The 49,164-nt window shown below is 43.8% G+C and carries 20 protein-coding genes (1 of these 20 cut by a window edge); 8 read left to right on the top strand and 12 right to left on the bottom strand.

What is annotated here, in order from left to right; all coding sequences use genetic code 11:
• Positions 1-293 precede the first annotated feature (293 nt).
• Positions 294-722 carry an FKBP-type peptidyl-prolyl cis-trans isomerase gene (locus CJD36_RS21635; RefSeq protein ID WP_105041299.1) on the bottom strand — a complete coding sequence of 143 codons (429 nt, stop codon included), beginning with the start codon at positions 720-722 and terminating at the stop codon, positions 294-296.
• Between the two features lie 83 nt (positions 723-805).
• Between CJD36_RS21635 and CJD36_RS21630 the strand changes: the two genes are divergently transcribed.
• Positions 806-1,999 carry an exo-beta-N-acetylmuramidase NamZ family protein gene (locus CJD36_RS21630; protein ID WP_205685679.1) on the top strand — a complete coding sequence of 398 codons (1,194 nt, stop codon included), beginning with the start codon at positions 806-808 and terminating at the stop codon, positions 1,997-1,999.
• A gap of 82 nt (positions 2,000-2,081) precedes the next feature.
• On the opposite strand, the gene CJD36_RS21625 is transcribed toward CJD36_RS21630, so the two are convergent.
• The 5 genes from CJD36_RS21625 to CJD36_RS21605 all read right to left on the bottom strand — a co-directional run bounded on the left by CJD36_RS21625 (position 2,082) and on the right by CJD36_RS21605 (position 11,511).
• Positions 2,082-5,306: an amidohydrolase family protein gene (locus CJD36_RS21625; protein ID WP_105041297.1), complete on the bottom strand. Its 3,225-nt coding sequence runs from the start codon at positions 5,304-5,306 to the stop codon at positions 2,082-2,084.
• A 185-nt stretch (positions 5,307-5,491) separates the two neighbouring features.
• On the bottom strand, positions 5,492-6,187 hold the full coding sequence (locus tag CJD36_RS21620) for a response regulator transcription factor (protein WP_105041296.1): 696 nt from the start codon (positions 6,185-6,187) through the stop codon (positions 5,492-5,494).
• Between the two features lie 69 nt (positions 6,188-6,256).
• The gene (locus tag CJD36_RS21615) at positions 6,257-7,291 is read right to left on the bottom strand and encodes a PorP/SprF family type IX secretion system membrane protein (protein WP_105041295.1); all 1,035 of its coding nucleotides are present in this window, start codon (positions 7,289-7,291) and stop codon (positions 6,257-6,259) included.
• Positions 7,288-10,866, bottom strand: a complete 3,579-nt coding sequence (locus tag CJD36_RS21610) for a DUF7948 domain-containing protein (RefSeq protein ID WP_105041294.1) — start codon at positions 10,864-10,866, stop codon at positions 7,288-7,290. Before CJD36_RS21610 ends, CJD36_RS21615 begins: the two co-directional genes overlap by 4 nt.
• 171 nt (positions 10,867-11,037) lie before the next feature.
• Positions 11,038-11,511 (bottom strand): ribonuclease H-like YkuK family protein, encoded by a 474-nt coding sequence (locus CJD36_RS21605; protein ID WP_105041293.1) that lies wholly within the window; start codon positions 11,509-11,511, stop codon positions 11,038-11,040.
• Between the two features lie 367 nt (positions 11,512-11,878).
• On the opposite strand from CJD36_RS21605, the gene CJD36_RS21600 reads away from it, so the two are divergent.
• Together CJD36_RS21600 and CJD36_RS21595 are read left to right on the top strand one after the other, a co-directional pair.
• Positions 11,879-16,504: a T9SS type A sorting domain-containing protein gene (locus tag CJD36_RS21600; RefSeq protein ID WP_105041292.1), complete on the top strand. Its 4,626-nt coding sequence runs from the start codon at positions 11,879-11,881 to the stop codon at positions 16,502-16,504.
• Positions 16,505-16,697: 193 nt separating this feature from the next.
• On the top strand, positions 16,698-18,140 hold the full coding sequence (locus CJD36_RS21595) for a T9SS type A sorting domain-containing protein (protein WP_105041291.1): 1,443 nt from the start codon (positions 16,698-16,700) through the stop codon (positions 18,138-18,140).
• A 76-nt stretch (positions 18,141-18,216) separates the two neighbouring features.
• Here the strand turns inward: CJD36_RS21595 and accC are convergent, their stop codons facing one another.
• The 4 genes from accC to efp all read right to left on the bottom strand — a co-directional run bounded on the left by accC (position 18,217) and on the right by efp (position 21,444).
• Positions 18,217-19,554, bottom strand: a complete 1,338-nt coding sequence (gene accC / locus CJD36_RS21590; RefSeq protein WP_105041290.1) for an acetyl-CoA carboxylase biotin carboxylase subunit — start codon at positions 19,552-19,554, stop codon at positions 18,217-18,219.
• Between the two features lie 106 nt (positions 19,555-19,660).
• Positions 19,661-20,029, bottom strand: coding sequence for a four helix bundle protein (locus tag CJD36_RS21585; protein ID WP_105041289.1), 369 nt, complete (start codon positions 20,027-20,029; stop codon positions 19,661-19,663).
• A gap of 87 nt (positions 20,030-20,116) precedes the next feature.
• Positions 20,117-20,611, bottom strand: a complete 495-nt coding sequence (gene accB / locus CJD36_RS21580; protein ID WP_105041288.1) for an acetyl-CoA carboxylase biotin carboxyl carrier protein — start codon at positions 20,609-20,611, stop codon at positions 20,117-20,119.
• Positions 20,612-20,877: 266 nt separating this feature from the next.
• The gene (gene efp, locus CJD36_RS21575; RefSeq protein ID WP_105041287.1) at positions 20,878-21,444 is read right to left on the bottom strand and encodes an elongation factor P; all 567 of its coding nucleotides are present in this window, start codon (positions 21,442-21,444) and stop codon (positions 20,878-20,880) included.
• A 281-nt stretch (positions 21,445-21,725) separates the two neighbouring features.
• Between efp and CJD36_RS21570 the strand changes: the two genes are divergently transcribed.
• The 3 genes from CJD36_RS21570 (at position 21,726) to CJD36_RS21560 (ending at position 25,056) form a co-directional block, all read left to right on the top strand.
• Entirely contained in the window at positions 21,726-21,881 is a 156-nt protein-coding gene (locus tag CJD36_RS21570) for a His/Gly/Thr/Pro-type tRNA ligase C-terminal domain-containing protein (protein ID WP_161499415.1), read from the top strand.
• Positions 21,882-22,008: 127 nt separating this feature from the next.
• Positions 22,009-23,463 (top strand): tetratricopeptide repeat protein, encoded by a 1,455-nt coding sequence (locus CJD36_RS21565; protein WP_105041285.1) that lies wholly within the window; start codon positions 22,009-22,011, stop codon positions 23,461-23,463.
• A gap of 135 nt (positions 23,464-23,598) precedes the next feature.
• Positions 23,599-25,056 (top strand): tetratricopeptide repeat protein, encoded by a 1,458-nt coding sequence (locus CJD36_RS21560; RefSeq protein ID WP_105041284.1) that lies wholly within the window; start codon positions 23,599-23,601, stop codon positions 25,054-25,056.
• A 29-nt stretch (positions 25,057-25,085) separates the two neighbouring features.
• On the opposite strand, the gene CJD36_RS21555 is transcribed toward CJD36_RS21560, so the two are convergent.
• The gene (locus CJD36_RS21555; RefSeq protein ID WP_105041283.1) at positions 25,086-28,085 is read right to left on the bottom strand and encodes a sensor histidine kinase; all 3,000 of its coding nucleotides are present in this window, start codon (positions 28,083-28,085) and stop codon (positions 25,086-25,088) included.
• Positions 28,086-28,118: 33 nt separating this feature from the next.
• Positions 28,119-28,727, bottom strand: coding sequence for a response regulator transcription factor (locus CJD36_RS21550; RefSeq protein ID WP_105041282.1), 609 nt, complete (start codon positions 28,725-28,727; stop codon positions 28,119-28,121).
• Between the two features lie 250 nt (positions 28,728-28,977).
• Between CJD36_RS21550 and CJD36_RS21545 the strand changes: the two genes are divergently transcribed.
• Both CJD36_RS21545 and CJD36_RS21540 read left to right on the top strand, forming a co-directional pair.
• Positions 28,978-42,285: a fibronectin type III domain-containing protein gene (locus CJD36_RS21545; RefSeq protein WP_105041281.1), complete on the top strand. Its 13,308-nt coding sequence runs from the start codon at positions 28,978-28,980 to the stop codon at positions 42,283-42,285.
• A 433-nt stretch (positions 42,286-42,718) separates the two neighbouring features.
• Positions 42,719-49,164, top strand: partial view of a CUB domain-containing protein gene (locus CJD36_RS21540; RefSeq protein WP_105041280.1) — the 5' portion only. 1,963 nt of this gene lie beyond the right edge of the window; 6,446 of the gene's 8,409 nt are visible here — the first part of the coding sequence; the start codon lies at positions 42,719-42,721; its stop codon lies off the right edge, out of view.

Raw genomic sequence — 49,164 nt, 5'->3', positions numbered from 1 at the left:
CCTACCTGTTGAAACATGGGGTAAAGGCTAAGCAGATAAAGACCCATGCCAATGGCAGCAAGTCACCTGCGGCACCAAACACCACCAAAGAAGGCAGAGCCCAGAACAGAAGGGTAGAGATAAAAGTGAAGTAAGATCAGTACTCCATAATATTAAAAAGCAGCGGTGTCATTTAGTTGGCGCCGCTGCTTGTTGTTTAGGGAGTGTTGCAGGGTGTGTGATCTTCAACACATCCCCAAAACTTACAAAGGCCCCCATCAGGGAGCCTTTGTAATAACTATTAAGAGGATCAATTATCCTATTGATACCAGTTCAACATCAAAGATCAGATCCTGGCCAGCAAGCGGATGGTTAGCATCCAGCATAACTGTATCAGCATTAACCTCTACGATAACTACAGGGAATACATTACCTGAATCATCGCCCATCTGCAGTTCCATACCGACTTCTGGCTTCATATCAGCAGGGAAATCTGTAGTTGGATACTCCATGATCATATCTTCGTTACGTGGGCCATAAGCCTCTGTAACAGGTATATTCACAGTCTTCTTGTCGCCTGCTGTCATGCCCATTACTGCTTCGTCAAAACCCTTGATCACCTGTTCGCTGCCGGCAGTAAATTGCAAAGGTTCGCGGCCTTCAGAGCTGTCGAATGTAGTGCCATCAGTCAGCTTGCCATGATAATGAACGTTAACCACGTCACCCTTTTGTACTTGTTGCATAAATAAGTTTTTGAATTAATTTAGGGCGCAATTTACATTATAAACCTTAAAGGAAGGTTACCTTTAGGAAAAATATAAGATTTATGCGATGTCTGCCATTTATTGGTATGTGTGCTCTTTTGCTACTCACTTCATTTACAGGTACTTCTAAGTCTTTGTTCGATACCACTATCAAACCCGCTGCGGCTGCCCCTGCAAACTATATCCTACTGTTAAAAGGCAAAAATGTAGGACTTATCATCAACCAGACCTCTTGTGTAGGCGACTCATCACTCTTAGATATATTGCTGGTGCGTGGCATAAAAGTGGTAAAGATCTTCACCCCCGAACACGGTTTTCGCGGCAAGGCTGATGCCGGTGCGCATGTAGATAATACAATAGATGAGGCCACACACCTGCCCGTAGTATCGCTCTACGGCAGCCACAAAAAGCCTACGCCGGATGACCTTAAAGACATAGACATACTCGTTTACGACCTGCAGGATGTAGGTGTGCGCTTCTATACTTACATATCTACCCTGGAATACGCCATGGAGGCCTGCGCTGAACAACAAAAACAATTGGTAGTATTGGACAGGCCCAACCCCAACGGTTTTTACATAGACGGCCCTGTACTGAAAAAAGAGAACCGCTCATTTGTAGGCATGCAGGCTATACCTATTGTTTATGCTATGACAGCCGGTGAATACGCCAAAATGCTGGTAGGGGAGCACCTCTTTCCCGGGGCAGCCACGCTTGACCTGCAAGTAGTAAAATGCCTAAACTACGACCATAGCAAGAAGTACGAACTACCCATAGCCCCATCTCCCAACCTCAGAAACATGGCGGCCATATATGCCTACCCATCTCTGTGCCTGTTTGAAGGCACTAAGATAAGCGTGGGCAGGGGTACCGCTTTTCCTTTCCAGCAGTTTGGCAGCCCCGAGCTGGCCGACAAATACCCCTACACCTTTACTCCGCAAAGTGGCGAAGGCGCTAAAAGCCCAACTTATGAAGGCAAAAAATGCTTCGGCGTATTGGTCGGTGAAACACCCGGCGAGATACTGAAACAGGTAAACGGCCGGTTGCAACTGAAATGGCTCATAGATGCCTATACCGCATACCCCGCCAAAGACCAGTTCTTCACCGACTTCTTTAAAAAACTCACCGGCTCCGACGACCTGAAAACCCAAATACAAAAAGGCGAAACCGAAGCCACCATCCGCAAGTGTTGGCAAAAGGACCTGAAAATCTTTAAAACCACCCGAAAAAAATACCTGCTCTACAAAGATTTTTAATAATTGAGCTCAAATAGAAAAGCGATCTGCATCCCTTGGGGCAGATCGCTTTTCCTATTTTCAATTAATATCCTTTTACGTTTTACTCCCCAATCTCCCTTTCCTCCGCATACCATGGCATACTGCTGGCGTTGCGGCTATTCTCCCAATAGAATGAGGTGCGGGGCTTGTTGTAGTTACCTATCTCATTCATGGTCTCACAATCATACAGGCGGCCATTGATCATGGTGTAGTGTACACTCTCGGTGTTGTAGATATTCTCTAGCGGATTCTTATCCATGATGATCAGGTCGGCAAACTTACCTACTTGCAGCGAGCCTATCCAATTGTCCAAACCAAGGCTGGTGGCGGAGTTGATGGTAGCGCAATGCAATGCCTGCATAGGTGTCATGCCGCCCTGTGCCAGCATCCATATCTCCCAGTGCGCACCAATGCCCTGTATCTGCCCATGTGCACCCATATTTATGGTCACGCCTGCATCAGCCAGCTTCTTCAGGCTGCGCGATACCTGCATATGGCCATTCTCATATTCCTCTTCGGGTGCCATAGTCCTGTGTCGGCTACGGGTATCCAGCACGGCACGCGGCGTAAAGCGCAGCAGCCTTTCCTTAGCCCACACATCAGTATGCTGATACCAGTAGTACTCACCACTCAGCGCACCATAAGATACAATCAGCGTAGGCGTATTAGCCGTCTGTGCCCGCTTCCAGAACTGTACCACATCATCATACAGCGTAGCTACAGGTATGTTGTGCTCTACGGTGGTGTGCCCATCCATTATCATGCTCAGGTTATGGTTGTAAAACGATCCGCCTTCAGGCACCACTTCCATACCCAGTTCGCGTGCGGCCTCTATCACCATCTGGCGCTGCTCACGGCGTGGCTGGTTGTAGCTCTTCACGCTGAATGCGCCAAAAGCTTTGGTGCGTCTCAGTGCACTCTTGGCATCTTCATAATTGTTGATCACTGCCTTAAAGTCTCCATCAGCACCATACAATATAGTACCGGTAGAGAATTGGCGCGGACCCACCATGAGCCCTGCTTTCACTAGTTCGCTTTGTGCAAATACCAGTTCACTATTCGCCGACGGATCGTGCATGGTAGTCACACCATAAGCCAGGTTGGTATAGTATGGCCAGTGCTTGCCCGGTGTCAGTCCGTCGCGGAAGTGTGCACCATGAGCATGTGCATCTATAAAGCCCGGCATTATGGTCTTGCCCTTGCAATCTATTTCCTTAGTTCTTGCCGGTATGGTTACACTGCCTGCGCTACCCACAGCTATTATCTTATTGCCATCGGTCACAACGGTGCCATCCTCTATTACCTCATCGCCCTTCATGGTAATGATGCGGGCATGGGTGAATGCCAGCTTACCGGTTGGTAAGTCGGTCTTTACAGTCAATCCTACACTGATGCCTTTCTCGGGTATTACAAAGGCACTATCCGGTTGTTCAAATCTATCCTTCAGGCTTATGGTGTAGTACTGGTCGCCCAACATATAATGTAGCTGCTTGCCATCACCGCTCCAGTGCAGGTTTATGCCCGCATCGCGAGACACCTTGCGTACCGGAAAATCAGATGAATCATTACTTAGGTTAATAGGCTTACCCGTGTGCGGGAAGGGCGCAATATAAACCTGGTGCAGGTTCACATAAGCCACCCACTCATTGTCGGGCGATACGGTAAACTGTCCAGCATAGGTACTCTTGAATATTGTACGCTCGTCATTGCCCTGCAGGTCGCAACTCCCAAACTGCTTGTCGGGCCAGCCCCCTGTCTGGTAGTAGATACGTTTGCCATCCTTACCCATTTTCGGATTGTCGCCTTTGTCGGTGATGAATGTTTCCTTGCTACCTGCCACAGGCATGGTGTATATGCCGGGCTTAATTGTGTACGTATTGCCCATTATATTGTCGCTGCCGTCCTTGCTATAAACGATTGTATTGCCATCGGCCGAGAACGTGGGTGTGCGATACATACCTCTCACAGTGGTCAGTGTCTTTGGCGATGGCTTGCTCATCCACTCCATCAATTTCATTGTTCCGGTCATTGAATCGTCCCATGTCACATATACCAATCGCTTACCGTCGTTAGAAAATGCCGGTTCAAATTCCTGTACACTATCACTGGTGAGTCTTGCTGGCTTGCCATCGGGTAGGCCCTTCTTCCAAAGGCGCCCCACTGCATTAAACACCAGCCACTTTCCGTCTGGCGATGTTACAGCGCTGCGGATCACATTGGCAGTAAATTCGGTCTGGTCAAGGTTTTGCTTAAAGCGGACCGCATCGGTAATGTGTTGTTTTACATTGCAGGTAAAAGGTATGTCGGTGGTATCATTCATGCCGTTCACATTTATCTTCTTTATCTTGCCCTCGCTCCATATCACTATGTTCTTATCATCGGGCATCCATGCATAACCGGTATAGATGCCGAATACGGTCCATGCTTCCTGTTGGTCTTTACTCAGGTGGTCGTATATAGGCCACTCTTCTCCCGTTTCCAGGTTTCGGAGAAACAATACGGTCTTGGTTCTTACACGCTTTACAAACGCCATGGTCTTGCCATCATGGCTTATCTGGGGGCGCAGGGCACCACCGGGGCCGCCGGTTACGGTTTCGCTGATACCTTTCTCTCTGTCAAACCTTTTGATAACAAAGATCTGATTGTTCGGGTCTTTATTATACTGGAAAAATCCACCCGGATACATATCCTCGCTATAATACACATACCTGCCATCGGGGCTTACCGAAGGCTCGTTCAGGTCCTGCTGATCGTTCTTGCGACTTGTCAGTTGCAAGCCATTGCCACCGTTTATATAATACATCCACAGTTCACCTGCACCCAATGAGCGTCCCGATGTAAAGTGTTTGCGGGCTATGATATACTTCCCATCGGGCGTCCATGTACCATTATTCAGTAGTCTGAAGTTCTCTTTAGTTATTTGATGGGCATTGCTGCCATCGCGGTTCATCACCCATATATTATCACCACCACCCGCATCACTGGTAAAGAGCATCTGCTTGCCATCCGGCGAATAACGAGGTTGCACCTCCATTGCCATACCTTCGCGCAATACCTTTGCCTGTCCACCGGCTATGGGCAAGGTATAAATATCACCCAATAAATCAAAAGCTATCTCCTTCCCATCCGGACTAACATCCAGATCCATCCACGTACCTTCCGTCACCGTGAAGGCCACATCCTTACCCGGTCCTCCCGGGTTATTCACATCCCACTTTTTCTTGTCCTGCGCCTGCACCGCTAACGGCAATGCCAACATTAATGCTATAGATAACTGTTTCCGCATAAGTCTTTGTTGTAGAAAGGATAAAGATAATATCCTAATAGAATTATTGCGGGTGAAATTATAGGGGTATGTTATAGAGATAGATTTGACAACTTTCTAAAAAGTTGTCAAATCTGATTTTAGGGGAAAACAAAACCCCTCACGAATATCGCAAGGGGTTCAAAAACTATCGTTAAAAACTACTATTATTCACCGGCTACCAACCTGAAACCATTACCGTGGATATTTACAATTTCCACAGCACTGTCTTCCTTCAGATACTTACGCAGCTTAGCGATATACACGTCCATGCTACGACCATTGAAATAAGTGTCGCTGCCCCATATGCGCTTCAGCGCTAGTTCGCGTGGCAACAGATCGTTCTTATATTCACAGAGCATCAGCAGCAATTCATTCTCTTTTGGAGAAAGCGTATGCGACTCAGCACCATGCTTCAATGTGCGCAGTTTGCTATTAAAGTGGTAGCTGCCTATGTTGAATTCAACCATTGCATGTTGCTTGTCCTGCAACTCCTGGTTACGCTTCAGTACTGCTTTGATCTTGTGCAACAATACATCGCTGTCAAATGGCTTGGTGATATAATCATCCGCACCCAGCTTGTAGCCCGAAAGAATATCTTCTTTCATGCTCTTTGCCGACAGGAAGAACAATGGCACATCCGGGTCATTATTCCTTATTTCTTCAGCCAGTGTAAAGCCATCCATGTTAGGCATCATCACGTCAAGAAGGCATATGTCATATTTCTCCCTGCGGAAAGCTGCCAGGCCAAGGATACCATCGCGGGCCAGTTCAACAACAAAATCATGAAGTTCAAGGTAGTTCTTCAAAACCTGCCCGAAGTTCGTGTCATCTTCTACTAAGAGGATTTTATTCTTTTCCATACTTGTATGTTCGTGATGTTAGTAACTCAAATATAGTGCCACTATGTCACATTATTATAGAATAGTTTGTTAATTGAAGCGAGGACAGCTATACATTTTTTTGCCACCCTTATTCTTGTAGTACACCCCGCCATATATAAGCGATACCTCAAATGCGCCATAGGCCGCATTATAAGGAGAAAGGGTAGAGAGTGTAAAGTCATAATTGGCCATGAATTGCAGACCTCCTATCTGGTAACCTATCACACCAATTATCGCATCATTCCACCTGTCATAAAGTCCCAGTATTAGTTGCGATGCTTTCGGGTCGCGTGGACTTGTCATATTTATGCGGGTCAATGAGCCAAATACCAGTTCAGACGCGCCATTTTGTGCAGTAAAATAGGCTGATGGATTCAGTATCAGTTTGTCACTGGTCCTGAACAACATATCCAGGTTAAAGTTCGGCCGCATGCTTATCTGGTTACTGCCATTGTAAAACGACTCGATAGGTTGATTGATGTTAGCCACCCCAATGCCTACATTTATATACGCCTCTTCGTTAGGTATGTAAGCATAATTCAATCCCGCGCCTATAGTAGTAAAATTGGTTTTCAGAACACCAACTCTCTCTCCATTTGGCATGTGCGTATTAAAGCTCAGGCCATCCCATTGGTTGTCAAACGTAAGTGCATCATAGTTGACACTGCGCTGCACATACCCGCCTGAGAGGCCGAAGGACAGCATTGATTTTTCATTAAAGTTGAGGTGGTACGCAGCAGAAAACTGGAACTGTAAAAGTGCCAGGCTGCCAGATCCTGCTTTGTCGCTGAATATTGCTCCGCCAAGTCCCAGCCAGTTATTATGTACTGTTTCTCCGTTGCCACCTATTTTAAAATCTCCAAATGCATCAACGGTATTATAAGGCACCGGCAATGCCGCCCACTGGTTCCTGAAGTTCGCTCCCAGCCTATAGTCATACTCCGGCATCAGTGCTGTATTGGCAGGGTTCAGTAATAAAGGTGAATTATAGTACTGGGAAAAATGCATGCTTTGAGCAGTGGCCTTATTCATGCCACAGAGCGCTAACAAAACAGTTATATAAAGCAGTTTCTTTGTGATCATCGGAGTAAGGTTATATTGCCTTTAAGTGTTTTGCTGCTGCCATCTATGAATGATACCAGTAGTACAAATCCATAAGCTTCTATTGGTTGTGGCTGACCATTGTAAGTGCCATCCCAGCCCACAGACATGTTGGTGCTCTGGAATATCAGCTGTCCCCACCTGTTATATATTCTCAGGTCAATTGTCTTAATAGCTGCACCTCTTACATAGAGTACATCATTTTCTCCATCTCCATTAGGACTGAACCCGCTCGGCACGCCCACCAGTGGTACTACCTCTGCTGATACTTTTTTACAAACTTTAGCCGGGCAGTTGCTGGAATTATAGGCAGTGAGGCATGTATTGTAAGTGCCTGTGTTGTTATATTGGTGTATCGGATTTTCATCCGCAGTTGATGTGCCATCGCTGAAATCCCATACATACCTTGTCGCATTCACAGAAAGATTGGTAAACGTTGTAGGTACATTGGCCACCGGTAATATAGGTGAAAACGAGAAGTCTGCGATAGGTGCATCTATTACTTTAATGCTGTAATTGAATGTGTCAGCCCCATTACACGATGCCGGATTGGCCACAATAAAGGTGACCATATAAACGCCTACCGAAGTGTATGTGTATGACGGTATTGCCGATGTAGATGTTGATCCGTCACCAAATGTCCATGAGTAGGTCGTGCCGTTAGCAGATGTGGTTAGCGGAACCATTGGAGTACCAAGGCATATGGTGTCGGGTATAGTAAAGTTGGCTGAAACATTGAACCCGGTAATCGTAACCACGTGGGTTACTGTTCCCGGCGAATTACATGCCGCAGTATCTGTCATGGTAAGGGTTACAGTGTACGTGCCTGGTCCGGGGTAAGAATGTGATGGTGGAGTAGTGCCATTAAAGGTGCCGCCATCACCAAAGTCCCAATGGAATGTTGTCCAGGCCATAGCAGCAGAAGAGCTATAGGTAGAGCTGTTGGCAAAAGTAGCCGTGTACGGCCCACAGTTATTGGTCACCAGCGATGTGAATGCAGGGTCAATATTGTCTGTACCCACCACTATTACCAGGTATGCTGTGTCATTGGTTACAAAGCAAGCATTAGAATTACCTGCTGCTAATGTTACTGTGTAAGAACCACCCGCTGTAAAGGTATGCACCGGTGAAAACGATGTGTCAACCGCCGATCCGTCACCAAAATTCCATACGAATGAAAGCCCGTTATTAGATGTATTGACAAATGTTACCGTAAGAGGCGCACAGCCTGTTGTGCTCGGACTAGCCGTAACATGCGCAGCTACAGGGCCTATTTCAAATGCTATCTTTAATGCAGCTTCATTACAGTTATTCACAGATCCTGATATTTCACTCCATGATCCCGTTGTTGTGGGGAAACCACTAAAACAACCACCAGCGGAGTAGGATGCCGCGGTATTACCACCACAATTAGCACATATCGCCTGGTAGATGATGCCATTCTTATCAAACCTGCTGGTACCGCCATCCACATGCTCGCCAAATCCCGCAGCTGTGCAGCTACGGCCATAATAGGTAGCATATCTCAGCGTGGTCATGTTGGCACCCAATACTATGAAGTAGAAGTCCATACCATCTGTTGCAACTCCTGTAGTTGTGGGCATACCCGTGCACAAGCCCGAGGTTCCTCCTGCAAGTCCCAGATTTCCTCCCCAGCCGGATATATATACGTTAGAACAAGTATCCACCAGGAATGCTACCGGCGAGATATTGGTCACACTTGAGTTGCCATTACCATATACCGTCGATATCAGATCCGTAGTAAGGTTGCGGTCCATCTTCATAATGAACTGCGGTGAATTTGGATTGGTATACACTCCCGGTGTTACGGGGAATAAGCCACCCATTGATTGCCCCATTACATACACCTCATTGGTAGGATATATCTGAATGCCATAGACCTGGTCGTAGCCACTTGTACCAACATACGTACTCTTCTGTATGGAATAAGCTCCGCTGTTCAGAAATTTAGTTACAAACCCGTCTGCACCACCGCCCTGATAGGTAGTTTGCCAGCAGCCTGCTGTAGTAGGGTAATTGCTGCTGTTTGTTCCGCCTGCTACATATACATATTGTTGCAGCGAATCGAACGCGAGTACATATCCAGCATCAGATGCATTGCCACTCAGGTAAGTGCTCCATATCAGGTTAGTGCAGCCTCCATTCAGTTTAAACACAACACCATCCTGTAGTCCCGAAAGGGTAGAGGATACTGCTGTAGGTGTGGTTGGGAAGTTGGTAGAATTGGTACAGCCGGTCACATATATATTGCCGCCATTGTCTACCTGGACTTCGCTTCTCGACTCGTCGCCATAGTTATGTTTCAACTCTCCGTAGGCAAATTCAGTTGAGTCAAAGTTCACGCAATCATCACTTGTGCCACCTATGTAGGTAGACCCTATCAAGGCGGTTCCTGCACTATTCAAAGAAGTTACAATCATATCCCATCCACCCTGATTGGTGTTTTGAAATGCACCGGGAGTGATCGGGTAATTTTGAGAAAGTGTACGTCCGGCCATTACCAGGTTGCCACTGTTATCCACTATCATACTGTGTACATGCTCATTGCCTGCACCACCAATATAGGTGGCATATAGTCGGGAGCTACCTGTACTGTTGTACTTGATAATAGATATATCTGCCGCGTAAGCGGTAAATGTAGAATTGGAAAAACCACCACCCCATGTAGCCTGGAATGCACCGGTAGATACCGGGAAGGTACCTCCGTACTGCAATATGTTCACCAGGCCACCTGCATAAAAATTACCTGCGTTGTCATAGGTTGCCGTAAATCCCCAGTTGTCGGCAGTAGATCCTGTAAAGGTGCTGAATACCAATGTGGGGTCTATTACCAGCAATTGGCTATGGTCATAATCATTAGGGAAATCAAAACTTAAGTGATTGTTTCTCAGTATGTAATTGCAGGCTACCTGTGTTCTTTCGTTATTAATGTACTGATAGGCGTACGGCTTCATTTCCACTACTTCACCTACGCTGGTCTTTACTACAAGATCACCTTTTCTTATTTGTAATCCGTCCTGTCCGTCAAATTGTAGCTTTACATTGTTGGCGTCGGCATGTGGTTTTACCATAAACTCATAGACAACGTGGCCCTTTTCAGAGGTTACGTGCATGTCTATGTTGTCGTAAAGATTATCATAGTCAACCGCAAAATTGGGGTGTATCTCACTCTTCCATTTTGCTGGGTCATTGCCCAGGAAGTAGTTATAATAGGTCTTCTGTGGTTTCAATCCTTTAATATGAGCTGTATTCGCCCCTTCAAATGTTACCTTATAGCAATGGAATTTTAAGTTAGGATTGATTCTGGATTGGCCATGGTGAAAGGAATCGAGTAGCCCGTTATTACGGCTATCCGCCAATATGAAACGAAATCCATCCTTTTCCATTAACACATCGGCGCCGGGAGCTTCTGCCTTGTATGCAAACCAATTGCCCCACTGGCCCTTATTCTCAATAAATTCAACAGGAGATTGCGCACGACAGGTAAATGCAGCAAATAAAAGAATACAAATTCCTAATGTATAGTGTGACTTCATCTAGAGTAAGGTGCTGGTAATAAAAGTAAATTTAAGAATTTTCTTTATTATAGACAGGAAAAAATATAGAAAGGAAAGGAGATGTGATTACTTATATCGAAAAAAGTCACCTGAAGTATAAACATCTGGTGACTTTTTTAATTTATTGAACATTTTGTGCTGATCTCCCGGTCAGTTGACCATCTTATCTGCGCAACAGCTACTTGCAAAGGCGTCAGGTTTAGCTTTGAATGCATAGCCCATTCCTAATATATAGCCCATTGCTTCTCTTAGTGCCTCATTACTCTTGAATTGAGGATTGGTATTAATGTCGGCATGGACTTCCATGTCTACATCGTATCGGTTAAACAGGTCGCACAACTCAAAAGCAATTTCTATACTGTGTGCTACTTCCACCAGCATGCGCTCTTTAATAGAGTAGGGTTGCGATGTTTTCTCATTACTGATGAACATAAATCCACCTCTCTTTTCTCTGAGGAAAACGATAACGGTTGCAAATTCGGTTTCCCCAAATCTCACTTGTGAATCTGTTCCTATGCACACCTTTAGCTTGTAACCCGCTTCCCGCTCCCTGATGATGGCAGCCTCAACTTCCTCCACCACCGATTTCTTTAATAATTCGCCACTAAATTTTCTCCAGATCATGCGATTATATTTTAGTTTATCTAAGTTACATATAAACAAGTAACTATAATTTTATTGCAATATTAATTAAATGTGAAATGCACACGTTATGAACATGTGCATTAAATTTATATTTCGTGCGGGCATATTATGCTAGATTATTCCGAAAATTGTCTGGCTGGTTTATGTTTGTGTATTATTTAATGTATATTTTATGTAAAAATATTTAGTTGTGTTATCATTCGCCGTCAACCCAACTTTACACAACATATCGTAAGTCTGTAGTAACGATCGTTATGGTTCTATAAACGAACATATTTTTTGTAATTAATAATTATTATAATAATTTCACTTTTTTTTGCTGATACCCACATCTTAATTGAATCTCATGAAGAAGAAATTTATCTTATTACCCCTCTGTTTAGCAGTTATTTACGTTATTGGTAGCAGTTATAGCGGAGGTGCAGCTGCTATTGGTGGTGTAGATGGCTCCGGCGCAACAAGTGCCGGAGGTTGCAGTTGCCACACATCTGCGGCTAGTACCACAGTTACTATTGAGTTGGATACAGCTGGTGGAACTGCTGTTACGCATTATGTGGCCGGAGGTAACTATACCATTAAGATTACGGGTACAAATACATCGTCAACATCTTTACCCAAATTTGGTTTTCAGGTAGCAGCTGTAAAACTTGCTGGTGCAGGAACTGGTACTGCAACAAATGCCGGTACATTGGCGTCGACAGGCTTGCCAGCGTTCTGCCAGAATAGCGCCGTAGGATCTATCAATGTAGTGGAGCATACAACTGCTATTACCTCAACAACGGGTACAGGTGGCTCAGGAACAACTTATGTAATTTCTTCTATACCGTGGACTGCACCTACAGCAGGTACGGGTTCGGTGAAATTATATGGCGTCATTAATGCAGTGGATGGAACAGGCGGAACGGGTGGCGATAAATGGAGAAATACAAACGTAACTATTACTGAGTTAACAGCTCCGGTTGCGCCAATAACAGGTACACTTACCGTTTGTGTAGGAGCCAATACTACGCTTGCCGACGCAACAACAGGTGGCACATGGAGCAGTGGCACTCCATCGGTGGCCACAGTAACAACTGGTGGTGTAGTTCATGGTGTATCTCCGGGTACAACCGTCATATCTTACAATGCAGGTACCGCAGGCACAGCTACTGCTACAGTCACTGTATCTGGCCCGGCATCAGCAGGAACCATAACCGGAATATCCTCTGTATGTATCGGTTCTACAATAACATTGAGCAACGCTACCGCTACAGGTACCGGCTCGTGGAGCACAACAACACCTCTCATTGCAATAGTTAATGCTTCAACGGGTGCTGTAACCGGCATCGCTACCGGCACAGCTAATATAGTTTACACCGCCACTGCTACATGTGGTTCATCAACTACATCGGCATCAGTGCCAGTCATTACTACCCCTGTGGTAGCTGCAATTACCGGAGGGTCATCAGTATGTGTTGGTAGTTCATTCACTCTTTCAGATGTCACCGCATCGGGTGTGTGGTCAAGTGGTTCGCCGTTAATTGCTACTGTAACTACTTCTGGTATGGTTACCGGCCTCTCTGCGGGAAGTGCAATTATCTCTTACACTGTAAGTAATACATGTGGTGCTACCAACGCATTACAGACTGTTGCTGTCACAGCTCTTCCAAATGCAGGCTCAATTTCCGGATCTGGTTCTGTTTGTGCGGGTAATACTATTACATTAACATCTTCTGGTTTTGCAGGTGGAACATGGATTAGCAGTACCCCTGCTGTCGCCACTGTCAATTCCTCAACCGGGGCAGTTACAGGTGTAGGGTCAGGTACAACAACTATTACCTATAATGTTACTAATTCATGTGGGTTTGATACGGCAACTTATACCGTTACCGGTGGTGCCATTCCTAATACCGATTTCATTTCGGGTATAGTAACTTTTTGCACGGGCACTGCTGTTGTTCTGCATGATCCGGTATCTGGTGGTGTATGGACTATCGCCAATCCTGCTGTTGCTACAGTAACATCTGCGGCTAGCGATTCTGCTACTATCACAGGCGTATCCGCTGGTTCTACCACTGTAACATATACTGCAACTAATGCTTGTGGATCTCATTTCACTACAAGACCGCTTACTATTGAGGATCCTGTCTTACCTGGTATTATATCCGGCCCTTCTACAGCATGTCCGGGAGACGCCATTACCTACTTTTATACTGCTTCTTTGGGAAGTGGCACACTTGTAAGGTGGCACTCAATTAGTACCACGGTAGCTACAGTTGGTCTGAGCACGGGTTCAGGTACCGCACTTGCTTCTGGCAGCACTTTTATCAGCCTTGCCTATAATAATGCCTGTAGTTCAGATAGTCTCGTTGTTCCACTTACCGTTAATCCGGCACCCAATGCAGGCACTATTACCGGCGGCGGGCTTGTTTGCGTTGGGTCTATATTGACACTAACGGATGTGACTACAGGGGGCGTATGGAGCAGTGGTACACCGTCAATAGCCACCGTAAATAGTGCAGGTGTAGTTACAGGTGTTGCAGGTGGTACAGCTATCATTTCTTACGGTGTTACGAATAGTTGTGGTACTGCTTTTGCTATTCATACGGTTGTTGTGCAAACCGTCGTTTCAGCTGGTTCCATCTCTGGTCTTACCGCTATTTGCGCAGGTACAACTACTACACTCAGTACTTCAGGAACTGCGGGTGGTACATGGCTCACCAATCCCACTTCTGTTGCTACAATTAGCCCTACAGGTATTTTGACCGGCGTTAGCGCAGGCACGGCTAACGTAACTTATATAGTTACCAATAGTTGCTCTACTGATACAACTCACTACAGTGTGTTGATAAACCCCGCACCAAATGCAGGTACTATTTCCGGTGCTTCCGGTGTTTGTACACCCGCGTCAATTACTTTAACTGATGCAGTAACAGGTGGCACATGGTCAAGCGGCACTCCATCATTAGCTACCGTAAATAGCTCAGGTGTGGTTACTGGCTTAGGTACTACTACAGGTGTCGCTGTGATTTCTTATTCTGTTACTAATAGCTGCGGCACTGCAGTTGCAACCCATTCTGTTACTGTAACCGCTGCACCAAACGCAGGTACAATATCAGGGCCTACTGCTGTATGTGCGGCGTCTTCTGTTTCTCTCACGTCTACGGTTACAGGTGGTACATGGACTATCAGTCCTGCTTCAGTTGCCACTATCAATGGCTCAGGAGTAGTTACTGGTATTTCATCTGGTACTGCCAATATTACTTACACAGTTACCAATACTTGCGGATCAGCTACGGCTACATACGGAGTTTTGGTAAATCCACTACCGGTTGCTGGTTCTATCACAGGTGCGGGCAGCGTATGTGTGGGTTCAACTGTTACATTATCAGACCTTACTACCGGCGGCACTTGGTCAAGTGGTGCAACGTCTATAGCCACCGTCAATGCATCTGGGGTAGTATCAGGGGTTACGGCTGGAACTGCTATCCTATCTTACACTGTTACCAATGGTTGCGGCACAGCATCAGCTATACACACAGTTGTAGTCAACGGCCCACCTTCAGCAGGTACTATTTCCGGTTCTGCATTTGTTTGTGTAGGTACTTCATCTACACTATCCAGCACCGCTACTGGTGGTACATGGAGCAGCAGTAACTCAGCAATTGTTACTATTAGTCCGTCTGGTGTGGCTACCGGTGTTGGTACGGGTAGTGTTACTATTTCCTATTCTGTTGCAGGTACTTGCGGCACCGGGGTTTCCATTTATACCGTTTCTTCGGGCACATCAGCGTCAGCAGGAACTATCACAGGACCTACCAGTGTTTGTGTCGGTGCTGCCATATCTCTGGTTGATCTGGCAGGCGGCGGTGTTTGGAGTTCTTCGGCGCCATCGGTTGCTACTATTAATGCACTTGGGGTAGTATCGGGTGTAAGTGGTGGCACAACTACCATTTCTTATACGGTTACTACCGCCTGTGGTACTGCAGTGGCCACTTACGGTGTATTGGTTAATCCATTGCCTGTAGCTGGCTTTGTTTCAGGGCCGGTTAATGTGTGCGTAGGGTCATCTGTTTCACTTGCTGCTTCAGTATCTGGAGGTGTTTGGAGTAGCACCGCGCCTGGTACAGCAACTGTTGATGCATCAGGAAATTTTACGGGTGTAACACCGGGTACTTTCATCGTTGTATACACAGTATCAAATGGCTGTGGTTCTGTTACCGCATTACATACTATGATATCTAATGCCGTTCCGGGTCTGGCTGTAATTTCTGGTGCTACTACCGTTTGTCAGGGTGCTACCACGCCATTGACGTCATCACTCACAGGTGGTTTCTGGACGGTAAGTAATGGTGCGGCATCTGTTTCTACAACAGGTTTACTCACTGGCCTTAGCTATGGCGTAGACACTGTTTACTATGTTATAGCTAATATCTGCGATACTACAATTGCTTCACACATTGATACTGTATACCCGACCAACATAGCGGGTGGTATCGTGGGTAGTAACATTGCTTGTATCGGCGATACGTTCCAGTATGCTGTGTCTGTTCCGGGTGGCACATTTATGCTGTCTAATGGTAACGCGGTCATAGATCCGGTAACTGGTACATTGATTCCCGTATCTGCCGGTTTAGATACGCTAACATATTCACTCACCAATATCTGCGGTACTTCATCAGCCAGCATGACCATAAACGTACTCACAGCTGCCCAGTGCGCTACAGTAGGTGTGAACAACGTACATGGCCTGCAGGGTATCAGAATATTCCCTAATCCTACAGACGGCATATTCACACTTGAAATGCCTGAGATGAAGGCAAACGCTGTTGTAACTATTACAGATGTTTTCGGCAAGGTGATAGAAACAAGAATGATCGATGCTGGTAGCAGCAACACTTCATTCGACCTTTCTTCTCTGGCAGCAGGTAGTTACATGATAAAAATAACCTCCGGCGACCATACCTTCCGCGATAAGATCGTGATCTGGTAAGTCAAATAGAAATTCTTCTTAAGAGAAAGCCATTCCGCTCCAACGGGGTGGCTTTCTTGCTTTTACCCAAAATCTTTTGCCACAAAACCCAAGAAATCAATCTCCGCTTACGTCTTTATTAACAGGGCGCTGATACATACCTATTTGTATCATAGCGTTTTAGCTCGTTTTTGTTTGTCTATAAAGCTCAATTATGAAAAAAATCAACCTGTTGCTCACTATTTTTCTCTTCTTTACACTGGCTTCACACGCTCAATTTAAGCGGACAGCACACGAAAATCAACATAGCAGACTGATCACTACGTTGCTTTCGGTCAGCAGTAAGAAGACGGCTGAAAAATCAACATACACTAGCGAACGGCTTGTGTCAACAACCAACTATGGTTATGATCCTACATATGGCGCGTGGCATCGTTGGGATACAACGGCCTATAAATACACGGGCGGCAGAACCTCCGCATTCGACTTCAATTCAATGAGGTTTTTACCTTATACCTATCAATATGGATATGGGCCATCGGGTTTTGATTTGGGGTATATTCAGGTTGTTTCAAAGAATTTTAGCAATAAGCCCAGTCTGCAATATTCGTCTGCAAAAACATGGGATAATTATTCATCTATTAGCGATACGACCCATATAGAATACAATGCAAATAACGATGTAGTGTTTTTTTCAGATACCTCAGTTGCCTATATACCGGGAGAATGGGGTAAAGCATTTAATCAATATGACGCGGCGGGCAGGATCATATTATCTACATATGTAAAAAATGGCTCTTACCAAAATGATACGGTTATGAGGTATTATTTCTATAATGGTGCGGGAGATCTTGTGCGGGACAGTACACTGTCATTCAGTTTTGGATACTCTTTTGTTGTAACAAAAAATGAATATGCATACAACAGTGCCAACAATATTTCACAAATCAGGTGTTACACCCTTGGCTATCCTGTATGGTACGAAACCAGTAGGTACACAATTGCTTATTACAATAGCCAACAACTTAAAAAAGTGACTATGAATGATATGACATACGGAAGCTATTATTGGGTAGATTCTTTCGGATGGACAAGTGGGATAGACTATTATACATATTCTCAGACGTATATTGTCAATTACGATACTTTTGTTGCTGGCAGGTATATCGAAACCAAAAGTGTTTCTCCGGTTACACTATTACCAGACTCAGTTACATATACCGATTATTACTTTGGCGGATCTCATCCTGATACAACCATTTGGAAATATACATTTGAATTCGACAGTTACGGAATGCCTTTTAAGCGAGACGCCTATGAGTATAATCCGGCTTATATAACCACTGACTCACTTATTTCCACTACCTACTTTCACTACAAGCCCAATACCACAGATGTCTCTATAGTCCCGGCAGAAAATGCACATATAGCTATCCTCCCCAACCCAACATCCGGAATATTTACCCTGCAATGGCCACATGAAAATGAAGATGCAGAGGTGGCTATCTATGATATTACAGGCAAGCTCATCCTGACCAAAAGCATCAGTAACGCTTCACAAATCACCATTGACCTCACCGATCAACCCTCAGGCAACTACGTTATAAAGATCACCGGCGGTAATCAGATATTCAGAGATAGAGTAGTAATCTGGTAAACAATATCACCAAAAATACATAGTCCTGAATCTCTCACGAAATTCAGGACTATCTATTTTATGAGTAGACTAACTACTACAACAACTTAAAGCTCTCAATAAACTTGGTAGTGAAATTACCTGCGCGGAATGCCGGGTCACGCATCAACTGCATGTGGAAAGGTATGGTTGTCTTTACACCTTCTATTACATATTCACTTAGTGCACGCTCCATGGTATTGATGGCCTCTTCACGTGTCTGTGCAACTGCTATTACCTTGGCGATCATAGAATCGTAGTAAGGTGGAATAGTGTAACCGGCATAGATATGAGAGTCAATACGAACACCATGGCCACCCGGCGTGTGCAGGGTAGTGATCTTTCCAGGACACGGACGGAAGTCGTTATACGGATCTTCTGCATTGATACGGCACTCAATAGCATGTACTTTTGGCTCATAATTCTTACCGCTGATAGGCACACCTGCGGCAATCTTTATTTGCTCCTTTATCAGGTCGTAGCTAATAACTTCTTCTGTAACGCCATGCTCTACCTGAATACGGGTATTCATTTCCATGAAGTAGAAGTTGCGGTGCTTATCTACCAGAAACTCTATGGTACCTACGCTTTCGTAGTTGATTGCAGCAGCAGCCTTAATGGCCGCTTCGCCCATCTTCTGGCGCAGCTCTGGTGTCATGAAAGGCGATGGAGATTCTTCTACCAGCTTCTGATGACGACGCTGTATGGAGCAATCACGCTCACTAAGGTGACAAACAGTACCAAACTGATCGCCGGCTACCTGTATTTCTATATGGCGTGGTTCTTCTACAAACTTCTCCATATACAGACCATCGTTTTTAAACGATGCTGCCGCTTCGATCTTAGCTGTATTATAGGCATGCTCAATTTCACTGTCTGCCCATACTACACGCATACCCTTACCCCCACCACCGGCAGTTGCCTTAATGATAACAGGGTAGCCCATATCTTTGGCCAGTCCCTTCGCCTCTTCAACACTCTGCAAAAGACCTTCAGAACCCGGAATTACAGGTACATTAGCCCTTATCATGGTTTCTTTAGCTGTGATCTTATCGCCCATTGAGCGGATCATCTCCGGAGTCGGTCCGATGAATTTAATATTGTATTTAGCGCATATCTCTGCGAAATTGGCATTCTCAGCAAGAAAACCATAGCCAGGATGTATTGCATCCGCATTAGTGATCTCGGCTGCAGCCATTATATGTTGTACGTTCAGGTAAGAATCGCTGCTCTGTGCCTTGCCTATGCATACTGCTTCATCAGCAAAACGTACGTGAAGGCTTTCTTTATCGGCAGTAGAGTAAACAGCTACAGTACGGATACCCATCTCACGACAAGTACGTATTATACGTAAGGCGATCTCACCTCTATTGGCAATCAGTATTTTTTTAAACATAGGTTATAAATGGCTCAATGGCTTAATGGCTCAATGGCTCAATGCTCTGCTGCCGTTGGCAGTAATGGCAATTAATGAGCCCAAATGAATCAATAACCTTGATTTTTTATTTATTGACTAAATTTTTTCTTGCACTATTAATTATAGAACCTAATACTTTATTTACTTCGTCTAGTTTAGTTATTAAGTCATCGCAATTGGGATACGCAGGACTGTAATTACATAGCCATAACCAATATTGCGTTTCCTCGGCTTCTTTTGCGGCTACCCGCATCTTATGCAGAAAGTCAGCCTTACTTTCTGCATTCTGGGCTTCCATTGCATTAGCACCTATTGAGGTGCCGGATCTTAATAACTGTCTTGACAGAACGTACTTTTTATTGACCTCCAATTGCTCGCAGTATTCAATAACCATTAAAGAAAAATCGAATGAAAGTTTAAGAATAGGATTCTTATCAAACAATTCTTTTTTCATAGTATTGAAGCATTACTAATTAAGCAACCAGACCATTTATTTAAGCAACTGTAAATTCAGCCATTGAGCAATTCAGCCATTAAAAAATTACATTGGTTCTACAAGGAACAACGGCTGATCGTATTCAACTGGTGAAGAATCATCTGCAAGTACCTTTACAACACGGCCACTTACTTCGCTTTCTATTTCGTTGAACAGTTTCATTGCTTCAATGATGCAAACTACCTGACCTACTTTTACTTCATCACCCACATTTACAAATACCGGCTTATCGGGCGATGGGCTTCTGTAGAACGTGCCGATCATTGGAGACTTAACAACTACACCATTGCTAGGTGCTTCTGCCGCAGGCTTTTCAGCCGGTGCCGCATTGGCTGCCGGAGCTGACTGCTGTTGTGGAGCCATCTGCATTTGCTGCATTGGCATAGCCTGCTGCATCATTGGTGCCTGTGCGTAAGTAACCTGTCCAGCAGAGAATTCCTGCTTAATAGTGATCTTGAAATCACCATCTTCGATGCTCAGTTCGCTGATGCTCGATTTATTGATGGTTTTTATCAGCTCCTGGATTTGCTTATATTCCATGAATATTGAATTTTTAGGAAAATTATTTTTAATCGTTTATTGAATTACTCAAAAATAAAAGGCAATAATACTAATAAATCGCTACCTGACTAAATAATTTCCAGTTCAACTTATTAACCTTATTGCCTTCTTTATGATTAATGCTAAATACCAAATCTATTGGCAGGTATAAAGCATATAATACTGAATTAACTAATCGCTATTCGCATTTGTAGTTAAATACCTGTTTTCACATTTTCAAACTTTCACATTTCCACATTAGTTATTTATTCTTTCACACGCTCTACATAGCTTGCAGTCTTGGCATCAACCTTTATCAGGTCACCTTCGTTTACAAACAATGGCACCTGTATAGTTGCGCCTGTTTCCAGTGTTGCGGCCTTCATAGCGCGGGTAGCGGTATCGCCCTTCAGACCCGGCTCAGAGTAAGTAACACGCAAGTTAACGCTCGATGGTAATTCTACGCTCATTGGCGTTTCTGACTCAGAATTGAAGATCACGAAGCACTCCTGGCCATCCTTATATAACTGCGGATTTTCTACCATGTTCTCAGCAATAATTATTTGCTCAAAAGATGTATTATCCATCAGGTTAAAACCACTCTCGTCCTTATACAGGTATTGGTAATTGCGCTTTTCAACACGAACCGGGAAGATGTTATCTCCTGAGTTCCATGTATGCTCTATAGTACGGGTGTTATCCACACCCTTGAGCTTAGCCCACACCTTTGCTGCTGCACGGGCTGTTTTGTTCTGACCGAAATCTACTACTGAATAAAGGTTGTTTTCAAGTTTGATGATCAAACCTGTACGCATGTCTGCTGTTGTAGCCATGAAATATGTTATTTTTTATACGGATTGCAAATGTAATCATAAAAGGATAAACAAAAAACAGGTAGTTGTTAACATAGGTTTCCGCATTATGGTCGCGTCCTGGCATTTGGCTGAATTCCCGATCTCTGGTTGGGGCAAGTAGGGTGGTGTGTGCAACAGAATCTGCTCAATGCCAGAGTAAAATGAAATTCGGCAGGAGTAATTATATGTTAGCACCAATATAAAAGATTCAGCCAATTGATACTTCGTAGCGACACTGAGCACAATGCATTAGTAGAATAGTGAAACAGCAGAGGAATGCCAATAAACGATCAATAGACTATGTAATATTGCCGGGTGATGAGGAAAGAGAAAAGCAGTTGGTAAGTTTTAAGAACTTTGCCACCAGAGAGCAAAAGATGATATCGCTTCAGGAATGTGTGGATTTATTGAAATGATAAAACTATTTATATTGGTTAGAAAAGCAAGATATTCTCTTGCTTTTTTTATTTTATGACGGCGGTTGTTTGCTGTATACGCATCAACACTTTTTAGCTATCTTTCAGCTTGCTCTTAATCATTGCCATGAAGAAAATAGTACTCATCATTTTTTTACTCTCCCCCAGGTTCTCATTTGCTCAGCCGGCATCGGTTGCCGCAAAGGTTAAGGAGTTGTCAGATAAACTGACCATAGCTAGTCATGATACAGATAAAGTAAAGATATTGATACTGCTTGCTTATGCTTCACATACATCAAATGCCGAAGCAGGTGTAAAATACGGGTTGGATGCTCTAGAGCTGGCGACAGATGCTAGTTATCCAATGGGTATTGCTCGTTCCAACATGGCGTTGGGAACTAACTATGATGCGAAATCAGATTATCCCGCGGCGCTACTGTCTTTTTATACTGCACTTAAGGTTTATGAGCAGATGGGTTTTAAAAAAGGCATTTGTCTGGCGAATATGGGGATAGGGAATATCTTTAATGAGCAAATGGATTATGACCGGTCGCTTGAGCATAATTTCAAGGCATTAAAAATAAGTGAAGAGTTGCATGATAAACCAAATACCTCTTCGATATGCGGTAATATTGCTAATAATTACCTTTTCAAGGGAGATAATGACAAGGCACTTCAGTATTATTTTAAGGGATTGCCTTATGTACTTGAGTTGGGAGATAAGACAACTATTGGTGTGTATTATTTAAATATAGGTAACCTTTATTCCAAAAAAACTGACTACAGCAAAGCATTGGCTTATTATGCGAGATCAAGATCTTACCTTGATACGATAGATGGTAAGTCTGTATATTCCCGAAACCTGGCCAATACGGCTGATTGCTATATAGCCATTGCTAACGATTCTGTTCATGCTACGGCTCCCGATAGTCTTATTCCTGGCCAAAGAACAGCAATATTGAATATGGCCATACATTACGCTAGGCAAGCTATAGCATTCGCTACGCAAGTTAATGATGTTGAAGGTGTAAGAGATGGACTTGCCAACTTAGCAAATGCGCAGGAATATATTGGTGATTATAAAGCGGCATTAGAAAACCATAAAAGAGCTGCAATGCTAAAAGACTCCATTTTCTCACAGGAAAATAGCCTTCAGATAGCTAAGCTTGCCAACAAACGCGACCTGGAAATGAAAGATAAAGATATTAAGATCGAACATCTTAAGTCTACGATCTTTATTTCGGGGATGGCTATATTAGTGGTTGTAGTTGTAGTGGTGGTTTTGAAATTTCGGTCGCAGGTAAAGTCTAATAAGGAACTGGCGTATGAAAAAGAGAAGCATCTCGAGCACATTCACGAACAGGGAGAAACCCTGAGAGACATCGCTTATATACAATCTCACTATGTTAGAGGGCCGGTTACTACAATATTGGGTTTATCACAGCTTTTTAATATGGACAACCCTGAAGACCCGCATAATAAAGAGTTGATGAGCGGAATAGCTTCAGTTGCTATAAAGTTGGATGAAACTGTTACAAACGTTATCAGTAAAGAGAACAGCATTAAGAAGCGGCGTAAATGAGTTTTCATTATTGGTGTATTTAATATAAATTATTTAATTTTATTATACAATTTAGATATCTACAATGCAATAAAATATTGCTATTTAATTGGTTTTAAATAATTAATAATTGACATTTGCATCAAATGTTATCCAATGTATAAATGCGTATCACTATCAGCATTATTTGTTTTTCTTTCAATAGTTGCTTATGGTGAAAAGAAACACAGTGACCTTACGGTTGATTCATTAAAATCATTAGTTGTTGTCCACTCCACAGATACCAATGGAGTTAAGCTACTGAAGAAAATTTCTGAAGTATACAATCAAACATGTACTGATTCAGCGTTGGCATACGGTTCTCGTTCATTGGCACTTGCAAAGCATATACACTGGGATAAGGGAGTAGCCAATGCATACATGGGCATTGGAGTAACTTATGAATTGCGCTCCGATTATCCCAGATCACTCGAGAATTACATGCAAGCTCTTAAGATTAATGAGCTAATAGGCAACAAAAGAGGGGTAGCAGCCGGAAATTGGGGCATAGGTAATATCTACAGATCACAAAGGCAGTATGACAAAGCAATTATGTATTCCAGAAGTGCTTTGGTTTACTATGAAGGCGTACAGGATAAAGCATCTATTTCTTCATTACTGTTAAACCTTGGAAACACCTATAATTTGCTGGAAGAACTGGATAGCGCTATCAATATCTATTCCAGAGTACTGACAATAAAGGAAGAGCTTGAAGATATAGAGGGAGAATCAAGGGTTCTGATGAATATTGGCAGTGTGTATCTTAAGCAAAACAATTACAATCAATGTATCGCTTACTATTTCAAGTCTCTGAGGATGATCGAATCTACCAGAGAGCAATATGATTACGGCAGTATACTCGGTAATATTGGGCAGTGCTATCTTGTAATAGCAAAAGATAGCAATGTTATAAAGCCAGACAGCCTGATAAGCACAGACAAGAAGACAAACCTGATAACTGCTGTTAAATTTCTTGATAGCGCATTAGCGATCAGCAGAAGCCTTGGCGAAGTAAATGATGCCCGTATCACTTCTCTTGATCTATCGGAGGCACTGGAACTTCTTGGAAATTACAAAGGGGCGCTATCAATGTACAAGCAGCATGTAGCTTACAAGGATTCTATATTCTCCGAAGAAAATATAGATAAAATTGCAGCAATAGAGAAGCAACGCGCGAGAGAGATAAAGGACAAGGATATTCAGATAGCTAAATTGAGAACAGAGGTGTACGCAATTTGTATTGCCATTTTAGTGGTTGTTATGATATACATTGGCTACCGGCTGGCAAGGCAAATCAAATCAAATAAACAACTAGCAAACGATAGGGCAGGGCACCTAAAGAGGATAGCTTCTCAGAGTAAGATATTGGAGCACATTGCTCATATACAATCTCATGATCTTAGAGGCAATGTGGCTACTATACTTGGTTTATCAAAGTTGTTCAATTTCGATGACGCATCAGATCCTTTTAATAAAGAGATCATACACAATATAGATATGGTGGCCACAAAAATGGATGGTGTGATCACTGATGTTATCAATGAGGAGAACAAACTGATGAAGGAAAACCTATAATGTATTTATGTAGTCTTGATAAAGCAAGACTACATTGGAAAAGTAATGGACACTGTTGTTCCTTCATGCACTTTGCTCTCAATGTCAAATACTCCATTGATCATCTTTAACAGGTCTTTTATGATCAGGAAGCCCAGCCCATGACCGCTTCTTTTATTTACGTTGGTAGCCGAAACAACAACAAGATCGGACTTGATATTATTTACTTGTGTGCGGCTCATGCCCATACCCGTGTCTTTTACATTAACCTGCACCTCGTCAAATGAAGTTGTACAGCTTACTGTAATACTTCCTTGTTTGGTGAAGTTGATGGCATTAACAACAAGGTTATAGATAATTACTCTGAGTGGGTCTACAAACTGCATCAACAAAATGTCCTTAGGTATGTTGTTAATGAGTTCAATATGGTTTTTATGGGCCAGAGATTTAAGTACTACAAATACTTGCTCCACCAGGTCATGCAGATTAATTTCTTCTTTAACGATGCGCCGCTCTTCATTCTGGTATTTGATCCAGTTAAGAATATTTGTTGACAAAAGTTCCAACTCTCTCGATGTATTGACTACTTCTTCCAATGTCTCTGTTTGAAGGTTTTCGGTGAGTGACGCCTTCCGTTCAAAAAGATATTTGCTGGTGAGATGAAGAAACTTAAGTGGCGTAATGATATCGTGGCTGATAATGGATATAAGCCTCGTCTTTATCCTGTCATTTTTTTCAAGCTGCTCATTTTGTTTTAGTATTTCAGTTGTCTTTTTATCGAGCAGATTTCTCAGTCGTATCTGTCTTCTTAGAGAACTTCTGTTAGCCAGTATAGAAACAACGGCAACAATAAACAAGAATACAAAAATGATGCTTGCCTGCCCCCACCAGCGCATGTACCATGGTGGTTGAATTTCAAAGCAGATTTTTTTAATGATAAAATTGTTTTCACCAAAACCTGTGAGCTTCCTGATATACAAAATGTATTGGCCATAGGGTAGGTTGCTCAGGCGAATAACAGGATGGTCTGTATTGATTTTCTGCCACTTACTTTCAGCAGGATCTAATGTGTATTGCAGGTATAGATTCTCTTTGTCGCACCAGGCTGAAAAACCAAGGTTGAACGAGATGTCGTTGGTATGAGCGTCGAAGTAGATACAATCTAAAAAATTTGTATCAAGCCTTCCTCCGTTCACTATTATCTGATCAATAAATATATTACTATCTGGCAAGCGGGTAGGCATAGTGGGGGTTACCCATAATGCGCCATCCATTGTTGGGAAAGAAATGGTTTTATTAGCCAGCCATATAGCACATGGTGTACAACCGCCGTTCATTTCGGTAATGTCCATTCCTTCATTGCGACCATAAAACTGGTAGTACACGTATAGTGTGCCTTTCTCATAGGCATCTATCATATCCTGTAGCCTTGCTTTAAAGAGTCCTCTATTAGTGCTCATCCAGCAATAGCCGCCACTGTCCAGCATAAAGCAGTGTGCATAGTCGAGGTAATTATTATTGTCGAGTGGCAGCTTTTTTATGTTGTCATTTTTCATCACGTAGATACCTTCTCCGTAAGTACCTACAAACAAATAGTCCTTGTATTTCCATAGTGCCCTTACCGGATATTGTGTGATGAGCAGTGTGTCTAGCTTTTTACTTGTCAGATCAAATTTGAATAAACCAGTTGCCATTCCCAGTGCTACAACTCCCGGCTTATACTCCGATAGATTAAATGGGTAACCAAGATTTTTATATTCAATTAATGAAGAAAGGCTGTCGTTTTTTATGAGATATATACCTTTGTGATTGGCTACATATAATTGTCCCTTAGTTTCAAGAAATGCAACATACCCCGCGCCAGATAAGTAGGTTATTTTTTTAGAGGCATTATGCCTGTAGTCATATTTGTATAGCGTGTCATTGGTAGTGTACCAAAGAATACTATCGGTTGTGATGATTGTGTTGTTATTGTACGCTCTCTTTATGGGTACTATGCCGGGGCTGCTGGTATATGGTCCTATTACATCTCCGGTATTAGTAAGTATGTTCCCGTTCGATAGTAATATCTGTGAATATATAGCATTAGGCTCATCAAATTCTGTACGGATCTTCTTTATATTTTGTAAGTAATTTTCTCTTATTATAATGATTCCTTTAGAAGTAGTTCCGAGAAACAAAATATGCTCTTCTTCCCAGTATTGCACAAATTTTATTGAGAAGTTCTGCGGTATTGCAGTGCAGATAATTTCCGCAACTATCTTTCCGTTATTGTAGCTAAGCGCCCATGCATTTGTCCCTGCCAGCGCAATGGGGCCGGGCATGCCGGGTACCCAGTACAGGTGTTTTTTACCTGATGGTAAACTCTTTTCAGTACCTACCTTGTCTGTGAGTAATACGCTCTTTAGTTTATGCTCTGTAGTGTCGTAAATGAAAAAATTGTCGTTGTTGTCATAGAAGAAAACGTTATTGCCAATTTCAAATGAATAGACATGTTTGAATAACGGTGCTACATATTTTTTTTGGTTGGTTAACGCTCTGAATTCCCAAAGTGTATCTTCTTTTTCTATGAGACAGAGAGTCGAGTCTATCGGTAGGAATTTGTCGTAATTGTTTACGCCAGATGGCGAATGTAATACGGGCCCTTTGTGCAGATATACATTAATGAGCTCATTGCCATAATGGTCGTAAAAATAGTCGTTTTTGTATACCTCCAGCTTATTGCCTGCTACATACAGTATCCTCTTTCCCGTTAGTGCAAATATGTTTCCATCGGGTCTTTTGCACAATGGAAAGACTTTATCACTGATTATTTTTGGCTGATTTTCATTATTGAAAATTGAAAAATGCTGACCGTTGTAGCGTACTAATCCTGCTTCTGTGGCAATCCACAAAAAGCCTAATTTTTTGTCAATTTCCAATCCTTTTATACCATCAGAAGGCAGGCCATTTTCAGTAGTGATATATTCAAAATTATAGCTGTGCTGTGCACTGCATATACTGCTGATGGCAACTAAAATGTAAGTAAGCGATAGTATTTTTATACGCATATTATTTTGCTTTCTTACATGGTGGTTTTAATACTAATAACTTACATTGTAAAGTACGGCAAGTTCGGTAAGTGTCTTGGTATTTTCAGTATTTGTTTTATCAAATATCCTCTTTTTAATAGTGGATATAGTATTCATTCTTAAGTTAAGTACGTTTGAGATGTACTTAGTGCCCTGTCCTTTCAGTAAGTAATGCAGCACTTCAAGTTCTCTTGCAGAAAGATCTGAAAAGGGGTTATGATATTTACTATCGCTAGCTTTTTCAACTACCGCTTCATCCGATAAAAAAGCTTTTAATTGAGCTATTGTTTTCTCTTCGGGTGATGTTTTTGAAAGATAGTACCTGATGCCATATTTTTTTAATGCTTCGCTATAAACACTAGCCGGCTGCATAGAAAACATCATGATGTTAAGATCAGGGTAAAGATTATTGATATTGGGTAGTATCTCCAGCGTGGTGCCATCGGGCAGGATAATATCCAATAACAGATGTGTGTACTTCTTTCTCTTCAATTCGCTCATCAGCTCCGCGCAACTTGCTACTTCTTCAACATCGTTATAGCCAAGGTTAAGTTGAAGCAAAAGCTTTACTCCTTTGCGGATCATGCTATGATCATCAACGATTAATATTTTAGGAGTCATACTAAAATGAATAAAGTTGTTATAGAATAATGAAAGCTAAAGGTAGAATAATTAAGATCGTCAATCAGCATCATGTAGAATTAGTTCTAGTCAAAGTCCTTGCTGCTGGCTATTTACGTCTATTTATGACCTTTCAGTTAATACTGCTATTTTATGGTAGAACTTATTCTATCGAAGCGGATATAGTATAAAGTTATGTTTGTAAAGGGAATATTAAATTATAAATAATTCTCGAAAAATTATATCCAAAATGAAAACTAATACCCACCCATTTAACACATCTCTCATGTCAGACAAATCGTTCGTTATGTCGCTCAAATCGTTAGTTATTACTCTGGCATTTTTGGTGTCAGGTAGCTTAGCAAGTGCCCAGACAGTTCAAAGTGCTTATGTTCAGGCTAAAGCTACGGGTGCAACTTTTTTGAACCCAGGTACAACGACCACATTATTCAGTACCGGTAGTTGGAATGGTGCGACGGCAACTCCCGCCGCAGTCGCTATCCCGTTCACTTTTAATTTTCTCGGTACGAATTATACCACTTGTTATGTGAACGCTAATGGTTATTTAACATTTGGTGCAACCAGTGTAGGAACTAACTATACTCCACTTTCGGTACACGATGTGAGTGTAACAGGTATAATTGCCGGGCTTGCGCTTGGGCCACTTTCAGGTACAACTCCACCTAAATACGGATCAACCGGCACAGCACCTAACAGGGTGTTTTCAATTATCTGGACCAGTGCTGTTCCGGCAGGTTTATCGAATAGTGCTATCACATTTGAGATCAATCTTTATGAAACTACTAATAAAGCAGAGGTTATTTACAGTACCTCAACACTAGGGTCAACAGTGGCAACTGTTAATGCACAGGTAGGTATTGGTGGTACATCGAATGCTGACTATCTGAACTGGACAGAAAATGCGGCGAATACCACTGTTACTGCCGGGGCAACTACCGGGGCTAACTGGGTTTTGCTGAGGCCGGGTATTGTAAACAATGCCACATGTACAATATTGCGTACCAATGCGGTGTATTTTCCGGCATCAGGCCTTTCATTGAGCTGGACGCCTAGTCTCACCTTATATTCTCCTTCCGACTTTACCAATACAGGATTTACTATGAATTGGCAGCCTGCTACCGGTGCTACTTCTTACAGTGTTGAGCTTTCTACTTCTAATACATTCGCCAGTTATGTGTCCGGCTATCCGGCAACTGTTGCCTCTACAGATACTTTTAAAGTGGCTACCGGTCTTACCACAGGTACAAAATATTATTACAGGGTAAAGCCGGTATATGCATCGACAGGTTTCCTGAGTATCAGCACAACTTATCCGGTAACAATGCCGGTTGCCATTCCTCTTTCATTGACACCGGCAAGCTATACTTACGATATCATTGCAAATGGAGCTAATCTCCCTGTCGGTTCAACAACTGCCAACGGAAGTACCAATAACTTTGTGACATATAATGGGCTTGACCACGCCGGTTGGGATCTTGCAGCAGCCGATTTCTATAACATAGCCGCAACAAATGGTTTGCCTATTGGTGGCTCATTTACAGAAACTACCGCCAATGGTATTGTTTACCAGATAGCACCTTATTTCAGAAATAATGTACTTTGGTTCGCGTCTGGTAGCACCACCGGTGCAGGTACTATGACGTTGAGCACTCCTGTTGCACTTTCTACAATTTATGTAGCCGCAATATCAGGTGCAGGTGCTAATACATTATCTTACACTGTCAATTTTGCAGATGCGGGTACACCACAAGTGTTTTCGGGCCAGACAGTTAATGACTGGTGTTCTGGTACATCTGCAATCATTGCTACTATTACCCGTGCTAACACCAATGAGTCTGTAGCTAATTGCCCATTTCTATATAAGAATACACTTGCTTTAAGTGCAGCGAATGCATCAAGACTTGTATCTAGCGTAACAGTTCAATGTACCGGAGGTACAGGTACTTATCCTGCTGTCGTGTCTATATCGGGTCAGAAGACGGGTATACTTACATCATCTGCTACAACTCTGTCGGCTTTTGCGGCAACAACTTGTGCTCCTACATCAACATCACAATCTTTTACAATCAGTGGTAGCAATCTTGCTAATACTACTGCCAATGCTACAGGTACAGGTAATATACTTGTCTCTGCACCGCTTGGTTTTAAAATTTCTTCCGACAATGTGACTTTTGTTAAGCTCTTAAATGTGGCGTTTACGAATTGCGCATTTCCAACTACAACATTGTATGCTAAGTTAGATACAACTGTAGTTGGCTCTTACTCCGGTGCTATAACATTTTCAGGAGGGTCGGTTCCATCAACTTTGCTACCTACGGTTGCGCTTACTGGCATTGTTGGTGGGGTATCTTTAAAGCCTGCTTCTACCACTTCTTATCCGGTATCTCGCGGTACTATCAATTTTGGTTTAGTAACAAGCGGCACTACATCGGCAATATTAGTGGATAGTTTACAGGCGTTCGGGTTAACAGGTAACATTGCTGTGACTTCAACCAATGCAGATTTCCAATATTCACTTAATGGAATTGCTTTCAGTAGTTCTGTTACTATTACGGTTTCAGGCAGTAGTGTTACGCCGTCTATTCCATTTTATACAAGAGTTACACCATCTATAGTAGGTGCAGATGTAGCTACATTAACCATGTCTGGTGGTACGCCTGCGTGTACCTATACATTTAAAGACAGTGTAAATGGTGCAGTTGCCTGTATAAATCCATCTTTAGCTACCACACTTACATTCTCCGGCACTAATGCCACGAGCACTAATGTTGGCTTTACCGCCGGTGGATCACAAGATGGTTACCTGGTTGTAAGAAGTACTTCTGCTTTTGTGCCGGGTAGCGATCCGGTATCTGGCAGCAATTATACAGTGAGCGCTCCATTTGGTAATGGTACCGTTATTGCTATAAATAATGGTGCGCCGCCTTATGCAGCTTCAGGTCTTACAGGCAATACCGCATACTACTATACTATTGTTCCTTTTAACGGTGGAACGACAGGAGGTACTTGCGGCGGAGGCCCACTTTATCCAAGCGGTACACAACTTACAGGAAGTGTAATTACTTGTCCTGCAGCAACAGGCACACCTACGTCGTCGGCTATAACCGCAACATCGTTTACTGCAACATGGACTGCCCCAGCAGGTGGAAGCGCAAGTGCACTAACTTATTCTGTGGAAGTATCAAGTAACAACACATTTACTGCACCGATAGCCGGATCACCATTTACCACTTCATCACTTTCACTTAATGTCACCGGCCTTTTGTCTGCTACTTCTTACTATGTAAGGGTTACGGCAATTGGTGCTTGTAATAGTGCAGTTTCCGGTACATTAACAGCAACTACTACAGATAACTTCACACCAGTTACTATTGCAAGCGGGTTTAATGCAGATATTGTTGCGAACGGTAGTACGGCCCCTCAGTTGAATACTTCTTTCCCGGTTGCCGGAGTTACCAGCTTTGATAATGCAGGGTTTGACCTGGTTGGTAATCCCTATACTTTTGCTACCGCATCTTTTAAATTGCCTCTTGGTGGTTTATTTACAAGTTTCAGTACTTCAGGGCTGACTTATCAGCTGGCTGACTATTCTGCGACTAATGCCTTGCTTATTCATAGTGGGGCCAGTTATCCAACAACAGGTACACTTACCTTCGCAACCCCTGTCAAAGCCAGCTCAATATATTTTGTAGGGATCAGTGGTAGCGGTACAACCGCAGTAACATATAAGCTGAACTTTACTGACGGAACAAATGAAACCTCATCAGCATTTACGTATCCTGACTGGTATGCCACAACTGTTACAGCTCCAATCGGATTTGCGTTGAAAGGCATAGGTAGGGTCAGCTCTTCAAATACAGCAACTACAGGTGAAGGTACAAGTACAACTCCATCATTGTTTCAGGCGTTATATACATTAACAACAGCGGGTCAGTCTAAAACTATACAGAGCATTACTGCTACTTACTCAAGCAGCACAGGTTATCTGGGTATCATGGGGGCGAGTATTAAATCAGGTTTGCTGGCTCCTTCTGTAACTTCTTTACCTGCGTTTTCAACTGCAGGGTGTACCAACTCTACAAGCCAGACGTTTACATTATCGGGCTCGGCATTGTTCCCGTCAGGAGGTTCTATTGTAGCCAAGTCTACTGCAAATTTCCAGGTGTCTAATAATGGCTCAACTTGGGATACCGTTGCATCAATTACTTATACAGGTAATACAATGTCTGCTGCTACGGTATATGTCCGCTTCACTCCAGGTGCTGCAGGAACTTATACAGGTAATGTTACTTTCTCTGGTGGTACCGTTAATACATCTCCTGTAGTATCACTTACAGGTACGGCTACAGCGTTTAGGTTTACTCCGGTTACCACTGCTGCATTTGGCCCGGTAAGTACCGGCACTTCATCTGCTGGGTTAAGGTACACAATGAGTGGCAATCCTCTGGCTCCAGGCACTATCACCATCACATCTTCTAATAGTATTTTTGAAGTATCTTCAGATTCTTTATCATGGGGTTCTACTTTTAACTTCGCTAACGGTACATCTTTATCTGCACCATTATTCATTAGGTTTAGCCCTGTAGCTACAGGTGCTCAAACATCAAATATCAGTGTAGCAAGTACTTCTGAGACTTGTCTGCCTTCAGCATTGTTGGCTACAGGAACCGGCGCAACACCTTGTATTGCTCCATCTGTTCCAACTACGCTTACGTTCATTACAACTACAGCGTCATCAAGCAATGTTAGTTTTACTCCATCAGGAGCGTCAGATGCGTATTTAATTGTGAGGAGTTATACTCCATTTTCAGCTGGCGCAGATCCTATAACAGCACATGCATATGTAGTAAATGATACTTTTGGTAATGGTAGGGTACTAGGTGTTTACACCGCTGCTCCCCCTTATGCTGTGATCGGATTAAATAGCAATACAACCTATTATTATACCGTTGTGCCTTTAAATGGCGGTGTAAGTGGCTCATGCAGTGGCGGTCCATTGTATCCTTCAGGAACGCAGTTGTCGGGCTCTGTTACTACCTGCCCTGGTGCACCAACAACGCTTACTACTTCCGGGGTGACTGCTTCGAGTTTTGTATTGTCATGGTCTGCTCCCGTAGGAGGCACGGCTACCAGCCTCTCTTATTCCATTGATGTATCTACTAATAGCGGTTTCACGGCTCCTGTTACCGGGTCTCCTTTTACCGCCAGCGGAACATCGACAACAATCACCGGGTTAAATACCCTAACTACTTATTATTACAGGGTTTCTGCTGTAGGTGCCTGCACCAGTGTTCCATCTACAAGTGGCAGCGTGGCTACAACAGATAATTATATACCTGTAACTATTTCAGCAGGTTTTAACGCTGATGTGATAGCTAGTGGTAGTGCTGCTCCGTCAACTACTACTTCATACCCAACAGGTAGTACCAGTTTCGATAATGCCGGTTTCGACCTTATCGGGTTCCCTTATACCTATTACATAGGTACAACTACCTATGCGCTGCCTGCAACGGGTATTTTGTCAAGTATTGCCACAAGCGGTCTTAAATATCAATTGGCAAATTTCAACGGCAACAATGCATTATACATCCACAGTGGGGTTGGATTACCAACTACGGGAACATTAACGTTTGCAACTCCTATGGCTGCGAGCGTAATTTATGTAGCCGGCATCAGTGGGACATCATCTACATCGGTAACTTATACCCTTAACTATACTGATGGCACATCAGAGACATACCCACTTACTTACACGTATGCCGACTGGTATGCTGCGGCAGGTACAAATACTGCTCTGGCTTATCAGGGGGTAGGTCGTGTAGGGCATGGTGCTACAACATCTACTGCTCCTGAAGGTGCTGCAACAACTCCTGCTATCTCACAGGCTGCAATAACACTTACTACTGCCGGCCAAGCAAAAACGATCCAGAGTATTACAGCTAATTATTCTTCAGGAACAGGTTATCTGGGTATACTTGGCGTTAGCATCAAGGGTGGTATATTGAATTCGTCTGCAACATCTCTTTCGTCATTTACCGGTACCTCGGTAGGGTGTAGCTCTTCGGCACAAACCTTTACCATTAATGGTAGCTCTTTCGCTCCTGCATCAGGAAACATTGTAGCCAAAGCGCCAACCGGTTTCCAGGTATCTAACAATGGGTCAACCTGGGATACTGTTGCTAGTATAGCATATACCGGTAGCGCATTGAGTCCTGCTACAGTTTATGCAAGATTTGTACCAACAGCTCCTGGTACAACATCTGGAAATATCACATTCACAGGTGGTGCAGTTTCTGTTTCACCTACAGTTGCTGTAACAGGTATTACCAGTGGGTTGGGTTACTCACCTACATCAGTTGCCGCCTTTGGTCCGGTAACAGTAGGTACTACGTCCACAGCATTGTCCTATGCACTTGCGGGTACAGGCCTTACTGCGGGTACTATCACTGTTACTTCATCTAATCCTGATTTTCAGGTTTCTTCAGATAGTGCTACATGGGCTTCATCTTACAATTTTGCTAATGGATCAACTGTTGCAAGCACAATTTATATTCGCTTTATTCCAAGCGGAAGTGGTGCCGCCAGCTCATCGATCAGCATTACAGGTGCGGCAGTAACATGCTCGCTTCCTGCTATAAGTGCCACTGGTACTGGTTCTTCACCATGTGCTAACCCGTCAGCGCCAACTACGCTTACATTTTCTTCTACTACTACTTTATCTACCAGCATAGGATTTACTCCAGTTGGTACTCCTAACGGATATTTACTTGTTAAAAGTTATTCAACATTTGTTCCTGGTGCCGACCCTATTGCCGCTCACGCATACGTGCTCGGTGATACAATTGGTAATGGGCGTATAGTAGGTGTTTATACAGTAGCACCGCCTTATGCCGCTACTACTTTAACAGCTAACTCTATTTACTATTACACCGTCATCCCTTACAATGGAGGATTGGTTGGTGGTACTTGTGGTGGCGGTCCGCTTTACCCTACAGGCACACAATTGTCTGGTAGCGTTACAACATGCCCTGCCGCGCCTACAATGGGTACTAACTCTGTAACTATTACATCGATCACGCTTAACTGGCTCTCCGCAGCAGGTGGCGGCGCATTGCCGGTTACGTACACGCTTGATGTATGCACAGATGCCGGTTTTACAACACCTGTCTCAGGTTCTCCATTTACAGTTGCCGGTCCTGCTACCTCTTTAACTGTTTCAGGTCTTACAGGTGGTACTGTTTACTATTACAGGATAAAGGCAGCTACCTCGGCATGTACCAGTAGCTACACGTCGAGCTCTATTTCTACCGGTGCTTATTGTACTCCTACCTGGTCTGCCGGTTGTTCAGGCTGGCGTATTTACAGTGTTACTATGGGCTCTGTAAGTTATACAGGTACATGTGGGTCTGCGTTTAATCAAACTGCCCTGATCGATACCGTTGTAGCGGCTGTGCCTGCACCTCACACTGTAATAGCTGGTAGTTATACCGGTGTTGCAGTTTGGGTAGACTTTAATAACAATGGTAGTTTTGCTGATGCGGGTGAGAATCTGTACGATACTTACATAGATGGCACACCTGCTACCTTTAATTTTAATATTACAGTTCCTGGTACTGTTACTACAGGCATGTACAGAATGCGCGTTTTGTGTAACTGGAGCGGTGGTATTGACCCGGTAACCGGGTCTTGCACTGCTTACACCGGTGCAGGTGGCGGTAACTACTATGATTTTACAATGTATGTTAAGAACCCTGTGCTTACATCCTCTGTAAGCACGCTTACCAGCTTCGGTAGTGTGTTAAGGGGTTGTAGTTCAACAAGTCAGAATTTTACAATCACTGGTAGTGGTTTGATTCCTGCTGCGGGTAGTGTAGTTGCACATGCGCCTACTGGTTTCCAGGTTTCTACTGATAATGCTACATGGGATACTACTGCAACATATACTTATACTGGTAGTAACCTTGCAACAAGTACTGTTTATACTAGGTTCGCTCCATCAGTAGCAGGTGTTTCAACTGGTACGGTTACTTTTACCGGTGGTTCATCACTTACACCTCCTACAGTTGCAGTTTCTGGTACAGGTACTGCATTAACAGTTCCTGTTTCAGGCTCAGGTCCTATCTTTTGTAGTGCTGGTTCGGCACTTACATTATCAGCTTCTGGAGCTACCACTTATAGTTGGTCTCCCTCTGCAGGTCTTTCAGCCACAACCGGAGCATCTGTAGGTGCATCCCCAACAGCTACAACTATATATACTGTTACCGGTGCCGATGCTGCCGGTTGTTCATTTACCTCTAACACGGTGACTGTAGTTTATAATGTTACTACGGGTGCTGTTGGCGGTCCATCTAGTGTACTTTGCTTGCCCGGTGCAATGGCTTTAACAGAGGCCGGTACAGGCGGTAGCTGGAGTTCGTCAGATGGGTCCGTTGCAGCTGTAGATGGCGCAGGTATAGTGTATGGCGTTTCGCCTTCTGCAACCCCGATTACAATTACTTATAACAATACTACTTGCGGCGGTAGTGCTACGTATGATATCACAGTTGCAAATGGTGGTTTCACAGTAGTTACGTCACCTACGTCTGGTACTTATTGTTCTACTGGTACTTGGTTGAGCATTACGGCTTCCGGTGCTACTAATTACTCTTGGTCTCCTGCACTTGGTTTGGATGCTTCAACAGGATCTTTGGTTCATGCAAGTCCGTCTGCAACTACAGTATATACTGTTATTGGTACTACTGGCGCTTGTAGTAATACTACTACAATAACTGTTTGGAATACAACGCCTGGTGCTATTACCGGTGGCGTTACTAGTTTGTGTCCAACAATAACCAATGCAACGACATGGTCAGATACAACAGCTGGTGGTGCATGGAGTATTAGTGCAGGTGGTGTCGCAACCATTACTTCAGGTGGCGCTATCACTGCACTTACCGCTGGTAGTGCTACAGTCACGTACACAGGAGCACCGGGTTGCTTTGTTACCCGTGCGTTAACTGTTAATCCATTGCCTTCAATTTCTGCAACGCCTGCAACAGCAATGGTATGTGGTGGAGTGAGTACATCTCTTAATGCCACCGGAGCGGCCACTTATTCGTGGTCTCCGTCTGCCGGCTTATCTGCTACAGTTGGTTCAGCCGTTGTAGCTACACCTACTGTTAGTACAACATATACTATAACAGGTACTACTAGTTTAGGTTGTATTAGTACGTTGAATAAATTTGTAGGCGTTGGCCCTGGTGTTTACGCAGTCGCTTCTGTCGGCTCTTCTTCGGTATGTCCGGGTAGTACCACTACATTATCCAGCTCTGCGACTACATCGTCAGGAACAACTTATGCGGTCAATTCAACTACTTATGGACTGACCTCATTTACGTCGACAGGTTCTGTTACGGGTGATGATGTTTATTCTGGTGGTCTTGCTTTGCCGTTCAATTTTAATTTCTACGGTGTGAACTATTCACAGATAAATATTAATACTAACGGAATCGTATCCTTCTCCAATCTTGCGTCATCTTCTGGTGGTAACCTCACAAACTATGCATGTCCTTCTGCAAACTTGCTAACCGAAACCGGTACAGGTATAGCATTTGGTAATCATGACTTTAATGCTAGTGGTAGTATGATCACTTATGGTAGCACAGGTACCGCTCCAAATAGAAAATTCATAGTTTATTATAATGGACTAGCAGGGTTCTCAGGTACAGGTACTATGACAGGACAGTTGATATTGAATGAAAATGCTTCTATCGACTTTATGATCACCTCACTTGTTTCAGGTACATCAACATACAGCAGTACATTCGGTATTCAGAGTGGCACCGGCACTGTAGGTCTTGCAGCACCTGGTCGTAGTTCTATCGGGTCTGCAACTACGCTAACTAATGAAGCCTGGCATTTTGCGCCGGTTCTCACAACCGGTACCTATGCATGGTCTCCTGCTACCGGATTGAGTAGCAGCGTGGTTTCAGGGCCAACTGCGACGTTGACAACAGCAACAGTTTATACTGTTACTATTACCGAACCTTCTTCTGGTTGCTTTGGTACGGCTACGGCTTCAGTTGGCGTCTATACTGCACCTATAGTCGCTATAAGTTCACCTGCAATTGGTTGTGCGGGAACTGCAATGACTGCCACGGGAGCATCAACATACGCATGGACCCCGTCGTCAGGCCTTAGCGCAACATCTGGTGCAACAGTTACACCAAATGCCTCGGTAACCGGTACCCCGGTTTACACCGTTACTGGTACAGATGCTCACAACTGTATAGGTACAGCGTCTCTGGCTGTTAACCCAGTTCCGGTTCTTTCTGTTACCGCAGCATCTACTATTTGTAATGGCGGTTCTGCTACGCTTACTGCTTCAGGTGCTAACACTTATTCATGGACCAATTCATCATCTCTTGATGCGTCAACAAATGCAGCTGTAACTGCTACACCAACAATCACCACTACGTACAGTGTTTCTGGTGTGAGCCTTGCTGGTTGTGCTTCATTGGTTTCACCCGGAAGAACAATTACTGTAAATGCAAGACCTGTGGCGGCAGCACTTACTGCGCCTTCCGGTTATTGCATAGGTTCTGGTACGTCACTTACTATTACAACAGGCACGGCGACAGGCACAGGTACACTTAGTTCTTATAACTGGAGCGGCCCTGCTGCGTTCTCAACAACTACTGCATCACCATCAGTATCATTTACTCCGGCTACTACTGCTGCAACTGGTGTGTACAGCCTTACTGTTACTTATCCCGGTGCAGGTTGTATAAGTCTTCCTGTTACTACGGGCACTGTTACTGTGGCTGATTACCCTGCCGCATTTAATCTTACCGGGGGAAGTGGTTGTACTTCTACTGGTATTGTTATTGGACTAGACGGGTCACAAAATTCAAATTATACCTATGCGTTAAAGAGAGGCGCTACTACAGTAGCTACACTTGCTGGAACTACCACATCGCTTTCATATGCTTCTGTTACTGCTGCTGGAAGTTATTCAGTAGTGGCTACTGGTCCTGCCGGTTGCCAGACCAATATGACAGGCACATCCGTTGTTAATACTACGCCTTCTGCATCTGTAAGTGCGGCTATGCCAAACATCTGCCAGCCTACTGCTTCAGCATCGATTGGTATCAGTACAATAGTTGGTGCGCCAACTACATATAATGTTACATGGGATGCAATAGCATTGTCTGACGGCGGATTCAGCAATATCTCAGGTGCTACTTTATCTGGTTCATCTGTTACATTGATCTACAATCCAGCAGGTGGTGCCGGTTCATTCGATGGTACACTTACACTATCTAATGCTGCTTGTACAAGTGCTCCTTATCCGGTTCATACAATCGTTCATGCTAATCCTGTTGTTACAGTATCTGCAGTCAACGTTCCTTGTATGGGTTATGCCGGTAGTATCGACTTCACAGGTACTGATAGTGCTACAGTTTCTTACAGTAAGGATGGTGCAGCAGCAACCAGCTTCACATTCAGCGGAAATACGCACAACCTTTCTACTGGTTTGATAACTTCAGCACATAACTATCTGATCATCGATGCGCACAATGCAGTTTGTACTACCGCTGTTGGTTCAACCATCACTATTGACCCTACGCCTATGGCATGGGTGGGTGGTACAGGTGGTGCAGGTCATGAGTCCGAGTGGAACAGAACAACCAACTGGAGTTGCGGTTTCGTACCAACAGTTGCTGATGACGTATCAATTCAGGCAGCTGCATTCAACCCTGTAGTACCAAGTGCCTTTACAGCAACCACAAGAAACCTTACTGTTAGCAGTGGTGGTGTGTTAGTTGTTGATGGTTTTGGTAAGGTAGAAGTTGGCGGTTCTTATAACAATAGTGCTCAGGTACTGGGTACTGGTAAGGTTGTCTTGAATGGTGCTTCTGCTCAGACAATCACAGGTATTGGTACTACTAACAACCTGGAATTGAACAATAGCAATGGTGCAACGATCAACACAGGTTCACGCCTTGTTATAGGAAGCACGATCACTATCGCCGCAGGTACGCTTACAACAAATGATAGCCTTGAGCTTGCCTCAACAGATACCAACTCTACAGCACGTATTGCTGAGATACCTGCTTCCGGTGCTTTAATATCCGGTAAGGTAAAGGTCGATCAGTATGTGATGGGTGGTTATCGCAGGTTCCGTTTCTTCGCTCATCCGTTTAGCGATACAATGTCGTTGAGCCAGTTGCAGACGTATATAGATATATCGGGTCCAGGTGGCACTGCTAATGGGTTCAGGTATACTGCTTCTAATGCTCCTTCAGCGTTCAGATTAGATCCTTATACAAGTAATTCATCCGCAGGTTATGATCCGGGTTGGAAGGCTTTCACTAAGATCAATGCAACTGCTGCTGATTCCAACAAGGTGCATCTTGGTCAGGGTATCCGTGTATTCTTCAGAGGTGCTAAGGGCGAAGGTTTAGGTTACTCTGGCTTCCTTGGAAGCTATACAGTATCTCCTGTTACATTTAAGTTGACAGGTAATGTAACACAGGGCAATGTTTCAATTCCATTAGCACAGGGTACATCTGCAACACTGCAGAGCTTCAACATGGTAGGTAATCCGTACGCTTCTCCAGTAGATATGGGTACAGTTATCTTCAATGCTAGAGCAGCAGGTCAGGTAATGGGTGGTGCATTCTTCGTCTTCGACCCTGCAGTGGGTGCCGGTGGCCAGTTCGTATCAGTTAACCTTGGTGGTTCTGCAGTTCCTTACTACGTACAGGCTAACACTTGTATTCAGGTACAGGCTGATCATGATGGTGCTCATATCGACTTTACTGAGTCTGATAAGTCTGCTTCAACATCTAACTACCTTTATAAGTCTCCTGTACAATACACTGCTTTAAGTGTGTATGACGAGAAGAACCACATATGGGATATTTTGAAGATCAACTTTAATGATAAGGCAACAGATGAGAACGACAGAATGCTGGATGCCGCTAAGCCAATGGGCGTTGCTGACTTCAACTTCTACAGTAAGTCTGCCGACAATCTGAACCTTGCAGTAGATAGCCGTCCTTTCGTAGCTGAGAAGGTGATACCTCTTGGAATAGCAAGTGGCTATCAGCAGAACTTCATCATCCGCGCAGACAACGTAGTTGTTCCTGCAGGTGGTTCATTGGTTCTTCATGACAAGTTGCTTGAAAAGTATGTTGATCTGAATGCAGGTACAGAATATCCATTCACTATCGGTAAGGATAAGACCACACAGGGTGACCGTTTCGAACTGGCATTGAAATCTAATGTTCCAGCTGCAATTAAACCACTCGCAGTAACGTTGACGCCAAACCCAACAACTGACGATGTTAAGATCAGCTTTACATCGGGTAAGAAGGAAAAGGTAACGGTACGTGTTACAGACATCAGCGGTGTAAGCATCTATACACAAGACCTCGGCGAGCAGAAGAATGGAACAATAAGCGTTCCGTTGAGCACATTTGCCGCAGGTATCTACATGGTAGAACTTACACAGGGCGAACAAAAAGTAACACAGAGATTGGTTAAGGAATAATCAATAGTATTTTCGGTTCTGTATAAGGGGATGTGCATGTAGCACATCCTTTTTTTTGCTTTCATCTCATTTTGCAACGTATATTTCTGTTTTCAGTGTCATGAAAGTGTCATAAAGATAGATATTTGCTTGTTATTTTTCATTATATAATAATTAGAAAATGTATATGATACTCATAGTTTTACATTAGTAGTAAATTACTAGTTTAAAATCAATGATGTATAAAGGTAAAGAAATGTAATATAAAATATTTAGTTAATAGCTGATTTTAAGTATTTAATACTAATAGATATATTGAAGGTGTATGTGCCTGAATATCAAACAATTCGAGTAAATTGCATTTAACTAACGGCTAACATTATTACACATATTGCATTTTACGAATTGTATTTAATTTTTTAGTGACGTACAAATTCATATTAAAATCGGTCTTATGAAAAAAATCTACTTATTATTGTCGCTACTAATTTTAAGTTATGTCGCAAATGCTGCAAGAGCAGTTCCTTCTTCGGTAGTAATATCCGGAGCCTCGCAAACACTATGCGCCGGTACGTCCGGTACATCTTTAACTGCTGCGTCGACAATGGGCACCTCGTGTGGTACCAACAACACAATTGCAGTTACTGTTACATGGTATGACAATGCTACTAATTCTACTACTATTGGTACTGCAACTGTTCGGCAAACAACGTCGGTTAACTATGTAAATGCGGCCAATGCAACACCGTCTCCGTACACGCCGGCAACTACAGGGTGGGCATCTGGAACGCACTACTTGTTTTGTGTGCTCAGTTGGGGTGGTGCAGGTTGCATTTCAGCGGGGTCTGTTACTTCATCAACAATACTCGTTACAATAAATAGTCTTACGCCCAACCCATTGACACTTTGTCCAAGTTCTTCGGCCAGCGTTACTTATATTGGATCCGGAACTGGCGGTACGTGGTCAATTTCAGGTTTAAGTGGAACTTCAGTGTCAGGTGGGGTTGTGACTTCGGGTGTTACAGCCGGGACAGCCACAGTAACCTATGTTGTGAGCGGGTGTACAGTAACGTCATCAGTTACAGTGCAATCTAATCCTACTATTACTACATCTTCCACAGGTGCTTTCTGTGGGAGGTCTATAACAGCTTCAGGTGCGGGCGTGGGCGGTACTTATGCCTGGACGCCAACTACAGGTTTGTCATCAGGCGCGGGGGCCACGGTAACGGCAACTCCGTCGGTTACAACTGCATATTCAGTAACCGGAACTACCTCTACAGGATGTTCCAGCCGGGCAGTATTTACTGTGTCAGCAACACCAACTGCTTTAATCAGTTATTCCGCATCATGTACTACGCCCAAATTAATATGTTCGAGCGCAATAGGTTCTGGTTCCATTTCATCATATGCCTGGTCACCTACAGCGGGTACATCAGGGTCATCGACTTCTACTCTTACAGTACCTCCGTCAACAACGGCTACCTATTCTGTAACAGTTACGGCATCCAATACCTGCACTAACACGGCCTCCTATTCATTTATCAATCTTTTCCCTTCACCGGTGATAACACCGTCCGGTTCCATAGTTTGTTCTGGTACATTAGTTACATTGACCGGAAGTGGTGCGGTGTCTTATAGTTGGGCGGGAAGCACTGCAGTATCACCATCAACTGGGGCGACTGTGACAACCACACCACTTGTCACGTCTGTTTACACGCTTACAGGCACTGCATCTTCGGGATGTACAGCTACTACCACAAGTACGGTTACAGTAGGTCCTTGTGTTAATATGCCGGTTTCCGGTACAACCACATTGTCTACTTGCGGTGCTACATTTTATTCAAGTAATGGTGGCTCCGGAACTTATTCAAACAGTGAAACGGGTGTGTATACTTTCTATCCCGGTACACCAGGTAGTCTTGTGAGGGTAACTTTTAGCTCTTTCTCAGTTGAAACCTGCTGTGATCACCTTTATGCGTATAATGGTAATAGTGTCGGTGCAACATTGATAGGGACGTACGACGCTACTGCACCAACGGTAATAACATCAAGTGCAGCAGATGGGTCATTAACTTTTAAGTTCACTTCAGATGGATCAATTGTGAATTCCGGCTGGACAGCTACTGTGGTATGTATAGCTGGTCCTCCCCAAGTAAATCCAACGCCTACTTCAATACCATTTGGTACTATTACTACCGGTTCATCGTCATCTGCCCAGAATATTACTATTACCGGCTATAACCTAACAGCCAGCGGCACAATTACGATATCCGCGCCCTCTAATTTTGAGGTTAATAATGGAACTACGTGGGTGTCATCGTATGGTTATACTTACTCTGGTTCTACTATCTCGTCCTATACTATCCCTGTTCGATTTAATCCATCATCATCTATTTCCTATTCAGGAAGCATAACAATTTCAGGTGGTGGTTTGGCATCTCCATCTTCTATAACGGTTACCGGTACTGGCGCATTAATCTGCACGGGTACGCCTACAGCGGGTGTTACTGTGTCATCGGGTGGGGGAGGCTGTGGCTCATTCTCGTCGACTCTATCATTGTCCGGGCTTACAGTTTCAGGTGGCTTAACATATCAATGGCAGTCTTCACCTGATAATGCTATCTGGTCGTCAGTATCCGGCGCAACAAATGCTTTTTATGCTGCAACCGGTACTTCTTCTACATACTTCAGATGTGTAGTTACCTGCTCTGCAACCGGGTTTACCGGTACTTCTTTCCCTGCATATTGTGAAGCACCTACTTGTATAACCATGTCTAACGGATCAATGTCTACATGTAATGCTGTCTTTTATTCCAGTGGTGGATCAGGAGGCGGTTATTCAAATTCTGAGGATTATATCTATACAATATATCCGTCTACTCCGGGAAATAAGGTAAAAGTTACTTTTAATAGTTTTGCCACAGAGTCTTGCTGCGATTACCTGAGTGTATTTAATGGCAACAGCACAGGTGCTACCTTGGTTGGTACCTATTACAATACATTGCCCGGCACATCGGGTGTAATTACTTCAACTGCTGCTGATGGTTCGCTAACTTTTCAGTTTCATTCAGATGGATCAATTACTGCTTCGGGCTGGAGCGCCAGTGTTGTTTGCACTACACCTTCACCTTGTTCCGGTACTCCTTCACCAGGTAGTACTGTTGCATCGGTTGCATCGGGCTGTGCACCATATAGCAGCATTCTGTCTATGTCATCTCCTATAGCTGCATCGGGTATATCTTGCCAATGGTATAAAAATACCGGTAGCGGGTTTAATGCAATTTCGGGTGCCACAAACGCTACTTACGCTGCAACAGTTTCCGGGCTGACTGAAAGTTACAGGTGTACAGTATCATGCTATTTTGGCTCCAGTGCTAACAGCACAGCTGTTACTCTTACGGCTACACCGGTAATTACGGCTACAGGTAGTCCTACATCTATTTGCCAGGGAACTTCAGTTACTTTATCAAACGCAGCCGGCGGTGGCACATGGTCATCAAGCAACAGTGCAATCGTAACCATAAGTGCTACAGGTGTGGCAACAGGTGGTACTACCGCAGGCACCGCCACGCTTTCGTATGCAACTACGGGGTGTACGCAAACGTATAGTTTACTCAATGTATTGAATCCTGCTACCATAACGCCTGCTACTGTTTCTATCTGTAACGGAGCAACTGCCTCCCTTTCCAATACTGTAGGAGGAGGAACCTGGTCATCGGCAAATAATGCATTAGCTACGGTAGATGCGTCTGGCATTGTTACCGGTGTAGGTGTGGGTTCTGTCAACATCTCATATAGCACGGGCTGCGGCACACCGGTTACCAGATCAGTAACTGTTAATACTCAACCAGCTGCCGTTACAGGAAGTTCATCACTTTGTATAACACTTTCTACAACGCTTTCTAATACTGCAGGTGGGGGTACTTGGACAAGTTCTAACACCAGTCTTGCAACCGTAACATCGTCTACCGGTATCGTTCGTGCTCAGTCAACAGTGGGATACTTTAATATAGTATATACTATCGGTTCTTGTTCTGTAACGTTTCCAATGTCAATTGGAAGCTCGTCGCCAACAACCATTACAGGTACTGCAAGTGCCTGTGCCGGAGCAAGCGCTACACTTGCGGATGCTATCACAGGGGGGCTTTGGAGTAGCAGCAATACTTCAGTAGCATCTGTTAACGCTACTACGGGCGTAGTAGTCGGTATAGGTAATGGAGCAGCAACTATCACCTATAATAATGGTTGCGGAACTGCCGCTACAAAGGCCTGGACCACAACTGGTACTGCCGTAAATCTGGCCTATAGTAGTGGTGGGCTTACTGGTCCTGTGTGCAGCGGGGGGACATTATCACTTACTTCAGGTACCTCATCGGGTGGCACCTATTCATGGACTGGCCCTAATAGTTTTTCAAGTGCTAGTCAGAATGTAACAATTAGTTCTGTGACCACTGCCGCATCTGGTATATATACGTTTACGGGTACAGTAGGAGCTTGTGGTGCAGTGACCAAGTATATGTTCGTATCAGTTGATGCTACACCATCGGTTACGGCTACAGCCAGTCCGTCGTCTATATGTTCCGGCGGATCTGCTATGCTGTCTGAATCCGTCTTGCCTGCTACCGGCACAAGTGCTTATGTTGTTCATGCTGTCAATTATCAGTTGTTCGATACTACCGGTACAGCCATTCCTTCAGGCGATGATGGCTCTACCGCAGCTACAATTCCATTCTCATTTAACTTCTTTGGAACAAATTATACCACAGTTTATCTCAGTAACAATGGATATGTAAATTTTGGTACACACCTCACTTCGGGTGACTATACCACTGTGACCATACCAACTACGTCGAGCGCATCAGTACCGGCTGCCATGATCGCGTTGTTCTGGGCTGACTTAAATACCGGATACGGTGGGAATATCAAATACACTACAGTTGGTACCGCTCCTAACCGAAAGTTTGTTATTAGTTATAATAACGTTGCGGGTTACGATGTGTCTACGTACACAAGTAACTACAACAATGGCCAGGTAGTTTTGTATGAGGGGTCTAATATTGTTGAAATATACATCACAAGGGCCAACTTTGGTTCAACGCATACACCAAGCTGCGGTATTCAAAATCTTACCGGTAGTATCGGTTACGCAGTGCCTGGAAGAAACTTTACTTCGTCGTACCAGTTGAATGGACAGACCGGAACCGGATATCGTTTTGAGAGGCCGTCATATGCATACTACTGGTCTCCGTCTACTGGATTAAGTGCCACCATAGGTACATCAGTTATATCTTCGGGGCTTACATCTACTACCGGTTATGTTGGTACTGTTATAGATGCTTACAGCGGTTGCACATTGGGTGGAAGTAACACAACAACACTTACCGTTAATCCTCTCCCGGTTGTTTCCCTTCCGGCAAACGGTTGTGCAGGAGTTGCGATGACTGCTACGGGAACGAGTGCAACCTATTCATGGACACCTGCTTCAGGGTTGGATGTCTATACAGGAGCTACAGCAACCCCTTTGGCTAGTGTTACCGCATCTACTACCTATACTGTTACAGGTACTACAGCCGCGGGTTGTGTTGGTACAAATACCATCACCGCTTATCCTGCTCCAGTGGTGTCTGTTACTCCTACCAGCAATACGTTTTGCATTGGTGGGTCTTCAACCCTCACTGCTGCCGGTGCTGTAACATATTCCTGGTCACCTGCCACTGCACTCAGTACTACAACGGGTACTTCGGTTAGTGCCAGCCCTACTGTTACCAGAACTTATAGCTTAAGCGGTGTAAGTACTAATGGCTGTTCATCACTTATCCCGGCTACTTCTACAATTACAGTAAATGCTGTGCCAACCATTTCGTCAATATCTGCACCCTCATCGCTTTGTGTAGGCTCCGGATCTATTACATTGACAGGTGTTGGGGCATCCGGTTCAGGAGCGCTTACATCTTATAACTGGAGCGGACCAGGTGGATATTCCTCTACCAGTGCAACTCCATCTGTAATTTTAACACCTACATCTACCGCCGCGAGTGGGGTATACAGCCTCACAGTTACTTACCCTGGTTCGGGATGTGTAAGTGCGCCCGTTACTACCGGCACAATAACAGTTGGTTCTTATCCTACCGCATTTAATGTTACCGGTGGCTCAGGTTGCACCGCTACCGGCCTTACAGTTGGTTTAGATGGTTCTCAGTCTTCGGGCTATACTTATGATCTTAAAAGAGGTGGAACAGTAGTAGCTACACTGAGTGGTACTTCTACAACACTGACTTACTCTGCGGTTTCTGTTGCAGGTACTTATTCAGTAGTCGCTGTTGGTCCCGGTGGCTGCCAGGCCGATATGAACGGAACTGCTGTGGTTAACACCACACCGTCTGCTTCAGTAAGTGCTGCTATGCCTAACATTTGTCAGCCTACTACATCTGCGTCTATCGGATTAAGTAGTATTGCAGGTTCGCCCAATACATACAATGTTGTATGGAATGCAACTGCCTTAGGCGATGGAGGGTTTAGTAATATTTCCGGTGCTACCTTATCGGGTTCTTCAGTTACATTAATTTATAATCCCCTTGGTGGTGCTGGTTCATTTGATGGGTCACTTTCTTTGTCTAATGGGTTATGTACGAGTGCGCTATATCCGGTACATACAATTGTGCATGCTGAACCACATGTTGCGGTTTCTGCGGTCAATGTCCCTTGTGTGGGTTATGCAGGAAGTATTGATTTTACTGGAACCGATAGTGCAACAGTATCATATAGGGTTGACGGTGGATCTGCAGCCAATTTTATTTTCACCGGTACTTCACATAGCTTGTCGACAGGTGTAATAACCTCTGCGCATAACTATCTTGTAGTAGATATACATAATGCTGTTTGTACAACAACAACAGATCC

This window comes from Flavipsychrobacter stenotrophus, assembly GCF_002954265.1.
Classification (GTDB): Bacteria; Bacteroidota; Bacteroidia; order Chitinophagales; family Chitinophagaceae; genus Flavipsychrobacter; species Flavipsychrobacter stenotrophus.
The sequence above is the reverse complement of the archived record's forward strand: the minus strand, read 5'-3'. Positions and strand labels throughout refer to the sequence as shown.

Coding starts and splice junctions, on each gene's coding strand:
- accC (WP_105041290.1), bottom strand. CDS start 19,554: ATGTTTAAAAAAATACTGATTGCCAATAGAGGTGAGATCGCCTTACGT.
- CJD36_RS21615 (WP_105041295.1), bottom strand. CDS start 7,291: ATGATCACAAAGAAACTGCTTTATATAACTGTTTTGTTAGCGCTCTGT.
- CJD36_RS21635 (WP_105041299.1), bottom strand. CDS start 722: ATGCAACAAGTACAAAAGGGTGACGTGGTTAACGTTCATTATCATGGC.
- CJD36_RS21600 (WP_105041292.1), top strand. CDS start 11,879: ATGAAGAAGAAATTTATCTTATTACCCCTCTGTTTAGCAGTTATTTAC.
- CJD36_RS21565 (WP_105041285.1), top strand. CDS start 22,009: ATGAAGAAAATAGTACTCATCATTTTTTTACTCTCCCCCAGGTTCTCA.
- CJD36_RS21620 (WP_105041296.1), bottom strand. CDS start 6,187: ATGGAAAAGAATAAAATCCTCTTAGTAGAAGATGACACGAACTTCGGG.
- CJD36_RS21555 (WP_105041283.1), bottom strand. CDS start 28,085: ATGCGTATAAAAATACTATCGCTTACTTACATTTTAGTTGCCATCAGC.
- CJD36_RS21560 (WP_105041284.1), top strand. CDS start 23,599: ATGTATAAATGCGTATCACTATCAGCATTATTTGTTTTTCTTTCAATA.
- CJD36_RS21605 (WP_105041293.1), bottom strand. CDS start 11,511: ATGATCTGGAGAAAATTTAGTGGCGAATTATTAAAGAAATCGGTGGTG.
- efp (WP_105041287.1), bottom strand. CDS start 21,444: ATGGCTACAACAGCAGACATGCGTACAGGTTTGATCATCAAACTTGAA.
- CJD36_RS21610 (WP_105041294.1), bottom strand. CDS start 10,866: ATGAAGTCACACTATACATTAGGAATTTGTATTCTTTTATTTGCTGCA.
- CJD36_RS21545 (WP_105041281.1), top strand. CDS start 28,978: ATGAAAACTAATACCCACCCATTTAACACATCTCTCATGTCAGACAAA.
- CJD36_RS21550 (WP_105041282.1), bottom strand. CDS start 28,727: ATGACTCCTAAAATATTAATCGTTGATGATCATAGCATGATCCGCAAA.
- CJD36_RS21585 (WP_105041289.1), bottom strand. CDS start 20,029: ATGAAAAAAGAATTGTTTGATAAGAATCCTATTCTTAAACTTTCATTC.
- accB (WP_105041288.1), bottom strand. CDS start 20,611: ATGGAATATAAGCAAATCCAGGAGCTGATAAAAACCATCAATAAATCG.
- CJD36_RS21595 (WP_105041291.1), top strand. CDS start 16,698: ATGAAAAAAATCAACCTGTTGCTCACTATTTTTCTCTTCTTTACACTG.
- CJD36_RS21625 (WP_105041297.1), bottom strand. CDS start 5,306: ATGCGGAAACAGTTATCTATAGCATTAATGTTGGCATTGCCGTTAGCG.
- CJD36_RS21630 (WP_205685679.1), top strand. CDS start 806: ATGCGATGTCTGCCATTTATTGGTATGTGTGCTCTTTTGCTACTCACT.